Genomic DNA, 55,526 nt, shown 5'->3' with positions numbered 1-55,526 from the left:
GAGTTGGTCGCGGCCGATCTGCCCCGGGGTCGGGCCGAGGTAAGGGCCGTTAAGGGCGGGCTGGACGTTGAAGATGCCGAGGCCGAGACCCGGCATGTTGTGGCAACCGCCGCGATCGAGGCGTTCCTGCCGAATCTTTCAGGCCAATACAAACTGTCCTGACAAAGAAAAAGCCGCTCTGGCGAGCGGCTCATCTTTTGCGGTCGTACTGACGGCGGATCAGACTTTGTCGATGTCCGCGCGGCACAGGCCGATATCGTCCAGCTGTGCATCGCTCAGCTCTGACAGCAGCGCGCGAGTTTTGCGGGTTTCGTTCCATTCGGCGGCTTTTTCAAAAGCTGCGGTGAACGCGTCCACTACATGCAGGATGGTAGCTGCTCCGAGCGGCGCATGGATATTTGCGGTGGTTGCCATTTGCGCATTCCTTAAAACTGAAACAGCCGACCCTTCGTCGGTTGTAAGTTTCATTTAGGCCCAAGCTCCGAGTCTCACAATTGCTAGTCTGGTAACCCCGATTTGCGTTCTGTGCATATCATTTAGGCAGTTTGTGAACTGTTGCGCTGCGGGCGGGTCCGGCCCATATAGGATGCCAGCGAAGAACGGAGGCCCTAATGGCAGACAGCGATTTTCCCGGTTGGCATGGCACAACAATCATTGGCGTCAAAAAGGGCGGCCAAGTGGTGATTGCCGGCGACGGACAGGTCAGCCTGGGCCAGACCGTGATCAAGGGTACCGCCCGCAAGGTCCGCCGCCTGTCGCCCGGCGGGTTCGAGGTTGTTGCCGGTTTCGCCGGATCGACGGCCGACGCGTTCACCCTGCTGGAACGGCTGGAAGCCAAGCTTGAGGCCACACCGGGGCAGCTGGCCCGCGCCTCTGTCGAATTGGCCAAGGACTGGCGCACCGACAAATACCTGCAAAAGCTCGAGGCGATGCTGATCGTCACTGACGGCAAGGACCTTCTTGTGATCACCGGGGCAGGGGATGTGCTGGAGCCGGAACACAATGTGGCGGCCATAGGATCGGGTGGCAACTTCGCCCTGGCCGCGGCCCGTGCGATGATGGACAGCGATAAAGAGGCCGAGCAGGTCGCGCGCGAAGCAATGGCAATTGCCGCTGATATCTGCGTTTATACCAACGGCAATCTGACGGTCGAGACAATCTCAGGCTAAGAGCGCTTTAATCTCTTTCCCTTTCCAGCGGCGGTGCATCCCGATCAGGCCAAAGATCGCGGCGATGATTACGATGTAGTATGGCACCCGGATGTCGATGCTCATCAGCCCGCCGCCGATCAGGGACATGACCCCTCCTGCAAGGCAGAAGACCGCCGTGGTCACACCCATGACCCAACCCTGATCCGTCTCGCTGACGCTGGATGAAAACAGACCCAGCAGGGTTGGGTACGAGACACCGAAGAAGAAATAGAAGAAGAAGACCGGCACATAGCTCAGCACACCGCTGGGGCTGAAGGCAAAGGCAATGCCGCAGATCACCATGACGATCAGCGAGGTGTAGACAATCTGGTGCTTGCTGAACCTCTCCTGCGCGGGCTTCACAAGGAAGGTACTGGAAAAGGCCAGCGCAAAGCCGATCACCACCATCGCCATGCTGCCGCCAATGACGCCATAGCCAAAGCGGCTGGTCAGAAAATTGTCGACGAAGACATAGAAGGTGACGTTGGCGATCATGAAGAACGCATAGACCGGCAGGATTTTCAGAACCATCGGATGCCCGCGCACCGCAATTAGGCTGTCGGTGATATCGCGGGGGCGGAACACAAAGGCAGCGCGCTCGGTCCGAGTATCCTTGAAGAAGAACAGCACCAGGAAGATGGCGATCAGCACCAGAACGAAGGCGCCATAGAACGGAGTCTTCAGCGTGGCGAAACTGCCCAAAATCGCCGAATCCGACAGAACAGCGCCGATGATCGGACCACCCACAAGGCCAAAACTAACGCCAGTCACGATATATCCCATATTGCGATCCCGGTCGGCGGCATCGGTGCTGCCGTCGATCATCGCCGCCTGCGCGATGGGTTGATTGCCAGCGGTGAAACCGGTGATCGACCGTCCAAGGATCAACAGCAGCAGGCTGTCCATATAAAGCGAGGCGATAGTGATAGCATAGCCCGCCAACGCGCCACCCAAACAGACCAGCAAAGCGTTTTTGCGTCCGATGGAATCTGAGACTTTCGAGACGTAGACCACCCCCAGAAACCACGACAGAAAGAAACACCCGATCACCAGCCCATAGTAGAAATGGCGGCGGCCATCCGGCGTGCTGTCGGGCAGGAAACCGGATTTCGTCTCCATGATCAGTGAGTTGATGATAGGGAAGACAAGCCCCTGTCCGATCAGGTCGACAAACACCACAAACAGCAAGGTGATCTTGGCAATTTTCGTCATGTCCGCGCTCCTGACCCTCAACGCCTTGAAAACATTGTATCAGAGCGGGCGCGTTTCACCTATGGAAAGCATTTGCAAACCGGGTGGACCATTGCTAACCAACGCTGCCAATGAAAAAGGGTTGGTTGTTTTCGCCTCAGCGGTGATTACCTAAGCCCAAGTTTTGCTATGCCGACCGAAAGGATTGCGCTTTGACCGACCTGACCCCGCGCGAGATTGTCTCGGAACTGGACCGTTTCATTATCGGCCAGAAAGATGCCAAACGTGCCGTGGCCGTCGCGCTGCGCAACCGCTGGCGGCGCAAGCAACTGGCCGATGACATCCGCGACGAGGTATACCCGAAGAACATCCTGATGATCGGTCCCACCGGCGTTGGTAAAACCGAGATCAGCCGCCGTCTGGCCAAGCTGGCCCGCGCGCCCTTCATCAAGGTCGAGGCCACCAAGTTCACCGAAGTTGGCTATGTCGGACGTGATGTGGAACAGATCGTGCGCGATCTGGCCGATGCCGCCATCATCCAGACCCGTGAATACATGCGCGAGGACGTGAAGGCCAAAGCCCATCAGGCGGCCGAAGATCGCGTGATCGAAGCCATCGCCGGCACCGACGCCCGCGAAGGCACGCGTGAGATGTTCCGCAAAAAGCTGAAAGCCGGTGAACTGGACGATACGGTGATTGAGCTGGAGCTGTCCGACACCTCAAACCCGATGCCGATGTTTGACGTACCCGGCCAGCCCGGCAGCCAGATGGGCATGATGAATCTGGGCGATATCTTCGGCAAAGCCTTTGGCGGGCGCACCGTCAAAAAACGCATGACCGTCGCCGAAAGCTATGATGCACTGATCGGCGAAGAGGCCGACAAGCTGCTGGATGACGAAACCGTCAATCGAGTGGCTTTGGAATCTGTTGAACAGAACGGCATCGTGTTTCTGGACGAGATCGACAAGGTGTGCGCCCGCGCCGAAGCACGTGGCGGCGATGTCAGCCGCGAAGGGGTGCAGCGCGACCTGCTGCCCTTGATCGAGGGCACTACCGTCAGCACCAAACACGGGCCGGTGAAAACGGACCACATCCTGTTCATAGCCTCGGGCGCGTTCCACATTGCCAAACCCTCGGACTTACTGCCAGAATTGCAGGGCCGTCTGCCGATCCGCGTCGAACTGCGCGCGCTGACCGAAGAGGATTTCGTACGCATCCTGACCGAAACCGACAACGCGCTGACCCTTCAGTACACCGCTCTGATGGGCACCGAAGAGGTCACCGTCAGTTTTACCGAAGACGGTATCGCCGCACTGGCGCGCATCGCTGCGGATGTGAACCAGACCGTTGAAAACATCGGCGCACGGCGGCTTTACACCGTGATGGAGCGGGTCTTTGAAGAGCTGTCCTTTACCGCCCCCGATCAGGCCGGGGCCGAGATTACCGTGAATGCACAATTCGTGGACGACAATCTGGGCGAACTGACCAAGTCCACCGATCTCAGCCGTTACGTTTTGTAACACGGCCAGCCGGTTTTCGCCGTTCCCTGTGCCCCATGTCGCTGGACGTGGGGCCAGAAATCGATAGCTTAGCGCAAAATGTACTGAGGTCTTCCCGTGCTGCGCTTTTTTATTGTTCTGATTGCCTCCGTGTCTTTGACCGCCTGCGTCGACCGGACGATTACAGAGACTGTGCCTTCGGCTCTGACCATTGGCACGCCTCAGACCGTGTTTGCCAGCACAACGCGCGCCCGCGAGCCGGACGGTTCTTACGGCTTCCGTCGCGGGGAATCCTTACAGTTTCTGGAAACCAGAGTTTCGATCCCGCCAAACCACACGCCGGGAACGCTGAAGTTTTCCTATGCCAACCCGAACCCGCAGAAAGAATTCGTCCTAACAGACATTGCCGAACTGGATGGGCCTCGGGGGTTGCGCGAACACCTGCGTGGTCAGGATGACGTCACGATCTTTGTACACGGCTACAACTCGACCCAGACGGAAACCATCTTCCGCGCAGCACAGTTGTCTTATGACATAGGTCTTCCCGGACAGATCCTCGTTTACTCCTGGCCCAGCCGCGCGACAGGATATGGTTATGCTTACGATCTGGACAGTATGTTGTTCGCCCGCGACGGGTTAGAACAAACCATTCGTGAGCTGAAATCCATGGGTGTCAAGCGGGTCATTCTGGTGGCGCATTCAATGGGCAGCGCCCTGTCGATGGAGATGATGCGGCAGGCAGAATTGCAGGAACCCGGCTGGGCCAACAAAAACCTCGAAGGCGTCATTCTTATCTCGCCCGATCTGGACGTAGACCTGTTCCGCTCGCAGATGGAGCGGATCAACACGCCGCCCGATCCGTTTGTGGTCATGGTCTCGCAGAAAGACAAAATCCTGAATATCTCAGCCCGTCTGCGCGGAACATCCAAGGGAGAACGGCTGGGCAATATCAGCTCAATCGACTCGTTGGCTGAGTTTCCAATCAATGTCATCGACACCACGGCGTTCAATAGCGATGCTGAGTCCTCGCATTTCGTGGCCGCGACCTCTCCGGCATTACTGGCGATCCTCAGTTCGGTCCGCCGCGTCAGCAACACGTTCGGACCCGAACAGCCTGGGATCGACGTTCTGGTGCCGCCCAGCCAACGTAACCCGGATGGCGCAACCGAGATCGTACTGACCGAAACCGGCGAGGCCGAGGTGACCACTCCGTGACGACGTTCAGCCTGCGTCGGTATCTGATCGAAAATGCAAACTGGTTGAGCGCGGGCATCCTTCTGACTTTTCTGTCCAGCTTTGGACAGACGTTCTTCATCTCGATCTTTTCGGGCCATATCCGCACCGAATTCAGCCTGAGTCACGGGTCATGGGGTGTGATCTATTCGCTTGGTACCACAGCCGCGGCCATCGTGATGATCTGGGCCGGGGGGCTGACCGACATCTTCCGCGTGCGGATCTTAGGACCAGTGGTTCTGTCTGGTCTGGTGCTTGCCGCTTTGGCGATGGCAACAAACAGCGCGCTGTTTCTGCTGCCCTTGGTGATTTTTCTGCTGCGCCTGTTCGGGCAGGGGATGAGCATTCATCTGGCGCAGGTCGCCATGGCACGGTGGTTCACCGCGACCAGGGGCAAAGCGCTGTCCATAGCATCGCTAGGCTATGCGATCGGGGAATCCTTGTTGCCGCTGATTTTTGTGGCTGCGATGGCATTTCTGGATTGGCACTTGCTGTGGGTAGTGGCAGCGGGCGTTACGGTCCTGAGCATCCCGGTTCTGACGCGCTTGCTGCGGCAGGAACGCACGCCGCAGAGCCTATCCGGCGACCACTCAGCAACCGGAATGCAGGACCGTCAATGGACCCGACGCGCGGCGCTGCTCCATCCGCTGTTTTGGTTCATGACCCCTGCAATCCTGGGGCCCTCGGCCTTCATCACCGCCTTCTTCTTTCATCAGGTCCATCTGGCAGAGGTCAAGGACTGGCCGCATATACAACTGGTCGCATTGTTCCCTGTATTCACCGGCATTTCGATCCTGTCGATGTTTGCGGCAGGATGGGCGCTGGACAAATGGGGCACAGCGCGGATCATGCCGTATTACCAACTGCCCATGGCTGTCGGCTTTGCCATCCTCTCGGTTGCTGACACGATTGGCGGAGCATTGGCCGGCCTGATCTTTCTAGCCCTGACCGTCGGCGCCAACAACACTTTGCCCAGCGCCTTCTGGGCCGAGTTCTACGGCACCCGGCATATTGGCGCAATCAAGGCGCTGGCCACAGCGGTTATGGTGTTGGGCTCTGCCATCGGTCCGGCGCTGACCGGCGTGTTGATCGACCGAGGCGTTTCGCTGGGCACTCAGTTCCTGTGGATCGCGGTATTCTTTGTGTTGGTCTGCGTATTGGTCTGGAGCGGTATCCGCCGCGCCCGAACCGAGTTCTAGCGGGTGCGTCGCAGATAGACGTAATAGGCCCCATCGCCACCATGGCTGATATGAGCGGGCGTCACTTGCAGCACGGCTTGCGCCAGCGGCGGGATCGACAGCCAGTGCGGCACGTTGTTCCGCAGCACGCCGCGCGGGGTCGGGATCGGGCCCGGCTCATCCCGGTCCTTGCCTTTGCCAGTTACCACCAGAACCAGCCGCTTACCCTGCGCTTGAGATGTTAGAACAAACCGGATCAGCGCCGGATGTGCGGTGTCGACCCGCATCCCGTGTAAGTCCAACTTCCCTTCGGGCTTGAGCTTACCACGTTTCATCCGCCCAAACGCCTTAGTGTCCATCTGCACCGGACTGGCCCGCAGGCTGTCGGTGACCGAGGGTTTCAGCGCATGACGCACCGGCTTGACCTGCGCAGTTTGGCCAACCTCGAACCCCTCCAACCGCATCTTTGGCGCTTTGGTTGGTTTGGGCTTCGGCAGAGATGTCGGGTGCACCGATTGCGGCAACTCGGGGTGCAGGCGTTCGGCCTGTTTGGTGACTTTCCGCCACAGCTCAATCTCGTCAGCGGTTAGTTTGCGGCGAGACATCAGAACTCATCCGGGATCAAGGCATAGGCGCGCTGGATCGGCAGCAACAGGATCATCCGACCCGGATCTTTCAGACGTCCGGCAGCTTGTCCGGCGTCATCCCCGGTACCAAAGAAGATATCCGCCCGCTGCGCCCCCTTGATAGCCGCACCCGTATCCTGCGCGATCATCAGCCGGCGCAGCGGTTTTTTCCCGTCCTTTTCCACCCAAACCGGAGCGCCCAGTGGCGTATAGGCCGGGTCAGCTGCGATACTGCGCATGGTGGTGACAGACCGGTTCATTGCACCCAGCGGTCCGAATTCTGGCGCAACGCGGGTGACCTCGCGAAAAAACACGTAAGACGGGTTGTGAAACAGCAACTCTGCCCCGGCCTCGGGGTTCTTGCGCACCCAAGCTTTGATCATCTGGGCACTGACCTGATGCGCGCCCAAGGCACCCTGCCGGATCAGTTCAGCCCCAATGGACCGATAGGGATGGCCGTTCGCACCGCCATAGCCCACCCGCAAAGCCCCGCCATCGGCAAGGCGAATGCGGCCCGAGCCCTGGATTTGCAGAAAGAACAATTCAACGGGGTCATCGACCCAGGCAATCTCAAGCCCCCGGTCGGTCATGGCCTCACCAGTCAGGATTTCGCGACGGCTAAGCCACGGTCCCTCGGCCCGCGCTTCGGGCGGCATTTTGTAGATGGGGTACCTATAACGGTCGGTCGGGGTGCGCGACCCGTCCAATTCAGGTTCAAAGTACCCGGTGAACAGCGCATCCTTGCCGTCTTCGACCAAAACCGGGCGAAAGAACAGCTCAAAGAAGGATCGCGCGGCGTCCGCCTCATAGGTTTGAGCTACACCACACAACGCGCGCCAATCCGGATCGTCCAGATCACCGCAAGTGTTCAGAAACACCGAAAGGGCCGCGCCATGGTCATCGGCGGCCCAGCCTTCGAGGTCTTCAAACGACAGGATCGAGCGCGTCGCCTCGGCTCCGGCGGCGCTTGCGGTGGTCATCGCGCCCACCAATAAAAGCGACCGGAGTGCGGCAATCATGCGTCCGTGGCAACAAGCAGCCAGTTCGGATCGTCCGAGCCCATGACACGGGCAAAGGTCCAGCTGTCCTTTTGGCGTTTGACGGTGTTCGGGTTGCCTTCGATGATATCACCGCCGCGATCCCGCACGACCGAGGTCAGCTCACCCACGAATTTCATAGTGATCTCGGCCTCATTGGTATCCTTGTCGAACCTCGCATCCGCCAGCGTCGTTTCACGAACGCCGATGAATTCGGCCTCGATGGTCAGCCCCTGATCTTCGCGGGCTGCGACGACGGACACGAAGGTGTCAAACACCTCTTCGGAAAGGAAAGGCTGGATCTCGTCCAGGTTTCCTTTTTCGAACCCCATAACGATCATCTCATAGGCGCCACGCGCGCCCTGCACGAATTCACTGACCGAGAAGCTGGGCTCAACCCGCTTCATCGCGGCCAGGGTTTGTGCCTGCTCACTGTCTTCGGCAACATGATCTGTGATGTCGTGATCCGGGCCGCCTTCGATCACTTCGAACCCGCGACGGGCGTTCTGTGTATCAGGCTGCTGCTGAACGGGAGGTTTTTCAAAACCTTCACGCGTGCCCAGCACGCTTTTCAGACGCAGGATCAGGAAAACGGCAATTCCGGCCAGGACCAGCAACTGGATCATCGGTTCGTTCATTTCATCCTCTTTTCAGACCGCGACTTTGTATACACGGCCTCATGCCACTATGTAGGTGACAGTTCGTGGCAAGTCCACTGCCCGACCTCTGGTAAAGGATAACGCAAATGTATCTGTTCTTGGCATTTTTATTGGTCCCGATCATCGAAATCGCCTTGTTCATTCAGGTTGGCGGTCTGATCGGCCTATGGCCAACGCTTGCCATTGTGGTTCTGACGGCTGTCCTGGGCACTGTTTTGGTCAGGACACAAGGTCGCATGGCACTGGCCAACCTGCAGCGATCCTTTGCCGAACTGGATGACCCAACGGAACCGCTGGCCCATGGTGCTATGATCCTGTTGTCGGGTGTACTGCTTTTGACGCCCGGGTTCTTCACCGATGCGGTCGGCTTTGCGCTGCTTGTTCCGGGCATTCGGGTGGCAGTGTTCCGCTATCTGAAATCAAAAGTGCAGATCACACAGTTTCAGATGGGCACTGGCACGCAGTTCCGGTCCGGCCCTACACAATTTGACGATGACGTGATCGACGGCGAATTTACCGAGGTCCGACCTCGTCAGGATCCGTCAAAGCCATCCAAATGGGTCGAAGGCCCGCACCAGCATTGAGGTGCTGCGCCCAACTTGTTAAGCAGAAGCGAAATTCATTTTCGGAGTATATCCATGGCTGACGAAAGCCCTGCAGAAAACACCGCGGCACAGGCCGCACCGCAAATTCAGACGCGCGTTCTGGGACAATTCATTCGCGATATGTCCTTTGAGAACGTGATGGCGCAAAAAGGCGTGTCTGGTGACGTACAGCCCGAGATCGCGGTTCAGGTGAACCTGGACGCGAAGAAGCGTTCGGTCGAACATCAGTACGAAGTTGCGATCAAGCTGAACCTCAAGTCGAAAGCCAAAGGCATGGAGGACGTGCTGTTCCTGTGCGAGATCGATTATTGCGGCCTGTTCCACATCGAAGGCGTGGCCGAAGATCAGCTACACCCGTTCCTAATGATCGAATGCCCGCGGATGCTGTTCCCGTTCCTGCGCCGCATCGTCAGCGACATCACCCGCGACGGTGGCTATCCGCCGGTGAACCTGGACAACATCGACTTCGTTTCGCTGTATCGCAACGAATTGATGCGTCGCCAGGCCGAAGCGCAGAAAACCGAAGCCTGATAGGCCTGACCCGCGCCGGGATCGATCTCAGGCGCGGGTCCACAGGGCGCTTTCGCCCAGTTTCTCCACAAATGCCTCATGCGCCGCACGTTCTTCGTCGGTGATCTTTGACCCCAGCGGTGTCGGGCGCACTGTTGGCCGCCAATCATCCTGACTGCCAGCGCCCGAAGACGCGGATGTCGACAGACCAAAATCCGGCTGCCGCCCACCGATCAGTTCCAGATAGACTTCGGCCAGAATTTCCGAGTCGAGCAACGCCCCGTGCAGCACACGGTTGGTATTGTCGATATTGAACCGCCGGCACAGCGCATCCAGCGAGGCGGGTGAACCCGGAAAGCGTTTACGCGCAATCGCCAGCGTATCCAGCGCCTGATCCATCGGGATCTGCGGCAGACCCAACCATCTGAGTTCCGCATTCAGGAATTTCATGTCGAAAGACGCGTTGTGGATCACCAGCTTGGAATCCTGGATGAAATCAAGAAAACCCTGACCCACCTTGGCAAAGACCGGCTTGTCCTTCAGCGTCACCTCGCCCTTTTCCGGCGGGCGTGGGTTATCCAGCAAGTCGGGGCCAATGCCATGCACGCCAAACGCCTCTTCGGGCATCGAGCGTTCGGGATTAATATAGACGTGATAAGTCTCACCAGTGGCCACATGGTTCCACAGCTCGACCGCACCGATTTCTACGATCCGGTCGCCGCTTTCGGGGTCAAACCCAGTGGTTTCGGTATCGAGTACAATCTCACGCATCTGCCAGTCCCGCCCGTATCTGCCTGACCACATCCTGCACCTGCGCGCGGGCATGGTCCAGCGTATCCGTCACGATCACGTAATCCGACCGCGCGCATTTCTCATCATTCGGCATCTGCTTGGCACGTATCTGCTCAAACTGTGCTTCAGTCATTGTGCCACGCTCCATCACACGGCGCTTTTGTTCTTCGGCAGGGATCGAAACACAGGCAACTGCATCCATCGCCGCATCACCGCCGGTTTCAAACAACAGAGGGATGTCGAACACCAGAATATCCGCCTTGGTCTGCTCCCGAAACGCAGCACGATCCTCTGCCACCAGCGGGTGCACAATGGCCTCAATCTGTTTTAGTGCAGATGGGTCATTTGAGATGATCTGTTTCAGCGCATCGCGGCTGATGGCACCACTAACAATCGCATCCGGGAACACTGCCTGCATCGGCTCAACAGCCGCTCCACCCCTTGTATAGAGTCTATGTACAGCCGCATCTGCATCCCACAAGGCACAGCCTTCATCCACAAACATCTGCGCCGTGGTGCTTTTGCCCATCCCGATCGAGCCCGTGAGGCCAAGCGCGAAACTCATCCCAAGACCGCCGCGCGCAGATCGTCGGTTACTTCGGGACGGGTGCCAAACCAGCTTTCGAACCCAGGGACCGCCTGATGCAGCAACATGCCCAGACCATCTACGGTGGTGCAGCCGGCCTCTTCCGCCGATTGCAACAAGCGGGTTTTCAGCGGCGCGTAGACCAAATCGGTGACAACAGCGCCCGGCTGCAGCCCATCCAGCGGTACCCGCAATTCCGGCTGCCCCAACATCCCCAACGAGGTCGTGTTGACCACCAGTTCCGCGTTTTCAATGACATTGCCCGCTTGTAACCAATCGACCACACTAATGCGCTCACCAAACTCCTCTTGCAACTGATCCGCGCGGGTGCGGGTGCGGTTTGTCAGTAATATCTGAGGTACACCTGCGTCCAGCAGGCTTTGCAACACCGCCCGCGCGGCACCGCCCGCGCCAAACACAACGGCCGGGCCGTCCGACGGCGTCCAGTCCGGTGCACCGCTGCGCAGGTTTTCAAGAAATCCATAGCCGTCTGTATTATCGGCGTGGATCGAACCATCCTCCTGAAATACAAGGGTATTTACTGCACCTATCAGCGATGCACGTTCCGTCACATGATCGGCCAATCGCAACACGGCTTCTTTATGAGGAACGGTGACATTGGTCCCGACAAACCCGGCCTTGGGCAGAGTCCGCAGCACCGTCTCCAGATCTTCGGGGGCCACATCCATTGGGACGTAGTGCCCAACCAGCCCGTATTTCTTCAGCCAGTGGCCATGCAGTTGCGGCGACTTGGAATGCGCAATCGGGTGCCCGATCACCCCGGCCAATGGAATACGGTTATGCGTCATTGATCGATCACCCCTTTGACGGCGAGAAAATTGAGCAGTTCCAACAGGGGCATACCCAAGACATTAAAATAGTCCCCGTCAATGGCGGCGAAGAGGCGGACGCCTTCCTCTTCCAACTTATAAGCACCCACTGCGTACCGAATGCTGTCCCAGTTGCGGTCAATGTAATCGCGCAGGTAGGCGTCGGAGCTCATCCGCATCCGCAGGCGCACCTGACCAACATGACGCCAGATCGGCTCACCGTCCTGATAAATCACGGCCGCCGACAATAACATGTGCCGCTTGCCCCGCATCGCCTTCAGCTGCGCCAGCGCTTCCTCGGGCGTTTCGGGCTTGGACAGCAATTGCCCGTCGAAATCCAGCACCTGATCACAGCCCAGAACCATCGACCCGGGGGTTTTGTCGCTGACCTTGCGCGCCTTCATCTCGGCCAGCGCGTCGGCGATGTCGCGGGGCGGGGCGCCTTCGGCCAAAAGCGCGCGTTTCATGGCATCTTCGTCCACGCGCGCGATCTGAACGGAAAATGGCACGCCTGCGTTTTCCAGCAGCTGCGCGCGAATGGATGAGCCTGAGGCCAGGATGATGGGGACAGACATGTGGACAACCCCGTGTGCAAATCGTTGAGCGTTCTGGGACGGTTTGTATGGTTTTCCGATTGACACGCAACCCCGGGAATTTCGGGCAAAACTTCCCTGAGTCGCTCAAACTCTGTCCATCCGGGACAAGGATAAGTCGATCACGCGGGATAAGCGGAAACTCCACAGATACCCTTCGAGTTATCCCCAATCAAAACTCAAAAACATACTTTTAACATTTTGAAATATAATATTTATTTTTGAAATTCACAGAATCACTTCCCTGAGCCGAGAAACTGTCCACCTGGGGAAAACACATGTGTAAAAAAGTAATCCACGGATTTTATTCACCCTACAAAACCATCTTCCTTTTTCTTTTCTTATTTTTTTATTAGGGAGAGTTCCGAGCAACGCCCGGAGCCAGCATGACTGATCTTCTTTTCACGATTTACCCGTGGGTGAAGTCTTTACACATCATGGCCGTGATCTCGTGGATGGCGGGGCTGTTCTATCTGCCCAGACTGTTCGTCTATCACGTAGAAAAGGCACAAGCCGTCGACGGGGCCGAAACCATTTTCTTTGAAATGGAAGACAAGCTGCTGCGCGTGATTATGCGACCAGCGATGATCGTGGCGTGGGTGTGTGGGCTGATTATGGTGTTCACGCCAGGGATCGTGGGGTGGGACTGGTCCTGGCCCTGGGTGAAGGGTGCTGCAGTGATTGGGATGACCTGGTTCCATCATTGGCTGATGGCACGACGCAAGGACTTCGCTGAGGGGCGAAATAAGCTCACTGGGCGGCAGTATCGCATGATGAACGAGGTTCCGACCATTCTGATGGTTGCCATCGTTCTGGCGGTCATTCTGAAGTTCTGAGGGCTATCACAGTGAGCGGCTATTTGACTCCGCAAACTGTCGCGCATATGTAGGGGTCAACACGCCCGTCCGGGCGGCGTATTTTCCGTACTGAAATTCCACTTCGTGCCGCGCAGTCAGCGGTGAAGGTATGTATCATGTCCACTGAATCCCTGAATCTGGCCGACCTGAAGGCCAAAAGCCCCAAAGACCTTCTGGCCATGGCCGAAGAGCTGGAGATTGAAAACGCCTCGACCATGCGCAAAGGCGAGATGATGTTCCAGATCCTGCGCGAACGCGCGGATGAAGGCTGGACCGTCGGCGGTGATGGTGTGCTTGAAGTACTGCAGGACGGCTTTGGTTTTCTGCGCTCGCCCGAGGCGAACTATCTGCCGGGTCCCGATGACATCTATGTCTCGCCCGACATGATCCGCCAGCACTCATTGCGGACGGGTGACACGGTCGAAGGTGAGATCAAAGCCCCTGATGACAATGAACGCTATTTTGCGCTGACCAATGTCACCAAGATCAACTTTGAAAATCCTGAAAAGGCCAAGCACAAAATCCTGTTCGACAACCTGACGCCTCTTTACCCGGATGAGCGTTTGAAGATGGAAATCGAAGACCCGACCATCAAGGATAAGTCGGCCCGTGTGATCGATCTGGTGGCACCCATCGGTAAAGGCCAACGTTCGCTGATCGTGGCGCCGCCGCGGACCGGTAAAACCGTTATCCTGCAGAACATCGCGCATTCGATCGAACAGAACCACCCCGAGTGCTATCTGATCGTTCTGCTGATTGACGAACGCCCTGAAGAGGTGACCGATATGCAGCGCTCGGTGAAGGGTGAAGTTGTGTCCTCGACCTTCGACGAACCGGCAACGCGCCACGTGGCTGTGTCGGAAATGGTGATCGAAAAAGCCAAGCGTTTGGTAGAGCATAAACGAGATGTTGTTATTCTTCTTGACTCGATCACAAGACTTGGTAGGGCTTTTAACACCGTAGTACCATCCTCGGGTAAAGTTCTCACCGGTGGTGTGGACGCAAATGCCCTGCAAAGACCCAAACGGTTCTTTGGTGCCGCGCGGAACATCGAAGAGGGCGGCTCTCTGACCATCATCGCCACCGCGCTGATCGACACTGGCAGCCGGATGGACGAGGTTATCTTTGAAGAATTCAAAGGTACAGGCAACTCGGAGATCGTTCTGGATCGCAAGATCGCAGACAAACGTGTGTTCCCGGCTATCGACATCCTCAAGTCCGGTACCCGGAAAGAGGATCTGCTGGTCGACAAGGGTGATCTGGCCAAGACCTTCGTCCTGCGCCGCATCCTCAACCCGATGGGTACGACCGATGCGATCGAATTCCTGTTGTCGAAGTTGAAGCAGACTAAGACAAACGGCGAGTTCTTCGATTCGATGAATACCTGACACAGGTCTTAACTGACGCGAGGCCTTCGAATGGATACGATATTCGCCTTGGCCAGCGCACAGGGCAAAGCAGGGGTGGCGGTGATCCGCCTCTCTGGCCCTTTGGCGCATTCCGCTGCGGCCAGCCTGACCGGTAGCCCGCTGCCGCCCCGCGGTTTGCGGGTTAGATCTTTGCATGCCGATGACGGATCGCGTTTGGATGATGGGCTGGTTCTGACCTTCCAAGCGCCCGCCAGCTTCACCGGCGAAGACGTGGCCGAGTTGCAGATTCACGGTAGCACCGCTTCAGTTAATGCAGTGATGCGCTGTCTGTCCGATACAGACGGGCTAAGGCTTGCAGAACCCGGAGAATTCACCCGCCGCGCGTTGGAAAACGGTAAGATGGACCTGACCCAGGTTGAAGGTCTGGCTGATCTAATCGATGCGGAAACCGAAGCGCAGCGGAAACAGGCACAGACCATCCTAGCCGGGGAACTTGGCGGATTGGCTGAACGCTGGCGCCGCGATTTGATCCGGGCGGCATCCCTGTTGGAAGCGGTTATTGATTTCGCCGATGAAGAGGTACCCACAGACGTCACGCCCGAAGTTCGAACCTTGGTGACTGGCGTCATGCAGGATCTACAACGCGAAGCGGACGGTGTGAAGATCGCCGAACGCATAAGAACCGGCTTTGAAGTTGCGATTGTCGGTTTGCCGAACGCGGGCAAGTCGACTTTGCTGAATGCTTTGGCAGGACGCGAGGCAGCGATCACCTCGGAATACGCAGGTACAACTCGCGATGTGATCGAAGTACGGATGGACTTGGCTGGGCTGCCGGTGACACTGCTGGATACGGCTGGTCTGCGCGAAACCGAAGACCACGTGGAAAACCTAGGAATCGAGCTTGCCCGTAAACGCGCGGATGAGGCTGATCTGAGAGTATTTTTGACCGAAGACCCGTCAGAGCTTGGTGTTCAGATGCTGGATGGAGACATTCAGATGTTACCAAAATCTGACCTGCGGGAGGATGCAGAAGGCGGGATTTCAGGAAAAACAGGGCAGGGGATTGATCGGTTGATATCCCATATTTCGTATGTCCTGAGTGAGCGTTCTACCAGTCATGGTATTGCAACCCGCGAACGGCATCGTGTAGCGCTGAATGACTCCCAGGCGGCACTGGGTGCAGCGATGGCGGTTCTGGAATCGGGGCCAGACTTGTATGATATTGCTGCCGAAGAGCTGCGCACGGCAATCCGTGCCCTGGAAACATTGGTCGGCAGGATTGGGGTCGAAGACCTTCTGGATGAGATATTCTCCAGTTTCTGCCTGGGTAAGTAAGGAGTGTTTCACGTGAAACATTCAAAGTTTGATGTCGTCGTTATTGGAGCAGGTCACGCCGGAACCGAGGCCGCTCATGCTGCGGCACGTTTGGGCGTTGAAACAGCTTTGGTCACCCTGTCCGCTTCTGATATCGGTGTCATGTCCTGTAACCCTGCTATTGGGGGGTTAGGGAAAGGACACCTTGTCCGCGAGATAGATGCGCTGGATGGCGTTATGGGTCGGGTCGCGGACCAGGCAGGTATCCAGTTTCGTCTTCTCAATCGCCGTAAGGGACCCGCGGTGCAAGGTCCCAGAACTCAGGCTGATCGCGCATTGTACCGCGCCGCTATGCAGAAAGAGACGCAGGCCCAGGATCGTTTGACTGTCGTGGTCGGAGAGGTCGTCGACTTTCTGATAGATGGTCCCAAGGTGGTTGGGATTAGGCTGGCGGATGATTCTGAGATCAGTGCCGGAGCGGTTATCCTGACCTCGGGCACCTTTCTGCGCGGAATTATTCATATTGGCGATGTTTCCCGACCAGGCGGTCGGATGGGAGATCGGCCGTCAGTTAAGCTGGCAGAACGGTTGGACAGTCTTGATCTTCCGATGGGGCGATTAAAAACCGGAACACCGCCAAGGCTGGATGGGCGGACAATCAACTGGTCCGATCTTGAACGTCAGGACGGAGACGATGATCCAACGTTGTTTTCGTTTCTTTCAACGTCCGTTGTTGCGCCTCAGATTTCCTGCGGGATCACGCATACAAACGCGCGTACCCATGAGATTATCGAAAAGAACCTGTCCCGATCCGCCATGTATGGTGGGCATATTGATGGGGTGGGGCCCAGATACTGCCCTTCGATTGAGGATAAAATCGTTCGATTTGCGGAAAAGGACTCGCATCAGATTTTCCTTGAACCCGAAGGAGTTGATGATCACACGATCTATCCAAACGGGATTTCAACATCTCTTCCGCAGGACGTGCAGCAGGAATATGTGCGTTCGATTAAGGGGTTGGAAAATGCTGAAATTCTGCAACCGGGTTATGCGATCGAGTACGACTATGTCGATCCCCGTGTACTGACATCATCTTTGTCTTTGCCGGATGCGCCCGGTCTATATCTTGCGGGGCAGATTAACGGCACTACAGGATATGAGGAAGCTGCCGCGCAGGGCTTGGTTGCCGGGTTGAATGCAGCTTTGGCCGTTATGGGTCGCGATCCCGTACATTTCACCCGTGCGGACAGCTATATCGGAGTGATGATCGACGATCTGACCACACGCGGTGTAGCGGAACCCTATCGTATGTTCACGTCTCGGGCTGAGTTTCGATTGTCTTTGCGGGCCGACAATGCAGATCAACGGTTGACGCCAATGGGTATTGATCTTGGTTGCGTTGGGCAGGAACGCCGGGTTCGGTTCGACGACAAGATGGAAAAGCTTGGTGCAGCCAAATCCAAGCTGACGGATCGCACATACACGCCAAAAGAGGTACGTGCCGTTGGAATCAACGTCAATCAGGACGGAAATCGCCGGGATGGTATGGCACTATTGGCATTCCCTGATGTTTCCTTTGATGATTTGCTTCCTCTTATCCCCGAATTGGATGGAGTCGAAGCCGCTATCCGGCTTCAAGTAGAGCGTGACGCGCTCTATGCCAACTACATTGCCCGCCAACAGAAAGATGTTGAGGCGATGAAACGCGATGAATCCTATGAAATACCGCGGGATTTTGACTATTCCGCTCTGGAAGGTTTGTCGTCCGAGATGAAACAGAAGCTTTCTCAGGCCCGACCGGTGAACATCGCGCAGGCGGGGCGGGTCGAAGGGGTGACACCAGCCGCGCTTACACTGCTGTTGGCTAAATTGAGGCGTGAGCAAAAGGTACGCAAGGCATGAGCCACAAGATCTTTGATGATTTGAGTGTTTCACGTGAAACATTTGAACGGCTCGAAACCTATGTTGATCTGGTGCAGCGCTGGAATCCCAAGATCAATTTGGTATCCCGGAACAGTTTAAAAGACATCTGGGCGCGGCATATCCAGGATTCAGTCCAAGTCTACCGCTGTGCGAGGGCGTTTAAAACCTGGGCGGATTTGGGCAGCGGAGGCGGTTTCCCTGGAATGGTCTGCGCAATAATGGCCATAGAAAAAGCGCCAGATTCCAAATTTACTTTCGTTGAAAGCGATCAGCGCAAGTCAGCTTTTCTGCGTAGCGTAGCGCGGGAATGCGGCGCCAATTGCACCGTCATTTCAAAGCGAATCGAAAGTGTTGAGCCGTTGCAGGCGGACGTCCTTTCTGCACGCGCACTTGCTGATCTGAACGCGTTATTGTCATTTTGTGACAGACATTTAGCAAAAAGCGGTGTTGCTTTGTTGCCGAAAGGTGCAAGCTGGAAAAAAGAGCTGGAAGCCGCACACGAGGAATGGAGTTTCGAGTGCGAGCCCATTACAAGTTTAACTGAACCCCAAGCTGTTATCCTAAGGATCAAAGGAGTATCGCGTGGTTGATTTGTCTCGTCCCTCAGGGCCCCGGATTATTGCGGTTGCCAATCAAAAGGGTGGGGTGGGAAAGACGACAACGGCGATCAATCTGGCTGCAGGACTGGCCGAAGCGGGGTGCAGGGTTCTGGTTGTCGACCTTGATCCGCAGGGGAATGCGTCGACTGGGTTGGGGGTCGAGGACCGGGATTGGACGACCTATGATCTGATCCTTGACGATGCCCCGCTGGAAGCTGTGGTGCAGGAAACGGAAATCGAAGGTCTTTTTGTAATCCCGGCGACCGTTGACCTGAGCTCGGCCGATATTGAACTGATTTCTAACGAAAAACGCAGTTATCTGCTGCATGATGCGCTACGCCAGACGCCAATTGATAAGTTCGAGCTTGATTTCGTGCTCATAGATTGTCCGCCATCGCTGAATCTTCTGACCGTAAACGCTATGGTCGCGGCTCATTCCATCCTGGTACCGTTGCAGAGTGAGTTCTTTGCGCTGGAGGGGTTGTCGCAACTTATGCTGACGATCCGAGAAGTTCGCCAGACCGCGAATCCGGACCTCAGAATCGAAGGTGTTGTGTTGACCATGTATGACAACCGCAACAACTTGTCCCGTCAGGTCGAAAAAGACGCGCGTGACAATTTGGGTGAGATGGTATTTAAAACCAAGATACCCAGGAATGTGCGGGTCAGCGAAGCGCCGTCTTATGCTTTGCCGGTTCTGCAATATGACTCGGGGTCGTTAGGGGCCATGGCGTATCGGCATCTGGCGCGCGAAGTCATTCATAAGAATAAGAATGTCGCCGCCTGAGCGGCAGTGAGGAGGGCTCAGTGGCCGTCAAGAAATCAAAACCCCGAGGTTTGGGCCGTGGTTTGTCGGCCCTGATGGCAGATGTCACGCAGGAAGCCGAAGGTCTGGTCCCGTCAGAACCCCGTCGGCCGGACATGAAAGTTCCGATCGAGAAGCTGCGCGCCAATCCCAACCAGCCGCGGCGGACGTTTTCGCCGGATCAATTGGATGAGCTTGCGGCCTCGGTCAAAGAAAAAGGCATCATTCAGCCGCTGATCGTACGGGAAATCAACGGCAACGAGTATGAAATCGTCGCCGGTGAACGCCGCTGGCGCGCCGCGCAAATGGCGCAGTTGCACGATATTCCGGTGATCGTGCGAAACTTCGACGATACCGAAGTGTTGGAAGTTGCGATTATCGAGAATATCCAGCGGGCAGACCTAAACGCCGTTGAAGAGGCGGCTGGTTATAAACAATTGATGGATCGGTTCGGGCATACGCAGGAAAAACTTGCCGAAGCTCTGGGTAAAAGCCGCAGCCATATCGCCAACCTGCTGCGGTTGCTGTCGCTGCCACTGGATGTACAGACGTTGGTAATCGAAGGAAAGTTGTCTGCTGGCCACGCGCGAGCGCTGATTACAGCGGAAAACCCGTCAGAACTGGCAAAAATCGTTGTCCGGGATGGTCTATCTGTTCGCGCGACCGAGGCGTTGGTGAAAAAACAGCAGGGCGGGGATCCGGCCAAGGCTGCTCCGCGCTCCAGAAATCTGGATGCGGGCAAGGATGCCGATACGCGGGCGCTTGAAAAAGATCTTTCCGCGATTCTGGCAATGAAGGTTTTGATCAATCACAAGGCCGGAACCGAGACCGGGCAGGTGGTTCTGACCTACGAAAACCTGGACCAGTTGGACGATCTGTGCGCCAAGCTCAGCCGTTAGGCCTGGTCCAGATAAAGACCATCACACAGCTCAGCACCACGGCCTGAATGATCAGAACGTGAGAGGGCAGGGCTAGCAGCACTGACACTCCAAACACGGCGGCGACCGAAAGGGTAGCCGCCTTTTTTGCGCCCGGACGTATGGCGCCCGAGCTTTGCCAATCGACGATCAGCGGTCCGAACGAGCGATGCGTGATCAGCCAATTGTGCAGGCGAGAGGACGATCGGGCGAAGAAGAAAGCAGCCAATAGCAAAAAGGGAACCGTCGGCAGCAAAGGCAGGACGACGCCCACCATCGCAAGCCCGACGCAAATCAACCCCAGAATGGCCCAGATATACTGCATCATCTATCCCAACAATTCCCGGATCACGGCGTTCAGAACCGCTCGACCATCTTTGGTGGCGATCAGTCTTCCGTTTGTCTGCTCGATCATGCCAAATTCGACCAGATCAGCCAGCTTGTCCTGCGACAGAGTTTGCACGGACAAGGCGTTAAATCGATCAATATCTAGACCTTCTGCTATCCTTAAACCCATCATAAGGTATTCATTCGCCTGATCTTGCGTTGAAAGCGCGTCACGTTCTTTCTCTCCGGACCCGTTATCTGCTGCGGTCAGCCAGGCGTTTGGTGACAGATAGGTTTCTGTCGCCAGTTTTCGACCGTTCAGAGTTATCCGCCCATGCGCGCCGGGTCCGATACCGACATAATCGCCATAACGCCAATAAATCAGGTTGTGCTGTGATTCTGCGCCAGGGCGGGCGTGGTTTGAAACCTCGTAGGCCGGCAGGCCGTGTGCCTCGCAGATCTCTTGCGTCGCCAGATACATATCGGCGGCGCTGTCATCCTCGGGTAGGCCGCGCAGCTTGCCGACGGCATAGCGGTCGCCGAAGGCAGTGCCGTCCTCGATGGTCAATTGGTACAACGATAGATGGTCGACGGCCATCGACAACGCCTCGGTCAGTTCCTTGCGCCAGTCATCCAATGTTTGATGTTGGCGGGCATAGATCATGTCAAAGCTGACGCGATCAAAACAATTTCGGGCGATGTCAAAGGCGGCGCGGGCCTCGGCCACGGTGTGAATACGGCCCAGACGGCGCAAGTCTTCATCGTTGAGGGCCTGCACCCCCATCGAAATGCGATTCACGCCGGCATCGCGGTAGGCTGCAAAGCGGCCGGCCTCGACTGATCCGGGATTGGCCTCGAGCGTGATTTCCATGTCGTTGGCAGGCCGCCACAATGCGCGAGCCTCATCAATCACCGCAGCGACGGTATCGGGCTCCATCAAGGACGGGGTGCCGCCGCCAAAAAAGATCGTATTTAACACCCGGTCGGGTGTTTCGGCGGCCGAACGGTGAAGTTCACTTATGTAAGCGTTAAGCCATTGTTTTTGATCAATATTTCGTGAAACATGGCTATTGAAGTCGCAATAGGGGCATTTGGCCTCGCAAAAAGGCCAATGCACATACAGGCCAAAGCCTCCGTTGCGCCAATCATCCGCCAAAGCAGCCTTTCACGAACATCTCCACCGCGCGTCCGCGATGACTGATCTTGTTCTTTTCCCAGCGATCCATTTCGGCAAAGGTAATGTCGTAGCCATCGGGGACAAACATCGGGTCATAGCCAAAGCCACCCTCGCCGCGAATGGGCCAGACCAGATGGCCGGGAGCGATGCCTTCGAACACCTCGTCATGCCCGTCAGGCCAGGCCAGAACCAGCGTACTGCGGAACTGTGCGGTCCGGGGATGCGGAGCGTTTTTCGCCTCCAGCTCATCATGCGCGCGTGTCATGGCCATCAAGAAATCACGGCCATTACCGGTTTCGGCCCAATCGGCGGTGTAAACTCCGGGCGCCCCGTCCAGCGCATCGATGGTGATTCCGGAATCGTCCGACAGGGCAGGCAGGCCGGTCGCCTTGGCCGCGGAGTGAGCTTTGATCCGGGCATTGCCGACGAAGGTGTCCTCGGTTTCTTCTGGCTCGGGCAGGTTCATCTGTGCCGCGCCAACAACCGTCACGCCAAAGGGTTCGAGCAGATGCGCCATCTCCTCAAGCTTACCTTTGTTATGCGTGGCCACCAGCAGCCTGTCGCTGTCGAACTTGCGGGTCATGCAGTGGCAGCCTTTTGGGCAGCGGCCAGTTCGCCGACACCTTTTTCAGCCAGATCCATCAGTTGATCCATCTGGGCACGGCTGAAGACGGACCCTTCGGCGCTCATCTGCACTTCGATCAGTTTACCAGACCCAGTCATGATAAAGTTGCCATCCACGCCCGCTTCGCTGTCTTCTGGGTAATCGAGGTCCAGCACCGGCTGACCGGCGTAAATACCGCAGGAAACCGCTGCAACAGGGTCTACCAAGGGGTCAGAGATCACATCACCAGCCTTCATCAGCTTGTTCACCGCCAGACGCAGCGCAACCCAACCGCCGGTGATCGACGCACAGCGGGTGCCGCCATCGGCCTGGATCACATCGCAGTCGACGGTGATCTGACGCTCACCCAATGCAACCCGATCAACTCCGGCACGAAGGGCGCGGCCGATCAGGCGTTGAATTTCCACGGTACGGCCGCCTTGTTTACCGCTGGCGGCCTCACGGCGCATCCGGGTGTTGGTGGCGCGGGGCAGCATACCGTATTCAGCGGTGACCCAACCCAGGCCCGAGCCCTTGATGAACGGTGGCACGCGATCCTCGATCGTGGCGGTGCACAGCACTTGGGTGTCGCCCATTTTGATCAGGCAGGAACCTTCGGCATGTTTGGTAAAGCCTGTTTCGATTGAAACGGCGCGCATTTCGTTTAGATCACGTCCTGAGGGTCGCATGAAAAATCCTTTGTTTGCTGGGTTGGGGATAACGCCCCGCAGCGTTACGATGCAACCCCGATTGACCTTTCATCTGCCTGCGATTTAATGACACCCAGCAGGGGACCGCCGATGAGCGAAGCAAGTAAAATTCTGAACGAGATGAATGACCGGTCGCGTGAGGTGTTCCGGTTGATCGTTGAGAGTTACCTGGACAGCGGCGAACCCGTTGGCAGCCGCACCCTGACCCGCACCCTTTCGGAAAAGGTCAGCGCCGCGACCGTGCGCAATGTGATGCAGGATCTGGAGTTTCTGGGTTTGCTCGATAGCCCACATGTCAGTGCGGGGCGGATTCCGACGCAGCAGGGGTTGCGGATGTTCGTCGATGGGCTGCTTGAGGTCGGCGATCTGGGTGCGGATGATCGGCAGAAACTGGATGAGACATTAGGCTCTAATGCAGGCGATGTGGGTGGAATGCTGGACCGTGTGGGCTCGGCCCTGTCACACGTGACACATGGCGCCTCGCTGGTTCTGACGCCCAAGCATGAATCCGAGATCAAGCATATCGAGTTTGTCTCACTGGCGCATGATCGCGCGCTGGTGGTTCTGGTGTTTGCCGATGGGCATGTCGAAAACCGTCTGTTCAAGCCACCACCCGGCCAAACGCCCAGTTCGATGCGCGAAGCGGCGAATTTCCTGAATGCCTTGATTGAAGGACGTACGCTGAGTGAAGTGCGTCGTCAGATGCAGACGCAAATCGACGCACACAAGCAAGAGATCGACGTGTTGGCGCGTGAAATGGTCGAAAGCGGCATGGCTGCCTGGGACGGGGATGGCGGCGACTCGGCCCGTCTGATCGTGCGCGGGCGGGCGAATCTGCTGAATGAACCCGGTCAGGAAGAGGAACTGGACCGAATCCGAAGCTTGTTTGATGATCTCGAACGCAAACGTGACATCGCCGAATTCCTTGAATTGACCGAAGAAGGCGAGGGTGTGCGCATTTTTATCGGCTCTGAGAACAAACTTTTCTCACTTTCGGGTTCCTCTTTGGTGGTGTCTCCATATATGAACGCTGATCGAAAGATAATCGGTGCGGTCGGGGTCATCGGGCCCACGCGTCTAAATTATGGACGGATCGTACCGATCGTGGATTATACGGCGCAACTGGTCGGCAAGCTGATATCCGACCGGAGCTAGAGGGTAAGAGATGGCAGAGCCCAAGAACGAAGATTTTCTGGACGATATCGCAACAGCCGAGGCGGAAGAGCTGGCGGAAGAAATTGCGGAATTCAGCGACGAAGCGCTGGAACTGGATGAGCTGCGCGCTGAGCGGGACGATTACAAAGACAAGTTCATGCGTGCGCTGGCCGATGCTGAGAATGCGCGCAAACGCGGCGACAAGGCACGTCGGGATGCGGAACAGTATGGTGGGTCGAAACTGGCTCGCGACATGCTGCCGGTCTATGACAACATGAAACGCGCGCTTGAGGCGGCGACCGATGAGCAGAAAGAAGTTGCCGCCGGTCTGCTGGAAGGTGTTGAACTGACCATGCGCGCGCTGAAGGACGTGTTCCAGAAGCACGGGATTGAGGTGATCACCCCTGAGGTCGGTGATCGGTTTGACCCGAACGTGCACGAAGCGATGTTCGAAGCACCTGTACCGGGCACTCGTGCCGGTGACATCATTCAGGTTTCAGCCGAAGGCTTCATGCTGCACGACCGCCTGCTGCGCCCGGCGCAGGTTGGTGTGTCTTCGACACCTGCAAGCTAATCAGGTTTACAACTGAATAGTGCAGAGGCGGTCAGGTTCTGGCCGCCTCTTTCAGTTTGTAGATCAAATCCAGTGCCTCGCGCGGGGTTAGTTCATCCGGCAGGATATCATCCAACATATCCGTGACTGGTGACGCTTTGGGTGCCGGGGGCGGAGGCGGCGGCGCTGCAGAGAACAGAGGCAGATCGTCGATCAGGGCCTTCTGTTTACCGCCCTCACGTTCAGTTTTCTCCAGCTGATCCAGCACCACGCGGGCGCGGTCGACGACCGAAGCGGGCAGGCCGGCCAGTTGGGCCACCTGTACCCCATAAGACCGGTCGGCGGCGCCTTTGTGGACCTCGTGCAGGAAAATGACCTCACCTTCCCATTCCTTGACGGCGACGGTGGCGTTATCGACGCCTTCCAGATTACCGGCCAACGCGGTCAATTCGTGGTAGTGGGTGGCGAAAAGGGCACGGCATTGATTGGCCGCGTGCAGGTGTTCCAGCGTCGCCCAGGCAATCGACAGACCATCATAAGTGGCCGTGCCGCGTCCGATTTCGTCCAGAATGACCAGCGCACGATCATCGGCTTGATTGAGGATGGCGGCGGTTTCCACCATTTCGACCATGAAGGTCGAACGGCCCCGCGCTAGATCGTCCGAGGCTCCGACGCGGCTGAACAACTGGCTGACGACACCGATATGAGCCTGTTCTGCCGGGACATAACTGCCCATCTGCGCCAGTAGAGCGATCAGTGCGTTCTGACGCAAGAAAGTCGATTTACCAGCCATGTTGGGACCGGTCAGCAACCAGATCGCCGCGCCCGTCTCAGCGCTCAGGTCACAGTCATTGGCAATGAAAGCATCCCCACCTTGCTGGCGCAATGCGTGTTCCACGACAGGATGGCGGCCGCCCTGAACATCAAACGCGCGCGAAGTATCGACCTGCGGCCTGCACCAGTTTTCTCCGCGTGCTAGATCGGCCAATGCGGTGGTCAGATCCAGTTCAGCCAACCCACGGGCTGCTTGGTTCAGGCGGGCGGCAAGGGCCAGAATATCGCTCGATAGCCTTTGATAGAGCCGCTTTTCGATCTCAAGGGCCAGATTTCCGGCGTTCAGGATGCGGGTTTCGATCTCGGACAATTCTACGGTCGTGAACCGCACCTGATTGGCAGTTGTTTGACGGTGGATATAAGTTTCCGAGAACGGCGGGTTCAGCATTTTCTCGGCATGGGTGGCTGTGGTTTCAATGAAATAGCCGAGCACATTGTTGTGCTTGATCTTCAACGAGGTGATGCCGGTGTGTTCTGCGTATTTCCGCTGAAACCCTGCGATGACCGAGCGGCCTTCGTCGCGCAAGGTGCGGGCCTCGTCCAATTCGGCCTCGAAACCAGGAGCGATGAAGCCGCCGTCGCGCGCCAAAAGGGGCGGTTCGGCGACAAGGGCCTCGTCCAGCAGGTTCAGCAGATCGTCAAAACCTACGAGGTTCTGCAGGGCGGTCGCCAGCAAAACCGGCAGGTCCTGACCTTCGCAAATTTCGGCAATCGCTGCGGCCTGTGCTAACCCGTTGCGGATGGCGGCCAGATCGCGAGGACCGCCGCGATCCAGCGATAAACGCGACAGGGCGCGGTCCAGATCGGGCGTTTTCCGCAGCGCCTCGCGCAGGTCCGAGGCGGTCAGGCTGTCCTCGGCAGCGAAACTAACGGCGTCCAACCGGGCATGGATTACGTCCAGATTGCGCGAAGGGCTGGACAGCCGTTGTTCCAACAACCGCGCACCGCCCGGTGTCACGGTCCGGTCGACCACGGACAGCAGCGATCCGGCGCGACCCCCGGACAAGGACCGGGTCAGTTCCAGATTGCGGCGCGTGGCGGCGTCGATCTGCACTACGCGATCCTCGGACTCTTTCAAAGGTGTTTGAAGAAGGGGCAGTTTGCCTTTCTGAGTGATCTCCAGATAGTCGATCAGCGCGCCCATCGCCGAAACCTCGGCGCGCCCAAATGACCCAAACGCGTCCAGCGCACCCACGTGAAATAACCCGCAGATGCGTTTTTCGGCGGCGGTACTGTCAAAACTGGCACGCCCAATTGGCGTCAACGAAATCCCCAGATCTCGTACCGGCTCGCCCAGTTTGTCTTGCACCCCGTCGGCGACGATCAACTCGGATGGGGCCAGTCGCGCCAGTTCGGGGCTGAGGCGGACCGAGGTCAAGGGCATCACGTGAAACGCGCCGGTTGAGATATCAGCCCAGGCTAGCGCGGCCTCATCCCGGACTTCCGCGTAAGAGGCCAAAAAATTGTGGCGGCGCGCCTCCAACAGGGCGTCTTCGGTCAGCGTACCGGGCGTTACCAGACGCACAACATCTCGCCGAACGACTGATTTAGAGCCTCTTTTCTTTGCTTCAGCCGGGCTTTCCATCTGTTCGCAGACAGCAACGCGAAACCCTTTTCGGATCAGTGTCAGCAAATAGCCCTCGGCCGAATGCACCGGCACGCCGCACATCGGGATATCCTCGCCGTTGTGTTTGCCGCGCTTGGTCAGAGCGATGTCCAGCGCTTCGGCAGCGTTCACCGCGTCCTGAAAAAACATCTCGTAGAAATCGCCCATGCGGTAAAACAGCAGGGCGTCTGCGTGGGCCTCTTTGATCTCAAGATATTGCGCCATCATCGGCGTGACTGTGGACAAAAGCGGCCCCCTTATGGCGTATTCCGGGCGCGACCTTACAAACCCGGCCCCCGCGACGAAAGGTGAAAACGTATTGTCGTTGAGGCGCGCCCCCGCCTGCGCTATGACGCATCAGCCCCGAAGTCATGGAAACGACCGTTAAGATGCCCAAAACGAAGATCACCAAAGAAGAGGCGCTGGCCTTTCACCTGGACCCGACCCCCGGCAAGTGGGAGGTGCAGGCCACCGTTCCCATGACCACGCAGCGCGATCTGTCGCTGGCCTATAGCCCCGGCGTCGCTGTTCCATGTGAAGCCATCGCTGAAGCACCCGAAACTGCCTATGATTATACCAATAAGGGCAATCTGGTGGCCGTGATCTCAAACGGGACCGCGGTTCTGGGCCTTGGCAATCTTGGCGCGTTGGGATCAAAACCGGTGATGGAAGGGAAGTCCGTCCTGTTCAAACGGTTCGCGGATGTGAACTCGATCGATATCGAACTGGACACCGAGGACCCGGATGAGTTTTGCCGTGCGGTGCGGTTGATGGGGCCGACCTTTGGCGGCATCAACCTTGAAGACATCAAGGCGCCGGAGTGTTTCATCATCGAACAGCGGCTGAAGGAAGAGATGGACATCCCCGTCTTCCACGACGACCAGCATGGCACGGCGGTGATCTGCGCGGCGGGTCTGCTGAACGCGCTGCATATTTCGGGCAAGAAAATCGAGGATGTGAAGATCGTTCTGAACGGTGCGGGTGCTGCCGGGATCGCTTGTATCGAACTGCTCAAATCGATGGGCGCGCGGCACGAAAACTGTATCGTCTGTGACACCAAGGGTGTGATCTATCAGGGCCGGACCGAGGGTATGAACCAGTGGAAATCGGCCCATGCGATCACCACTGACCTGCGTACACTGGAAGACGCCATGAAAGGCGCGGATGTGTTCCTTGGCGTGTCTGTCAAAGGCGCGGTGACGCAGGAGATGGTTGCCAGCATGGCCGACAATCCGGTGATTTTCGCGATGGCGAACCCGGACCCAGAGATCACTCCGGAGGAGGCGCATGAGGTCCGCGTGGATGCCATCGTTGCCACAGGCCGCAGCGACTATCCAAACCAGGTGAACAATGTACTGGGCTTTCCGTATCTGTTCCGCGGTGCTCTGGATATTCACGCGCGGGCGATCAATGACGAGATGAAGATCGCCTGTGCCCATGCGCTGGCGCGACTGGCGCGCGAGGATGTGCCGGATGAGGTCGCCATGGCCTATGGTAAGTCGCTGACCTTTGGTCGCGATTACATCATCCCGACACCGTTTGACCCGCGCTTGATCCACCGTATCCCTCCGGCAGTTGCCAAGGCTGGGATGGATACTGGCGCAGCGCGACGTCCGATCATCGATATGGACGCTTATGAGCTGAGCCTGAAATCCCGCATGGACCCGACCGCCAGCATCCTGCGCGGCCTGAACGCCCGTGCGCGTCAGGCACAAAGTCGGATGATCTTTGCCGAGGGCGACGATCCTCGTGTTCTACGCGCAGCGGTCACCTACCAACGATCCGGTTTTGGTAAGGCACTGGTTGTGGGTCGCCAAGACGATGTGAAACAAAAGCTGGAAGAGGCCGGTCTGGGCGATGCTGTGCGCGAGCTTGAGGTGGTGAATGCCGCCAATACCACGCATCTCGATACCTATAACGATTTTCTCTATAAGCGCCTACAGCGTAAGGGGTTTGACCGCAAAGACATTCACCGGCTTGCTGCCCGGGATCGGCATGTGTTCTCGTCTCTGATGTTGGCGCATGGGCATGGCGACGGGCTGGTCACCGGGGCCACTCGTAAATCGGCGCACGTGCTGGATAGGATCAACCACGTGTTTGACGCCGATGCGGCCCATGGCGCAGCTGGTGTGACCGCTCTGCTGCACAAGGGCCGGATCGTTCTGATCGGTGATACGCTGGTGCACGAATGGCCGGATGAGAATGACCTGGCCAATATCGCCGAACGTTCCGCCGCTGTGGCCCGTCACATGGGGCTTGATCCGCGCGTGGCCTTCGTCAGTTTCTCAACTTTCGGCTATCCGGTCTCGGAACGGGCCGAAAAGATGCACCGTGCGCCTGCGGTTCTGGACCAGCGTGGCGTAGATTTCGAGTACGAAGGCGAAATGACCGTGGACGTGGCGTTGAATGTGGATCAGCAAGCGGGATATCCATTCCAACGCCTGACCGGCCCGGCGAACATTCTGATTGTTCCGGCTCGGCATTCAGCATCGATCTCGACCAAGCTGATGCAGGAAATGGGTGGTGCCACCGTGATCGGCCCGATCCTGTCGGGTGTCGACAAGCCGATCCAAATCTGTTCGACCGTTTCTACGGCGAATGACATCCTGAACATGGCCATTCTGGCCTCTTGCGATATCTCGGGCAAACCATGACGATCTGGAATCTCGGCTCAATCAATGCGGACATGATCTATGATGTGCCGCATTTACCCGGGCCGGGCGAGACGCTTTCGGCCAATCGGCTGGATCGGTTTCTGGGCGGCAAAGGCGCGAATATGTCCGTGGCCTCGGCGCGGGCCGGGGCGCAGGTGGCGCATATCGGGGCGGTGGGGCCAGATGGAGGCTGGGCGCGAGATCGGCTGACGGAATATGGCGTGGACACGCGTCATATTGCTCAGGTTGATGTGCCCACCGGCCACGCCATCATCGCTGTGGATGCGCAGGGCGAGAATAACATTATCCTGTTTCCGGGTTCGAACCATGCAATCACATCGGACCAGCTGGGGCAGGCGCTGTCCTCTGCGTCGCAGGGCGATCTGTTGGTGATGCAGAACGAAACCACCCTACAGGTCGAGGCCGCAAAGATGGCTCGCGCGCTGGGCTTGACGGTCTGCTACGCTGCAGCACCTTTTCAGGCTGAGGCGGTGCAGGCTGTGTTGTCCTATCTGGATTTCCTGATCCTGAATGAGGTCGAGGCCGAGCAATTGCGCGACGCCACGGGCCAGTCGGTGACCGACCTGAAAATCGAACACGTTATCGTCACGCTGGGGTCAAAAGGCGCGCGGTTTTACCACCGTGGTGGGGCTTCGGACTTTCCGGCGCATAAGGTGCAGGCGGTGGACACCACAGGTGCCGGCGACACCTTTACCGGCTATGTTCTGGCAGGGATGGATCGTGGAATGCCGATGGCGCAGGCGATTGCTCAGGCAAATCGTGCCGCGGCGTTGATGGTCACGCGGCACGGAACGGCGGATGTGATCCCCGACCTCAAAGAGGTGCATGAGGCGCGGTTCGATTAAGACCCGACAAATGGTGCCGCGCTGCCCCAAAGCTGTTTGACACGGGCGTCGCGGCCGCAAGCATTGCGATAGGCTTTATACGCATTTTTCTGACGCTTGGGGCCAAAGCGGGTAAGCACCAGCTTTTCACCTTTGTAGTAATCCTGATGATAGGCCTCGGCCGGGTAGAACGCGCCCTGCTGTAGGATCGGGGTCACAACCGTTTGCCCCAACGCGCGCTGTGCATCTGCCTTGGCCTGCTGCGCTAGCGCCTTTTCCCCTGTGTTAGAGACGAAAACTGCCGTCCGATAGCTGTCGCCCCGATCACAGAATTGTCCGCCTGCGTCGGTGGGATCTACGGACCGGAAGAACATGTTCAACAAGGTTTCACGGGAAACGCGGGCAGGGTCAAAGGTGATTTGGACCGCCTCGTAATGGCCGGTGCCGCCTTTGGTAACCTGGTCATAGGTCGGATTGGCGGTATTGCCGCCGGTAAAGCCGGACACGGCGCCAATCACTCCGGGAACGGATTCGAAATCGGATTCAACACACCAGAAACAGCCCCCCGCAACGGTCAGGGTTTCGGTCTCGGCGGCGGGTGCCGGCGCGGCGCGCAGCAGGGCGGCCAGCGCGATCAACGTGAACAGCAGCGTTGGTTTAACGAAGTCGAGATAAGCGATGCGGGTCATGGCAGGGCTCCTTTCGGGGACAGGCTGCCCTGACTTATGTATCGGCGCAATCCGCTGACATGGTTTGTCACGCGGTGGTGAGACGAGTTTATCGCCTCAACCCAGCAATTGCCCCAGCTTCATCGCTACACCCATATTGCCCGAGATCTTGAGCTTGCCCAAGGCCACGCCGGTCATCGGGTTCAGCTTGCCGGTCAGCAGTTTGGTCAGGTTGTCCTGCGAGATGCGGATGGTGCAATCGGTATCGCGATCCTGTGTGGAGGCCTGATTGTCGGCCAAAACGATGACGCCGTCATCGCCGCAGTCGAATTTCAACGAACCTTCAAAGCTGCGCCCGACAAGGTTCTTCTGAATGCCATCAGCAATAGCGGCAAGTGTCATAAAATCTCTCCTGTTTCAGCCCAAAGGGTTAGGGTCCGCACCGGGCGCAGGCAATAGCCCGCGCCTAGTGACCTTGGGTCACGGATTTCAGGTTTTCCTGACGGTCCTCAAACCGCGGGTGAGTGCTGAGCCAATCCATCTCTTGTTCGCCAAACTCCTGTTCCAGCAGTTCGAAGAAATCCGAAAGGCCGTTGGGGTCGAACCCGGCTTTTTTGGCCAAATCGACACCGAACCGGTCAGCGGCCAACTCGTGCTGGCGGGAATAGGATAGGGACAGGATCAGGTTGCCTTCCAGCAGAACCTGTTCCAGCACAGGGCCGGTATCGCCCGCCATCATCCCGATCAGCACAAAAGCACCCAGCGAGCGGTAAATCTGCGTCAGCCCGTGCTGCTCGGCGACATGTCCGATCTCATGCCCGATCACCCCAGCCAGCGCATCGGTTGAGACGCGTCGCACCAGTTCATCGGTGACCACAATCGTGCCACCCGGCAGGGCAAAGGCGTTCGGGCCCATACCTGGAAGGTCTCGGAATTCGAGGGTGTATTCGTGATCCTCGGCTGCGGAACCCAGCGCCGCCAGGACCCGGTCGAAACTGTCTTGAACTTCGGCCTTATCGCTGTCGCTCAGGGCGCTGGGTTCTGTCAGAAACTGATCCAGTGCCTGCATCACCCCGGCATCAATGGCGCCCACCAGCGGCGGAGGCGTCATCCACACCGCCAGTGCCACCAGCATGGTTAATCCGTATTTCCACACACCCCAGACCGCGACCAGACAGGCCAGCGTGACGACGATCAGACGGGGGTGAAACCTTTCGGCGTGGTGCAGGCGCGATCCGCTGGTGTCGGCTAACAGGTGTTCCAGCGCCGCGTGCTGATCGGTCAGAAACAGGGTGCCATCGGGGAATTTCACCCGCCGCTCGGTCGCCCCGACTCGGGATTCCACCGAAAGTTCCTCGGGCGTGCAGCGGGTCTGGATCTGGCCCTGATCGTTGATCAGCCAGATCGTGTTGGTGCCCACCGACAGCCGTACCGGAACCTCGCGTGAACTGAGGGGCGGATAGGCGCGCCCTTGGACCGGCGCGCCGATATCTTCGGGAAGCGCGGTCAAAGGTCAGACCGCAATGCCGATGTCAAAGCCCTCGATATCCCCGTAGGCATCGCCAATGGCGCTGACCTGTGCACTGACGTCGCCTACGAAATCATCCAGCGGTCCGGCTGGGATGAAGATGGTGTGATTGGCCAGATAGCGCACCCGGCGTACATGCGCCCAGGGCAGCATCAGGCCTAAAGTCATGCCCACTACTGCAGCATTCGAAAAGGAAATCCACAACAAGCGCAAGGCGCTCACATCCGAATAGAACCGGTGTCCGTCGCCCAGAATGGTATAGTTGTAGACGGTGTTGCGCACCATGGCGTGATAAATGATTGTAGCAGGGATGGCGGCGACGAAGAACAGCAGCAAAATCATCATGACGTCGATCATTGCTGCGATGTCTTCGGGGTCCTCACTAAGAGTACTCAGAATGTCAGACATGTTGGCATTTACCCCGACAATGACGGTTGCAACAACAATCGTTCCGATTACCCAAACCATTGCTGCCAGCGCGGCCTTGTAAAATGGCCCAATCGGGCTGTCGAAGGACATCTTGGTTGTCCCGAACGTATGACCGTTCACGTGAAACCGCTGGACCGAGCGGGTGACAAACGGCCATGTGGTATAGAGGGTCAGTGCAGCGACGATGGGATACAGAAAATAGTTGGCTGCTGCTGATCCCCATGTGCCCTGAAAATCGAACCGGACGTTCGACCAGCTGGACATGCGCGCCTGAAAGCGCAACGCCCGTACCAGCAAGTAAGGGATCAGAAAAATCAGCCCCAACAGCATTGCCAGGTTCACCAGTGGTATCGTACCCAGAACGGTATAGGCGACAATCCCGGCGATCACGATGATCCGCCCAATCAGGATCTGCAGTCCGGTGGCGTGGTAGTCAAAGCTGCGTCCGGCGACAAAGGTATTCTGGTAGAAGTATTTCTTGGTGCGCACCTTGGCCCAAGCGCTGTAGATGCCAAAGGTCATAAGTGACAGCAGCAGATTGACGATCCAGATCCCGAAATACTCGGCTGCCGATCCCCGGAACTCAAACTCTGCCGGGGGCTCCTGTCTGTGGTCTGCCAGCATGAATGCCTCAATCGGATTAAACGAAAAACGGGCCGGACCTTTGAAGGGCCGACCCGTTCTGTATGTTCAACCAACTGGGCAATTCTGCGGCAGAGTTGCGACCCGTTTGGTCAATTCAACTTTATTGTGCAGCAGAGCTGTTACTTTAGGCGTTTGTCCCGTGCGGCAAGCAGCTTCAGCCGCAGGGCGTTCAACTGGATAAAGCCTGCCGCGTCTGTCTGATCGTAAGCGCCGGCATCTTCCTCGAACGTCACGTGCGCCTCAGAGTACAGCGAGTGATCCGACCAGCGGCCCACGGTCGAGGCCAGACCTTTGTACAGCTTCACGCGGACGGTGCCGGTGACGTGCTCTTGGCTTTTGTCGATCGCGGCCTGTAGCATCTCACGCTCGGGCGAGTACCAGAAACCGTTATAGATCAGCTCGGCATATTGCGGCATCAGCTGGTCCTTCAGGTGCATCGCGCCGCGGTCCATCGTGATGGATTCGATGCCACGGTGTGCTTCCAGAAGGATGGTGCCGCCCGGTGTTTCGTAGATGCCGCGCGATTTCATACCGACGAAACGACCTTCGACCAGGTCCAGACGACCAATGCCGTGCTTGCCGCCATACTCGTTCAGCTTGGTCAGGATGGTGGCCGGGCTCATCGCCTCGCCATTGATGCTGACCGCATCGCCTTTTTCAAAGCCGATTTCGATGAACTCGGGCTCGTTCGGCGCGTCCTCGGGGTGTACGGTGCGCTGGTAAACGTAGTCGGGCGCCATATCGGCGGGGTCTTCCAGAACCTTACCTTCGGACGAGGTATGCAGCAGGTTGGCATCGACCGAGAAGGGCGCCTCACCACGCTTGTCCTTGGCAATCGGAATCTGATGCGCTTCGGCCCACTCGATCAGACGCGTCCGGCTGGTCAAATCCCACTCGCGCCACGGGGCGATGACCTTGATGTCGGGGTTCAACGCGTAGGCCGCGAGTTCAAAGCGAACCTGATCATTGCCCTTGCCGGTTGCGCCATGTGCCACGGCGTCGGCACCGGTCTCCTGCGCGATCTCAACCAGACGTTTCGAGATCAGCGGACGCGCGATCGAAGTGCCCAGCAGGTACAGGCCTTCGTATTGTGCGTTTGCGCGGAACATGGGGAAGACGAAATCGCGGACGAACTCTTCGCGGATGTCCTCGATATAGATGTTCTCGGGCTTAATACCCAGCATTTCGGCCTTTTGGCGGGCGGGTTCCAGTTCCTCACCCTGACCCAGATCTGCGGTGAAGGTAACGACCTCACACCCATACTCGGTCTGCAACCATTTCAGGATGATCGAGGTATCAAGGCCACCGGAATAGGCCAGGACAACTTTCTTGGGCGCGGACATCTGACTTCCCCTTATGCGTAGAACGATTGGCCCCTAGCGGGTTTTGAAAGCGGGGGCAAGTTATCTGCGTTGACGAGGCGCCGGAATTGCGGTGAAACGGACGGAATGAGAACAAGGATTGGTTGAAAGGGCAGTTTTCGGATGTTGGGTTGGAAGATTTTCAAACATGCATTTCGCATGGTGTTTCATGATTTGGCTACGGCCATACGCGTGTCGTCTCCGATTATTGCGGTTTCGCTGCTTGGGGTTGTTTTGTTTTTTGCGGTGGGTGCGGACTTTGTGACCGGCCAGACAGGTAACGTGGGCGGTGTCCTTCTTCTGGCGCTTCTGAACTATGTTGCAGCACTATGGGTGGCTGTGTCCTGGCATCGCTATTGCCTTCTGGAGGAATACCCTGAGGGTATGGCACCCGCATTCAATGGCTCTCGTGTTTTGGCGTATTTTGGATGGGCCTTTGTGCTTGGATTGATTGTTCTGGTCATGTTTGGCGGGGTGGGTGGTCTGGCCTATGCGCTGGGGTGGCCGGTAGGCGCAGCCGTTATGGTCGTTGGGTTCATTTTCGCTCTTTGGGTCACTCAGCGGCTCAGTTTGGTTCTTCCCGCAAGTGCGGTGAACAATCCGTTGTCGATTGGCGACTCGTGGCAGGCGACAGCACCAGTTTCGGGCGCGATCCTTGTGACCTTCACGGCATTCTTCGCTTTTGCCTTTGTTATTGGCTTCGTTGGGGGTTTGTTCAGCGCGTTGTCCGTTGCTTTGGGTTTTCTGGTGAATGCGGTTGTTCAGTGGATCATCACCATGATGGGCCTGAGCATTCTGACCACGTTCTATGGGATTTGTGTCGAAAAGCGCGAGCTCACCTGAAACGCGTACACATATGTATTCCTTGCTCTTTTAGTCAGGATAAGCCAGTGAACGGGTTATGACTGATTTCATGACCCGCGCCCGCGCCGCCGAACAGGCCATGCGCACCGTATTTCCGCCCACACCTCTGCAGCGGAATGCCCATCTGTCCGACCGTTATGGCGCGGATATCTGGCTCAAGCGCGAGGACCTGAGCCCGGTGCGGTCCTACAAGATCCGCGGCGCGTTCAACGCTATGCGTAAGCAGCAAGGGCAAGACTTGTTTGTCTGCGCCAGCGCTGGCAACCACGCGCAAGGCGTGGCGTATATGTGCAAGCACCTGGGCGTGAAGGGTGTCATCTTCATGCCGGTAACGACGCCGCAGCAGAAAATCCAGAAGACCCGCATCTTTGGCGGCGACAATATCGAGATCCACCTGACCGGCGACTATTTCGATGACACGCTGGCCGCCGCGCAGGCATGGTGCGCGCAGCAGGGCGGGCATTTTCTGTCACCTTTCGACGATGAGGATGTGATCGAAGGTCAGGCCTCATTGGCGGTTGAGATTGAGGCACAACTGGGTGGTCTGCCCGATCATGTGATCCTGCCGGTGGGTGGGGGCGGCATGTCCTCGGGCGTGGCGACGTGGTTCGGGGACCGTACCCATTGCCTGTTTGTCGAACCCAAAGGTGGGGCGTGCCTGCATGCGGCTATGGCGGCGGGCCATCCGGTGGCGTTGGAGCATGTAGACAATTTCGTTGATGGCGCGGCCGTTGGAAAGATCGGTGCGAAACCGTTTGAATTGCTAAAGGATCGCCACCTGTCTGACGTGCATGTCCTGTCCGAGGATCGCATCTGCACCACCATGATCGAGATGCTCAACGTCGAAGGCATCGTTTTGGAACCGGCAGGTGCGCTTGCGATTGAGGCGCTGGGCGATATTCAGAGCTTTATCCGTGGTAAGACCGTGGTTTGCGTTACCTCGGGCGGCAACTTTGATTTCGAACGTTTGCCCGAGGTTAAAGAGCGGGCGCAGCGTTACTCTGGCGTCAAGAAATACTTCATCCTGCGCCTGCCGCAGCGCCCCGGTGCATTGAAAGAGTTTCTGGGCATTCTCGGCCCCGAGGATGACATTGCCCGGTTCGAATACATGAAGAAATCGGCGCGCAATTTCGGCTCGGTCCTGATCGGTATCGAAACCCGCAAGCCTGAGAACTTCGCTCGCTTGTTCGCGCATCTGGATGAGGCCGGCTTCACCTACACCGACATTACCGAAGACGAGACACTGGCGCAGTTCGTGATCTAGGTCAGGTTCGCGGCCTTGTCAGTCAGAAACACGGTGCGGGATTCTTCATAGGTTTTAAGGATCGCGGGCAGATCAACCTCGGCCGCTTTTCCAGCGGCGGCGTTTCGTTCGGCATCCTGACAGAGGCTTGAGAACCGGTTGAACCCAAGGCTCAGCGCGCTGCCCTTGAGGAAATGCATGTTCTGCTCGAACTCGACCCGGTTTGCGTCCCGATGCACCCGTTCGATGGTTTCCTGTACCTCGTCCAAAAAGATCTGCACCACTTCGTCAAACTCATCAGCGCCCACCTCATCCCGCAGCTGTCTGACCCTGGACCAGTCGATCATGTTCGGTGCCTCCACACATATCGCGACGTGACCTGCGTATCCCAAGGCCGGTAAAGAGGCCGTTAAGCAACGCAATCAGAACGCCTTCACGGGATGTTAAACCGCCGCGCGCTAGGGTCGGCGCGTTCAGGTATGGTCGCAGTTCAGAGGGTACAGGTGACAGAAGGCAGTCAGGCAGAGGCCAGGACAGAGCTGGATTTTGGCGCGATCCAAAAGGTGCTTGTCGTTGATGACAGCCGCCTTCAACGACGGATTCTGGTTGCTTCGCTGAAAAAATGGGGATTTGAGGTGCTTGAGGCTGATAGCGGTGACGCCGCGATCGAGATGTGCCAGACCAACCCGCCGGATCTGGTGGTCAGCGACTGGGTCATGCCGGGGATGAGTGGGCTGGAATTCTGCCGTGCCTTTCGGGCGCTGGATTGCGAGCAATACAGCTATTTCATCCTGCTGACCTCAAAAAGCGAAAAGCAAGAGGTGGCGAAGGGGCTGGATGCCGGGGCCGACGACTTTCTGATCAAACCGCTTGAGGCAGACGAACTGCGCGCGCGCATTTCGGCTGGGGCGCGTATTCTGGATATGCAGCGCGAGCTGTCCGAGAAGAACCGGATGATTGAAACCGCGCTGGAAGAGCTGCGCGTAGCCCATGACGCCATTGACAAGGATCTGATACAGGCCCGCAAAATTCAGGACTCTTTGGTACCAGAACTAACGCGTGAATTCGGCAACTCGCGGGTCAGCATGTTGCTGAAACCCTGTGGCCATATTGGCGGGGATTTGGTGGGGATGTTTTCGCCTGGGGTCAATCGGCTGGGATTCTATAGTATCGACGTGTCGGGTCATGGCATCACCTCGGCGATGATGACGGCGCGGTTGGGCGGCTATCTTTCCAGCAAGCACTTCGAGCAGAACGTGGCGATGGAAAAGCGGTTCGATAAGTTCTATGCGCTGCTGCCGCCCGAACAGGTGGCGGAGATGCTCAATTCCCGTCTGATGGCGGATGCGGGTGTCGAGGAGTATTTCACCATGGTCTACGCGATCATCGACCTGCGCAACGGGCATCTCAAAATGGTTCAGGCCGGGCACCCGCATCCGTTGGTGCTGCGCTATGATGGCAGTACCGAGTTTCTGGGTGAAGGCGGGTTGCCTATCGGATTGCTGTCGGATGTTTCGTTCCAGCAGACCGAAACCTATCTGCACCCCGGCGACAAGCTGTTGCTGTACTCGGACGGGTTTACAGAGTGTAGCCTTGAAAGCGGTGGATTGCTGGAGGAAGAAGGCTTGCGCCAGATGGCCCTGGATTGCGCTCCGGGCCGTAGCGGGACCGAGTTTCTGGACGATATGTTCTGGCGCCTGACGCAGGCCATGGCCGCCGGTAGCGGCATGGATGACGACGTTTCAGCCGTTTTCTTTGAATATAACGGAACCTAAAGCCCGTTCAGATGCTGTGTAGCAAAGTGGCGATCACCGCCATTGCCCAGCATTTGCGCGGCATCCGCGGTATCCATCCACAACGCCTCGTGAAACGGCTCAGTCGGCGGACCGATGCGACGTACGGGGCGGGCTCGGTAGATCAGGCAAACCTTTTCGGCCCACAGATCGTATTCCGGCATGAAGGTGAACCGCCGGAAGGCTCCGACGCGGCGCGGCGCAGCCACAAGCCAGCCGGTTTCCTCGAATACCTCGCGGTGCAGCGCAGTGATGGGTGATTCGCCCGGATCGATCCCACCTCCGGGCAGTTGCAGATCGGGTCCGGGCTCCATCTGACAGGTCAGTAAAAGGTGCCGGCCACGTGGCAATAATGCATAAACACCCACACGTCTGATGTATTTCTGCCCCGCTTGCGGGGTTTCACCGAACCGCCTGATCATGTATGGCCCCTTACAACCCGAATTGTTCGACCTATATGCTGGCGGTATGCCAACCTGTGGCGTGTAAGGAAACCCCATGTCTCTTGGAACGAAAATCGCGTGGGACGATACCGTCCTGCCCTTTCAACTTGATGTATCAGATATGCGCGGCCGCGTGGCCCGTTTGGATGGCGTGCTCGACGGCATCCTGAAGCAGCATGACTATCCGGAAAAGGTCGAGGCCCTGGTGGCCGAGATGGCCCTGCTGACCGCGCTGATCGGCCAGACGATTTCGCTGCGCTGGAAGCTGTCGCTGCAGGTTCAGTCCAAAGGCCCGGTGCGTATGATCGCCACCGACTACTATGCGCCCAAGCAAGAGGGCGAACCGGCTCGCATCCGCGCTTATGCCAGTTTCGACCGCGACCGCCTGACCGATGGCGCACCGTTTGATCAGGTGGGCGAAGGCTATTTCGCCATCATGATCGATCAGGGTAAGGGCTCGCAGCCGTATCAGGGGATCACGCCGCTGGCCGGTGGTTCGATCAGCGCGTGTGCTGAGGCGTATTTCGCGCAGTCCGAGCAGTTGCCGACCCGGTTCTCGCTGAGCTTTGGCAAATCGACCGAGCCGGGCGTTGGCGAACACTGGCGCGCCGGTGGGGTCATGTTGCAGCATATGCCCAAAGCCTCACCCTTTGTTGCGAGCAGCGAGGGTGAAGGCCAGATCCTGACAGCCGAAGATCTGGTGGATGGCGAAGAGGGTGAAAACTGGGGCCGCGTCAACATTCTGCTGGATACGGTAGAAGATCTGGAGCTGATCGGACCTTCGATTGCACCTACCGACCTGCTGGTCCGGCTGTTTCACGAGGAACAGCCGCGCGTCTATGATGCACAGCCGGTGCAATTCGGTTGTACGTGTTCTGAAGAGCGTGTGCGCCAAAGCCTGTCGATCTACTCGGCCAAGGACATCGAAAAGATGACCACGCCCGAGGGCAAAGTAACCGCCGATTGCCAGTTCTGCGGTGCCCATTACGTGCTGGAACCGGGCTCGGTCGGCTTTGATGCGGATGACGCCTGATCCGGCCGAACAACTGCGGGCGGCGCTCAGCCGCCCCGGTCCCTGTTCGAGCGATTTCGACCTGAACCCCGAAACCGTTCTACCCGAGGGTCGCAAACTGCGCCCGGCGGGCGTTCTGGTGCCGGTCTCGATTGCGACCGGCACACCGCGGCTGATCCTAACCAAACGCTCTTCGGCGCTGAAACACCATCCCGGCCAGATCGCCTTTCCCGGTGGCAAGCAGGATGAGGGCGACGCGGATGTCACAGCCACCGCCCTGCGTGAAGCACAGGAGGAGATAGGCCTGCCGCCCGCTCTGCCCGAGATTTTGGGGCATCTGCCAACCCACGAAACCGTTACCTCGTTCACCGTGACACCGGTTGTGGCGATCTTGCGCGCGCCATTTCAACTGACTCCGGAACCGGGTGAAGTCGACGAGGTGTTCTCGGTTCCGCTTGAACATGTGCTCAACCCTGAGAATTATATCGTTGAATCGCGCCGCTGGCGGGGTCACAAAAGGTATTATTATACTGTGCCGTTCGGTCCTTATTATATCTGGGGCGCGACGGCCCGGATGTTGCGGGGATTGGCAGCGCGGGTGAGTGAATGACGCAAATTTCGGAAGGCTGGGTTTCTGATCCGGCTACACAAAAGGTCTGCGCGGCCCTGACCGGGGCTGGGGCGCAGGCGCTGTTTGTGGGCGGCTGTGTACGAAACGCGCTGCTGGGCGCGCCGGTCTCGGATATCGATATCGCCACCGACGCCCACCCCGAACAGGTGATAGAGCTGGCAGGGGCAGCGGGCCTCAAGGCCATTCCCACCGGGATTGAGCATGGCACCATCACCGTTGTCAGCGGCGGTGCTCCGCATGAGATCACCACCTTTCGCCGCGATGTGAAAACAGATGGTCGCCGGGCTGTGGTGGCCTTTTCCGACAAGGTGGAAGAGGACGCAGCCCGCCGCGATTTCACGATGAATGCGATCTATGCGCGGCCCGATGGCATTGTTCTGGACCCCTTGAACGGTCTGCCCGACCTGCAGGCGCGGCGGGTGCGGTTCATCGGCACCGCCGAAAACCGCATTCGCGAGGATTACCTACGCTCGCTGCGCTATTTCCGCTTCCACGCCTGGTATGGCGATGCGGATGCCGGGTTTGATCCCGACGCGCTGGCGGCGATTGCGGCCAATCTGGACGGGCTGACCGGTTTGTCCCGGGAACGGGTCGGGGCCGAGTTGTTGAAACTCCTGGGCGCACCCGATCCTGCACCCTCGGTCGCGGCAATGCGTCAGGCCGGTGTTCTGACGCAGTTGGTTCCGGGGGCTGATGACCGCGCGCTGGCCCCTTTGGTCGCTTTGGAAGAACAGGCCGGGGCCGCGCCCGAGCCGATCCGCCGTCTGGCCGCCATTGCCATGCCCGAGATTGCCAAAACCCTGCGTCTGAGCAAGGCGCAGCTGCAACGGCTGACCCGGATGCGGGACGAGGCATCCGGCACCGCCAGCATTGCCGAATTGGGTTTCCGCTATGGCGAAGAGGGCGGGATGCACGAAACCCTGCTGCGCTGCGCGTTTTTGGAACAGCCCTGGTCCGAAGACATGCGGCAGGACTTGCGCAAAGGTGCCGCTGCGGATTTTCCGGTGCAGGCCACCGACCTGATCCCTGATTTCACGGGCCCTGCGCTGGGCAAGAAGCTGGCCGAGCTTGAGGCACGTTGGATCGCCTCGGGCTTTTCGCTGGATCGCAAAGATCTGCTGGGCGGCTAAGACGAAGTCTCAAAAAGGGATGACAAACAAAAAATATTGTGGTTACTTTCGCGTGTTACCTGATTTGGAGGGAGGCATGCGAATGTACTACGGGATCTGGTTCGGCTAAAGCCGGAGCACTTTGACCCGTAAGGGTGGTGTTCTGGCGCCATCTTTTTTCGCACGTCCTGAAAATTTCCTGCTCAATCGGAGCACCCTCCATGTTTCGCTATTTCGAAAACCTCGTTGACCCTTTTGTTGCCTATGAAGAAACCGACACGCCGCCCACACGGCTGTGGCCCTTCATGCTGGACTATTCCCAGCCGTTCATGCGGGTGTTCTTCTGGGCCGCGCTGATCTCGGTCATCGTAGCTGCGGTTGAAGTCGGCCTGATCTACTACATGGGTCGCGTTGTTGATCTGTTGTCCGGCTCGCCCGCCGAGGTCTGGAAAGCCCATGGCACCGAATTGATCCTGATGGCGGTGTTCGTGCTGCTGCTGCGCCCGATGCTGCATGTGGTCGATGTGCTGCTGCTGAACAACACGATCTTGCCGAACTTTGGCACTCTGATCCGCTGGCGGGCGCATAAGCATGTGCTGCGACAGTCGGTGGGGTGGTTTGAGAATGACTTTGCCGGTCGCATTGCCAACCGGATCATGCAAACGCCGCCCGCCGCGGGTGAAGCGGTTTTTCAGGTGTTTGACGCTATTTCCTTTTCGATCGCATACCTGATCGGAGCGGCGATCCTGTTGATGGCCGCTGACCCGCGTCTGTTGTTGCCGCTGCTAATCTGGTTGGTGCTTTACGGTTTGTTGGTACGCTGGACGGTGGCCCGGGTCGGCCCGGCATCGCAGGCGGCTTCGGACGCGCGCTCCGCCGTCACGGGTCGGGTTGTAGACAGCTACACCAACATCCATTCAGTCAAAATGTTCGCGCATAATGAGCAAGAGCTGGACTATGCCCGCGAAGCCATCGAGGAAACCCGCCGAACTTTCCAGGTTGAGATGCGCATCTTTACCATCATGGATGCGGTTCTGGTCACGCTGAACGGTTTGCTGATTGTCGGCGTTGTCGGCTGGGCCATTGCCCTGTGGATGCAAGGCAGTGCCACAGTCGGTGTGGTCGCGGCGGCGACCGCGCTCACGCTGCGGCTGAACGCGATGACCGGGTGGATCATGTGGGCGCTGACCAGCTTTTTCCGCCAGCTTGGAGTTGTGGCCGAGGGGATGGAGACGATTGCCCAGCCTATCGACCTGTTGGATCAGCCCGCAGCCAAGCCGTTGAACCTGACCAAAGGCCAGATCGACATCTGCGATCTGTCGCACCATTACGGGCGCAAGACCGGTGGCTTGGATCACATCAACCTTACCATTCATCCGGGCGAGAAAATCGGTCTGATCGGGCGGTCTGGTGCGGGAAAATCGACCCTAGTTAAGCTACTTTTGCGGTTTTACGACGTGGAACAGGGTGCGATCCTGATCGACGACCAGAACATTGCAAACGTCACGCAGGACAGTCTGCGCAGCAAAATTGGTATGGTGCAGCAGGACAGTGCCTTGCTGCACCGTTCGGTACGCGACAACATCCTCTATGGTCGCCCCGAGGCAACCGAGGAGCAGATGATCGCCGCCGCTAAACAGGCCGAGGCGCATGAGTTCATTTTGGATCTACAGGACCCGCAGGGGCGCACCGGCTATGACGCTCATGTGGGCGAACGGGGCGTGAAACTGTCCGGCGGCCAACGGCAGCGAGTGACGCTGGCGCGGGTGATCCTGAAGGATGCGCCGATCCTGCTGTTGGATGAGGCGACATCTGCCCTAGATTCCGAAGTCGAAGCTTCGATCCAGGAGACCCTCTACGGTATGATGCAAGGTAAAACCGTAATCGCCATTGCCCACCGGCTGAGCACCATCGCTCAGATGGACCGCATTCTGGTCATGGATGGCGGTCGTATCGTGGAGCAGGGCGGGCATTCCGAGTTGTTGGCCCATGGCGGGCTTTACGCCCAGTTCTGGACGCGGCAATCTGGGGGCTTCCTGAACCCGGAGGCCGCGGAATGAAGGTTGCCGACCTGATCGATCCTTTCAAAAACACTGAAACGCCCCCGCCGCAAACCTTGGGGGCGTTTATTCGCTGGTGCCTGTCGGGCGCGTGGCCGATGATCTTTGTCGCGGCTTTTTTCTCAGCCACTGCGGGCGCGATGGAGGCTGGTACTGCCTGGATGCTGGGTCTGGTGATCGATCTGGCAACCGAGAGCGGGCCGGAAGGCATCCTGACCGGCAATAGCTTGTGGACGATCCTCGGCGTCGCGGCCTTCTTCATGCTGTTGCGCCCGATTTTTTTCGGGTTTTCAGCATTTTCTAACAACTACGTGGTCATGCCCAACATTCCGCCGTTGGTTCTGGCCAAGCTGAACCGCTGGACGCTGGGCCAGTCGGTCACCTATTTCGATGATGATTTTGCGGGTCGGATCGCGCAAAAACAGATGCAGACTTCGAACGCGATGGCCTCGGTTGTGTCCGAAACGATCAGCGCGATTGTCTTTGCCCTCGCGTCGCTTGCGGGTTCTTTGCTTTTGTTAGGGTCTATTCATCCACTGGTGATCCTGCCTTTTGCCAGTTGGCTGGTGGTCTATTTCCTGCTGATCCGCTGGTATCTGCCACGCATCCGTGTTCGGTCTTCGGCGCGGGCAGGTGCGCGAGCGATGGTGTCGGGGCAAGTGGTCGATACGATCACCAACATCAAAACCGTCAAACTCTTCGCCCATTCCGCGTTCGAGGATCAAGCCGCGCGGAACTCGATGGTTGATCTGCGGGAAAAGATGCTGGCTTTCGGTAAGCTCTCTGCAAGCTTCCGCTTTATCCTGATGGTACTGGCCGGGATTCTGCCGGTTCTGTTGATCGGCGCGACGTTGATGCTGTGGCGCAACGGGGTCGCAACGGCGGGGGATATCGTGGCGGCGGGTGCGATCTCGATCCGGGTATCGCAGATGACCGGCTGGGTCAGTTTCACGCTGATGGGGCTTTACGCCAATGTGGGTGAAATCGAAAACGGTATGAAGACGCTGGCCAAGCGCGACCGGGTTGAGGATGCAGGGGACGCCACCGCGCTGAAAGTGACGACAGGCCAGATTGATTTCGACCATGTCAGCTTTGCTTATGGCCGCGATGTGGGCGGTGTGTCCGACGTGACCATGACCGTGCATCCGGGTGAAAAACTGGGCATTGTCGGGGCCTCGGGGGCGGGAAAATCGACCTTGGTGTCGTTGCTTCTCAGGCTCTATGACGGGGAAAAAGGCGAAATTCGCATCGATGGGCAGGATGTCGGCCGGGTGACGCAGGACAGTTTGCGCGGGCAGATTGGCATGGTTACGCAGGAGACCGCGATGTTCAACCGCTCAGCGCGTGAGAATATCCTGTACGGCCGCCCTGATGCGTCCGAGGACGAGATGATTGCCGCCGCCAAAAAGGCCGAGGCGCATGATTTTATCCTCAGCTTGCAGGACGCCCATGGTCGCACGGGCTATGACGCGCATCTAGGCGAACGTGGCGTGAAACTGAGCGGCGGACAGCGGCAGCGAATTGCTCTTGCACGTGCTATCCTGAAAGATGCGCCGATTTTGGTTCTGGATGAGGCAACTTCAGCGCTGGACTCCGAAGTAGAAGCTTCGATTCAGACAGCTTTGCATCGGGTGATGCAGGGCAAAACCGTGCTGGCGATCGCACACCGCCTGTCCACGCTTAGCGAGATGGACCGGATCATCGTGTTGGATGAGGGGCGCATCGTTGAAACCGGCACCCATGCTGCGCTGTTAGAGCAGGGTGGGCTCTACGCTCGGTTTTGGCATCGTCAATCCGGCGGGTTCATTCAGGCCGAAGCGGCGGAATAACGCTCTGAGGGGTTTTGTTGCGCGCAAAGCCCCGGTATCAGGCGCCCTATGACGCAGCAGTTCACCATAACCCGCCTGGGCCATCAAGGCGATGGCATCGCCGAAGGCCCCGTTTACGCACCACGCACCCTGCCGGGTGAGGTGGTCAGCGGTACTCTGCTGGGCCAGTTTCTGCAGGATATACGGGTTGAAACACCTTCGGATCAGCGGGTCAAGGCGCCGTGCCGCCACTACAAGGCCTGCGGCGGGTGTCAGTTGCAGCATGCTGCAGATGACTTCGTGGCCGATTGGAAGGTCACGGTGGTGCGCAACGCGCTGGCCGCGCAGGGGCTCGATGCCCCGATGCGGCCAATTCACACCTCGCCTGAACGCTCGCGCCGCCGGGCGACAATCGCTGTGCGGCGGACGAAAAAGGGCACGTTGGCCGGGTTTCACGGCCGTGCCTCGGACACGATCACCGAAATACCGGATTGTCATCTGCTGGACCCGGGCTTGGTCGCGGCCATTCCCGTGGCCGAAGCGCTGGCGGTTCTGGGTGGCAGCCGCAAGGGCGTGCTGGCGGTGACGCTGACGCTGTCAGAAGGTGGACTGGACGTGGCGGTCAAAGGTGGAAAACCACTAGACGGGCCACTGGAACTGGCGCTGGCGCAGGCGACCGAGAAACACGGGCTGGCTCGGCTCAGCTGGGATGGTGAGGTGATCGCCATGCGCCAGCCTCCGGTGCAGCGCTTCGGCTTGGCGGGGGTTGTGCCACCGCCCGGCGCGTTTCTGCAAGCGACGAAAGACGGAGAACAGGCTCTGTTACGGGCAGTTTTGCAGACCACGCAAGGCGCAAAGCGCATTGTAGACCTGTTTGCGGGCTGCGGCACTTTCTCATTGCCTCTTGCCGAAAACGCCGAAGTTCATGCGGTTGAAGGTGAGGCCGCGATGACCGACGCGCTGGATCAGGGCTGGCGCCGGGCCCAAGGGTTGAAACGCGTCACGACCGAGGCGCGCGATCTGTTCCGCCGTCCGCTGATGCCGGATGAGTTGAAGAGCTTCGATGCCGTGGTGATAGACCCGCCTCGCGCCGGGGCCGAGGCGCAGGTGGCCGAACTGGCGCAGGCGCGGCGCCCGGTGATCGCTTATGTCTCGTGCAACCCGGTCACCTTCGCGCGGGACGCAAAAACGCTGGTTAACGCAGGCTACACTCTTGAATGGGTACAGGTGGTGGACCAATTTCGATGGTCATCGCACACAGAACTGGCCGCGCGTTTTGTCTTGGGGCCCGCATCATGAGCACACAGGAGAAAGTCACAATGGGGTTCAATCAGCGCCTTTTGGGCATCATTGAAAATCCCAGTTTTGGCCGGTTCATCACCGGGGTCATCATTTTCAACGCCATCCTGCTGGGCATGGAAACATCACCCACTCTGATGGAGGCTGCCGGCCCCCTGATCGTGACGCTAGACAGTATCTGCCTGACCATCTTCGTGGCTGAGATCGCGATGAAACTGCTGGCGACTGGACGGCGGTTCTTTACGAACGGCTGGAATATCTTCGACTTCATCGTCGTTGGTATCGCCCTGATTCCCAGCGCCGGTGGCCTGTCGGTACTGCGGGCGCTGCGAATCCTGCGGGTTCTGCGCGTCATATCGGTGGCACCACGCCTGCGCCGCGTGGTCGAAGGCTTCATCTCGGCCCTGCCGGGTATGGCCAGCGTATTCCTGCTGATGGCAATCCTGTTCTACATTGGCGCGGTGATTTCGACCAAGCTGTTCTCGGGCTCGTTCCCGGAATGGTTCGGTGATCTAGGTCTGTCAGCTTATACATTGTTCCAGATCATGACACTGGAAAGCTGGTCGATGGGTATCGTGCGCCCGGTGATGGAGGTCTACCCTTACGCCTGGGTTTTCTTTGTGCCCTTTATCATGGTTACCACATTCGCGGTGGTGAACTTGTTGGTGGGTCTGATCGTGAACTCGATGCAGGATGCCCACCACGCCGAGGATGAGGTGAAAACTGACGCCTATCGTGACGAAGTGCTAGAGCGGCTGGAAAGCATCGAACGTCGTCTGACCGAGCAGTTAAACAGCAAAAAGTGATTTCAGTTTTTTCAGATTCTGGCATAATGCTGAAAAAAAAGAGCAGGCAGTGAAACATGGATCGTCGAGCATTTGGATTGGGCGCTATGGCAACGCTGGGCCTTTCGGCCTGTGCCTCAGCCAGCCCACGATTTCTAACCTATGATGGCCCCGAGGTGACCTCTTTGGTCATCAACAAGGGCGCGCGGAAGATGTATCTTCTGCACAATCAAACCATTCTCAAGGAATACAAGGTTGATCTGGGCTTTGCGCCGCAGGGCACCAAGACCAAACGCGGCGATGGCCGCACGCCCGAGGGCAGCTATCTGATCGACCGGCGCAACCCCAACAGCCGCTATCACCTGTCGCTGGGGATTTCCTATCCTAACACGAATGACATCGCGCAGGCCAAAGCCGCCGGTGTTGATCCGGGTGGCGATATTTTCATTCATGGTCAGCCGAAGAAGCGCTCGGAATTGAAACGCGCCAAAAAGACGCCGGATTGGACTGCGGGCTGCATCGCCGTCAAGAATGAAGAGATCGAAGAGATCTATGCGATGGTGAACAAGGGCACGTTGATCACGCTGCGCCCGTAGGCGGTTTCCAGTCCCCGAATCCAAATTGCATATAATCGCGCTGGTAGGCATCCGCCGCCAGCGCTTCAAGTGTATCGTCGTAAATTTCGGCCAGTGTGAACGGAACATCCGGTGTTGTAAGGCTGGGTGTCGGCGGGCTGTCATGTCCTATCCGACGTGCCAGATCTGGCAGGGCAGTGGCGATCTCATCCTCACGCAGGATCAAGTCGGGAAACGCAAAAGAGCTCATCCCCTCAAGCACCTGAGACTGGCTGCACCACACGCCGTCCACCCGCACCGGGGTCTGCCCGGCCAGGTTTTGCCGCAGAAAGGTAAGGAAAGCCGAAAACGCCTCATGGTGCTGGTCGCGCGGATAGTTGTCTTTGCGCAGCTGACCGGGGATCGGAACCTTGAACCGGTTGCGCAGCATGTTGCGGATTTTCACATATGCACCGGGTTCAGTGCTGAGGATATAGGAACAAAAGGCCGAATGCGCCCGTGCCAGAGGGTGCCGCAGTACGGTAAATTTACGATGCCCGGTATGGGCCTGAAGCCAGCGCCGCATCTGCTTTCGGTTCTGGTTTGTAACCAGCTTGCCGGTATCGGTCGCATCCAAATCGGCCAACCACTGTGTCACGGGCCCCTCGATCCCGCCGCGGATCGGCAGGTACATTAGCGGCGTTTCAGGCGCGGCTATGTAGGTGACAACAGCAGGTCCACGTCGGGGTTCGAAATTCGGGGTGCGGTGCAGGTTGAAACTGTCGATCCCGGACAGTGCCTGTTCCGTCTCATCCGGGTTTGTCACCTTGGAAAGGGCAGGTTCGGGGTTTTGCGGCTTGATCGTATCGTCAATGGCGGACAATCGGGACGAAACTCCCATCCACGCAGCCAACCCGTTCAGGACGTTTAGGTTGGTCAGGTCGTCATAGGCGATATAGAACGCGGTCTGCCCACTGGTTTGAAGCGCGTTAAGCACCAGAAGTTGAAACTCCTGCTGCTGGCTCAGGTATTTTTCGAATTCCTGCGCCTCAAACTCAACCTGCGCCTCGCGGCGACGTTTGATGTTTTTCAGCTGCCACTGCTGGGTCTCGCGTGCAATTTTCAGCGAAACATAGCTGTCCAGTGGGTTGCGCGTCAGGATGATTTTGGCACAGCGGGGGTCGGACAAGGCGGGCTCTAACACTCGGGGATCGTGCCCCTCAAAGAACCGAAATCCATTGAGCTCACCCGGCGCGGATTTGATTGCTCGCACCAGTTTCATTGGATCGTCGTCCCGTTCCTCGAGCGTTACGCCCAGCAGGTTTTCGGATTTGAGACGGCCTATGAAATGCGGGTTGAACGCTTCACCATGGCAGGTGACGCCGTCCAGCGCGTTCAGGTTGAACTCTAGCAGGTTGGACCCGGTGCGCATCGCGGCAAGAACGATGAAATAGTCAAATTGGGTTGTCATCGCAGGTTATTGCACCAGATAAGGTTTCTTGAACGGTCGGGCGCGCGCGCCAAACACGTCATCGGTGGGGAAATCGCCCATCAAATAGGGGTGCATGCCCTGGTTCTTGAGATTTTGCAGGAATTTTCCGAACCCTGAAATATCCACCATCAGTGGGGCTTCAGTCAGGTGGCTGGCGCGTGGGGTGCCGATTTCATCGATCACCGTTTGCAAAGGTTCCATCGGAGATTCTACAAACTCGGCCAATGACCACGTGCGCACTCGCGCCTTGGTCCAGACTGAGTTCAGAACCTCAAGTTGTTTGGTTTCAATCTGTTGCAGGCGGGCGGCCTCGTTGCGGATATCGGCAAAGTTCCTGTTCGACCTGAACAGAGGGATCGCCCAGGCCCCGGTGATGACCGATATCTGCGCGTTTCTGTCCCGGGCAAGGAACCAGTTGATCTGCTGGGTGTCCCCAGGCCCGAACTGAAAGCACTGCCGCTCACCCCGTGTGTTCCAGATCAGGTTCGAGACAAAGGCGGTCGGATTGTAATCCCGAAGCACTGCACAATCGCTGAGCGCGCCATTGGTGATCGTTTCGCCGCCAGCAAACTCGGCACGCTCGGGGCCGAACAAATGTCCATGGACGCGCGCGCCGGTGGTCTCCGCCAGCCAGGGCTCGAACCCCTCGAACAGCTCGGCAAAGCCCTGGAACACTGAATAGGGGAATGAGGTCAGCCCATTCTCGCTGCCGTGGCGGGGAAAGCGGCTTTGCATATACAGACCGTCTCGCCCGCGGGTCCGACGCTCGACCGCCTTGGAGAACACGCGGTCGATTTTACCCGGGTTGGGTTCAGCCGGGCGCATGGCGCTGCTCTGATCGGTCAGGAAGGACTGGTACAACCGATCCGCATGCGGCCAGATTTTCCGCGCCACGAAACAGTCGGACCGGCGCAGCAACTGCAGATGGTCATCATAGAAAATATGCGGTCGTCCCTGGTAGTCGAATTTGGAAAGGGTCAGGGATCGGCTTTCGATATGGGTTGAATACAGCCGCGACAGCGTCTGGAAATAGCTTTCATCCGGTATCCAGACCCTCCGGAAATAGCGATCATAAGTCTGCCGCCTGGGGTCCTGCAGAATGGCCGACAGGGTTTGCCGGGTCAGGCACCACCACTGGCTACCCATATGCGGCACCAACCCATCGGGGATCTTGCGGCGAATGCCAATGGCGCGCTGCAGTTTCACATAGGCATCGAACAGCTTTCGGTTCTTGCGCCAGGAAAACGGGAACCGCAGGGTGAAGCGTTCCTGATCCAGCCCGCCGATCGTCCAACTGACATCGGCGGTGGTGGCGCTTTCGATGAAATCGACGCGAGGCCGGTCCGCGAGATAGTCGGTCAGCTCTTCCACCGGTCGCAATGGCAGGCACGCCCCCGAGGACAGATAGACATGATGCACATCTGGAAACGCTTCCAGCATCAGCTCGGCCGCGGATTGCGAGGCCGCAACGATACCCCAGCCGCCCCATTCACAGACATGGCGTTCTGAAAACCGGATCAGTGGGTCATCGGCACATGCAGCGGTGAATTCGGCAAAGACCCGGGCAGGCACTTTGCGGTCCACATGGATCACCACAGGGCACCCCGCGGCTGTCCAGTGGCGCGCCACCTGCTCGGCCCGGTGCAGCGCCGTGTGTACCAGCATGATGACGCCAAGGCGGCTCATGCCCAGTTTCCCTTGGACATCAGGCCCAGAATTTCTAGTTGTCGCCAATTGATGAGCTTCTCGGACTGCTCGCACCAGAATACCGGCTTTTCCTCCAGCCTCTCGGCATAGGCGCGGTATTCACCCGAGCGGCGGAAGTGCTGGCGGCGCAGCATCTCTTCGGCGGCTTTATCACCCAGAGTGCTAATCAGCTTGGCGTGCAGCAACGCGCCGCTGGTCTTTTCGCCGCCCCATTCGTCATAGACCTGGTTCAATCCGCGCGGCAGCAGAGAATGGGTTGAACTGGCATAGACATAGCGGCGGTCCCATTTGACCAGTGGGATTTTGTTCAGCGCCGGCGCCTTAGAGGGGGTGTCGCGGAAAAACACCCGCGCGCGCGGGCCGCCTTGTATCCACAGGTTTCCATAATCCGGGTTCTTAGTGATCATGTAATTGCCGGAATCGAACCAGCGGGCGATCTGAAACGGGTCCTGCCCCTCGTGATAGGGTTCAGCGTCTACCGGCCCCTGCGGGTACATGTCGATCAGCATGGTGCCGAAGCTGCGCACCGCGCAGCCGTCCAGCCAATCGGTAAGGGCACGGATCGGGCGGGTGTCGCAAAACGGATAGATGAAGAATTCATCTGGATCGACGGTCAGAACCCAATGCCCATGCGCGTATTTGCGCAGCAAGTAATTCGACCAATCCAGCCCGAACGAGGCCCGTTTATAGCTGGCCCGCGCGTGCCAGACCGAGGCGTCGGGCTGGCCGGCCAGATACTCGCGCGAGCCGTCATCGCTGTCATTGTCGACAAACAGAAAGTGGGTGATGCCCAGCTTGCGGTAATATTCCATAAAATAGGGCAGGCGGATTTTCTCGTTCCGCAGCACGCTCATCAATAACACGTCGTTGCGTCGGATATTGGCGGTTCTGTCGGACACCGGTTTGAGTTGTCGCCGTTTCAGCACGCAACGCGCAAGACGACGCTTGCGCCGCAATCTCATCCGGTATGAATCCAACAGGCTCACGCGTACGCTCTGCCCTTTTTTGTTACGCAAGCTTGCCCGGGGGCTGGATGGTCCAGAGTGGTGCCGGGCAATTGACGTTTTATGCCACTGTTACAACTTTCAAGGCAACGGATTTAAAAGTCGTTAGTCACATGTGCAGCTTTTCAGCAAACTTTCCCCATAAGGCCTATGCGCTGCAACTGTTCCCAGCCCTCGTAACGGACCGACTGAGGCGTCCATAAATCGGGACCGTTTGCGACTGAGTCATAGTAAGAAGCAAACTGGTCGGGATCGTGGAAATGCTGGCGTCGCGTTTTCTCGGTTTTCGACTTGTCGACCACCTCGGGCAGGAATTTCGTGTGCAGCAACACGCCCGCGGGGATATCGCCAGCGGGTCCGTCATAAACTGCGTTCAAGTGCCGGGGCAGGGCGGAATGGCATGAGTTCACAAAGGCATAACGCCGCGACCACCGGACCAGAGGGATCTTGTTCAACGTCGGAGAATGGCGCGGCCGGTCTGCAAAGAACATGCGTTCGCGCGCACCACCCTGAACCCACAGATTACCCAGAGGGCTTTGTCGCTGTGCCCGATAGGGGCTGGGATCGAACCAGCGCAGAACCTCGGACGGGTTGGTATCGGGGTCATAGCTTTGCGTGCCCAGCGGGCCTTTGGGATAAAGATCCAGCATCAGCGCGCCAAAACCTGTGCGACCTTGCTGGTCCAGAACTGCGGTCAGGTCCTGCAGAGGTTTGCTGTCGTGCTCGGGGTAGATCAGCAGCTCATCCGCGTCGACCATCAACGTCCAGTGGCCGTGCCCATAGCGCATTTGCAGCCATGTCAGCCAATCCAGTCCGTATCGCGCGGCGCGATAGCTGGCATCGGTCTGCCACAGCGACACATCCGGCTGATCGCGTAGAAATTCGACCGAGCCGTCATCGCTGTCGTTATCCACGATCAGGAAGTGGTCTACTCCCAGCGCCCGGTAGTGGCGGAAGAACCAGGGCAGGCGGGTGATCTCATTGCGCAGCGTGGTGAAGGCCAGAACCGCGCCGGGCCTGATTTGCCCGGTTTGATCGTTCAGGTAGGTCAGTTGATGGCGGCTGCTAAAGGACCGCCACAGCAACCGCCGACGTTTCAGCCGCAACCGGTATTTCTGCACCCATCCGATGGGGGGAAGCATATCGGTTGCGTGAGGGGTCACTTGCGGCTCACTTCTCGTAATTGCCGTTCTGGTGCCAGCGCCAGGCATCGCCGATCATCGTCTCTAACGTTGATCTTTTTGGGGTCCAGCCCAGCTCATCCCCGGCGCGGACAGAGCCCGAGACCAGTTTGGTGCAATCCCCGGCGCGGCGGGGGCCGATGGAATAGGGCACCTCGCGGTTGGTGACGGCTTTGGAATGGCTGATCACATCCATCACTGAAAAACCCGAGCCGGTGCCAAGGTTAAACACCCGGCTGCCCTTGCCCTGCTCCAACCAGTTCAGGCCCAGCACATGGGCATCAACCAGATCGCAGACATGCACATAGTCGCGGATGCAGGTCCCGTCGGGCGTGTCGTAATCGGTGCCGAACACGGTCAGGCCATCGCGCTTGCCGTCGATGGCGTCCAGCATCAGCGGCACCAAATGGGTCTCGGGCCGGTGGAATTCACCCACCTCACCTTCCGGATCGGCCCCGGCGACATTGAAATAACGGAAGATCACGTGGTTCAGCCCATGCGCGGCCTGGAAATCGCGCAGGATATCCTCGATTGCGCGTTTCGAGGCACCGTAGGCGTTCAGCGGTTCCTGCGGCGTATCTTCGTCCAGCACCACGTTGTCATGCTCGCCATAGGTGGCGCAGGTCGATGAGAACACGAAGTTCGGACAGCCTGCGGCGACGGCGGCTTCAATCAAGGACAGTGAGCCGGTGACGTTGTTGGTCCAGTATTTACCGGGTTCGGACATCGCCTCACCCACCTGGCTGAGGGCAGCGAAATGCATCACGGCGGCGGGTTTGTATTTGGCAAAGACCTCGTCCAACCGGGCGCGATCCAGCAGATCGCCCTGTTCAAACGGGCCGAACTTCACCGCGTCCTGCCAACCGGTGATCAGGTTGTCATAGGTCACCGGCGTGTAGCCAGCTTGCGCCAACGCCTTGCAGGCGTGCGATCCGATATACCCGGCGCCGCCGGTTACAAGAATGTTGGTCATTTATTCTTCCAGATAAAAAAAGGTGTGCACGGAACTGCCGTCAGGTGTGTGTGTCGGTTACGGAAAGACCTCACTCCAACCCCATGGCGGCCATCATTTCCTCAAGCTTGGGAACGTCCTGTGGGTTGTTCAGCTCCCAGAACTGGCGGCCTTTGGCT

Annotated in this window: 57 protein-coding genes (2 of these 57 cut by a window edge); 30 read left to right on the top strand and 27 right to left on the bottom strand. The window is 58.1% G+C overall.

Annotation, left to right across the window (positions count from 1 at the left end; translation table 11 throughout):
• On the top strand, positions 1-162 hold the final stretch of the coding sequence (locus tag ACXAGD_RS17310) for a Lin0512 family protein (RefSeq protein WP_475212133.1). It extends 201 nt beyond the left edge of the window; only the last 162 of its 363 coding nucleotides appear in the window; its start codon lies beyond the left edge, outside the window; its stop codon occupies positions 160-162.
• Positions 163-219: 57 nt separating this feature from the next.
• On the opposite strand, the gene ACXAGD_RS17305 is transcribed toward ACXAGD_RS17310, so the two are convergent.
• Positions 220-414: a DUF1127 domain-containing protein gene (locus ACXAGD_RS17305; protein ID WP_475212132.1), complete on the bottom strand. Its 195-nt coding sequence runs from the start codon at positions 412-414 to the stop codon at positions 220-222.
• 197 nt (positions 415-611) lie between these two features.
• On the opposite strand from ACXAGD_RS17305, the gene hslV reads away from it, so the two are divergent.
• Positions 612-1,169 carry an ATP-dependent protease subunit HslV gene (gene hslV / locus ACXAGD_RS17300; protein WP_170334334.1) on the top strand — a complete coding sequence of 186 codons (558 nt, stop codon included), beginning with the start codon at positions 612-614 and terminating at the stop codon, positions 1,167-1,169.
• Here hslV and ACXAGD_RS17295 read toward each other — a convergent pair.
• The gene (locus tag ACXAGD_RS17295; protein ID WP_475212131.1) at positions 1,161-2,402 is read right to left on the bottom strand and encodes an MFS transporter; all 1,242 of its coding nucleotides are present in this window, start codon (positions 2,400-2,402) and stop codon (positions 1,161-1,163) included. The two genes, hslV and ACXAGD_RS17295, sit on opposite strands and share 9 nt — an antisense overlap.
• Here ACXAGD_RS17295 and ACXAGD_RS17290 point away from each other — a divergent pair.
• The 4 genes from ACXAGD_RS17290 to ACXAGD_RS17275 all read left to right on the top strand — a co-directional run bounded on the left by ACXAGD_RS17290 (position 2,401) and on the right by ACXAGD_RS17275 (position 6,312).
• Complete coding sequence (locus tag ACXAGD_RS17290; RefSeq protein ID WP_475212130.1) at positions 2,401-2,556, top strand: hypothetical protein; 156 nt, start codon at positions 2,401-2,403, stop codon at positions 2,554-2,556. The two genes, ACXAGD_RS17295 and ACXAGD_RS17290, sit on opposite strands and share 2 nt — an antisense overlap.
• A gap of 37 nt (positions 2,557-2,593) precedes the next feature.
• Complete coding sequence (gene hslU / locus ACXAGD_RS17285; protein ID WP_475212129.1) at positions 2,594-3,901, top strand: ATP-dependent protease ATPase subunit HslU; 1,308 nt, start codon at positions 2,594-2,596, stop codon at positions 3,899-3,901.
• A gap of 99 nt (positions 3,902-4,000) precedes the next feature.
• A complete protein-coding gene (locus ACXAGD_RS17280) occupies positions 4,001-5,095 on the top strand; it encodes an alpha/beta hydrolase (RefSeq protein ID WP_475212634.1) in 1,095 nt (364 codons plus the stop codon).
• Positions 5,092-6,312 carry an MFS transporter gene (locus ACXAGD_RS17275; protein WP_475212128.1) on the top strand — a complete coding sequence of 407 codons (1,221 nt, stop codon included), beginning with the start codon at positions 5,092-5,094 and terminating at the stop codon, positions 6,310-6,312. The genes ACXAGD_RS17280 and ACXAGD_RS17275 overlap by 4 nt, the downstream gene beginning before the upstream one ends.
• On the opposite strand, the gene ACXAGD_RS17270 is transcribed toward ACXAGD_RS17275, so the two are convergent.
• The 3 genes from ACXAGD_RS17270 to ACXAGD_RS17260 are packed head-to-tail and all read right to left on the bottom strand — an operon-like array spanning position 6,309 to position 8,592.
• Complete coding sequence (locus ACXAGD_RS17270; RefSeq protein WP_475212127.1) at positions 6,309-6,896, bottom strand: Smr/MutS family protein; 588 nt, start codon at positions 6,894-6,896, stop codon at positions 6,309-6,311. The two genes, ACXAGD_RS17275 and ACXAGD_RS17270, sit on opposite strands and share 4 nt — an antisense overlap.
• Complete coding sequence (gene mltA / locus ACXAGD_RS17265) at positions 6,896-7,936, bottom strand: murein transglycosylase A (protein WP_475212126.1); 1,041 nt, start codon at positions 7,934-7,936, stop codon at positions 6,896-6,898. Before mltA ends, ACXAGD_RS17270 begins: the two co-directional genes overlap by 1 nt.
• On the bottom strand, positions 7,933-8,592 hold the full coding sequence (locus ACXAGD_RS17260; protein WP_475212125.1) for a Tim44/TimA family putative adaptor protein: 660 nt from the start codon (positions 8,590-8,592) through the stop codon (positions 7,933-7,935). The genes mltA and ACXAGD_RS17260 overlap by 4 nt, the downstream gene beginning before the upstream one ends.
• A 107-nt stretch (positions 8,593-8,699) precedes the next feature.
• Between ACXAGD_RS17260 and ACXAGD_RS17255 the strand changes: the two genes are divergently transcribed.
• Together ACXAGD_RS17255 and secB are read left to right on the top strand one after the other, a co-directional pair.
• The gene (locus tag ACXAGD_RS17255; RefSeq protein ID WP_475212124.1) at positions 8,700-9,197 is read left to right on the top strand and encodes an FxsA family protein; all 498 of its coding nucleotides are present in this window, start codon (positions 8,700-8,702) and stop codon (positions 9,195-9,197) included.
• Between the two features lie 54 nt (positions 9,198-9,251).
• Complete coding sequence (secB, locus tag ACXAGD_RS17250) at positions 9,252-9,749, top strand: protein-export chaperone SecB (protein WP_475212123.1); 498 nt, start codon at positions 9,252-9,254, stop codon at positions 9,747-9,749.
• Between the two features lie 27 nt (positions 9,750-9,776).
• Here the strand turns inward: secB and dnaQ are convergent, their stop codons facing one another.
• Genes dnaQ through ACXAGD_RS17230 form a run of 4 tightly spaced genes read right to left on the bottom strand, consistent with a single transcriptional unit; the run spans position 9,777 to position 12,511 of the window.
• Positions 9,777-10,499 carry a DNA polymerase III subunit epsilon gene (dnaQ, locus tag ACXAGD_RS17245; RefSeq protein ID WP_475212122.1) on the bottom strand — a complete coding sequence of 241 codons (723 nt, stop codon included), beginning with the start codon at positions 10,497-10,499 and terminating at the stop codon, positions 9,777-9,779.
• Positions 10,492-11,085 (bottom strand): dephospho-CoA kinase, encoded by a 594-nt coding sequence (coaE, locus tag ACXAGD_RS17240; protein WP_475212121.1) that lies wholly within the window; start codon positions 11,083-11,085, stop codon positions 10,492-10,494. Before coaE ends, dnaQ begins: the two co-directional genes overlap by 8 nt.
• Entirely contained in the window at positions 11,082-11,915 is an 834-nt protein-coding gene (locus ACXAGD_RS17235; protein WP_475212120.1) for a shikimate dehydrogenase, read from the bottom strand. The genes coaE and ACXAGD_RS17235 overlap by 4 nt, the downstream gene beginning before the upstream one ends.
• Positions 11,912-12,511 carry a Maf family protein gene (locus tag ACXAGD_RS17230; protein WP_475212119.1) on the bottom strand — a complete coding sequence of 200 codons (600 nt, stop codon included), beginning with the start codon at positions 12,509-12,511 and terminating at the stop codon, positions 11,912-11,914. The genes ACXAGD_RS17235 and ACXAGD_RS17230 overlap by 4 nt, the downstream gene beginning before the upstream one ends.
• A gap of 404 nt (positions 12,512-12,915) precedes the next feature.
• Between ACXAGD_RS17230 and ACXAGD_RS17225 the strand changes: the two genes are divergently transcribed.
• The 7 genes from ACXAGD_RS17225 to ACXAGD_RS17195 all read left to right on the top strand — a co-directional run bounded on the left by ACXAGD_RS17225 (position 12,916) and on the right by ACXAGD_RS17195 (position 20,296).
• Positions 12,916-13,365 (top strand): CopD family protein, encoded by a 450-nt coding sequence (locus tag ACXAGD_RS17225; RefSeq protein WP_475212118.1) that lies wholly within the window; start codon positions 12,916-12,918, stop codon positions 13,363-13,365.
• Positions 13,366-13,502: 137 nt separating this feature from the next.
• Positions 13,503-14,774 carry a transcription termination factor Rho gene (gene rho, locus ACXAGD_RS17220; RefSeq protein ID WP_170334306.1) on the top strand — a complete coding sequence of 424 codons (1,272 nt, stop codon included), beginning with the start codon at positions 13,503-13,505 and terminating at the stop codon, positions 14,772-14,774.
• A gap of 30 nt (positions 14,775-14,804) precedes the next feature.
• Positions 14,805-16,091: a tRNA uridine-5-carboxymethylaminomethyl(34) synthesis GTPase MnmE gene (mnmE, locus tag ACXAGD_RS17215; protein ID WP_475212117.1), complete on the top strand. Its 1,287-nt coding sequence runs from the start codon at positions 14,805-14,807 to the stop codon at positions 16,089-16,091.
• A 12-nt stretch (positions 16,092-16,103) separates the two neighbouring features.
• Positions 16,104-17,972 (top strand): tRNA uridine-5-carboxymethylaminomethyl(34) synthesis enzyme MnmG, encoded by a 1,869-nt coding sequence (mnmG, locus tag ACXAGD_RS17210; protein WP_475212116.1) that lies wholly within the window; start codon positions 16,104-16,106, stop codon positions 17,970-17,972.
• Positions 17,969-18,583, top strand: a complete 615-nt coding sequence (gene rsmG / locus ACXAGD_RS17205) for a 16S rRNA (guanine(527)-N(7))-methyltransferase RsmG (protein WP_475212115.1) — start codon at positions 17,969-17,971, stop codon at positions 18,581-18,583. Before mnmG ends, rsmG begins: the two co-directional genes overlap by 4 nt.
• Entirely contained in the window at positions 18,576-19,379 is an 804-nt protein-coding gene (locus ACXAGD_RS17200) for a ParA family protein (protein WP_475212114.1), read from the top strand. Before rsmG ends, ACXAGD_RS17200 begins: the two co-directional genes overlap by 8 nt.
• A gap of 20 nt (positions 19,380-19,399) precedes the next feature.
• Positions 19,400-20,296, top strand: a complete 897-nt coding sequence (locus ACXAGD_RS17195) for a ParB/RepB/Spo0J family partition protein (RefSeq protein ID WP_475212113.1) — start codon at positions 19,400-19,402, stop codon at positions 20,294-20,296.
• Here ACXAGD_RS17195 and ACXAGD_RS17190 read toward each other — a convergent pair.
• The 4 genes from ACXAGD_RS17190 to rph are packed head-to-tail and all read right to left on the bottom strand — an operon-like array spanning position 20,286 to position 23,111.
• Positions 20,286-20,639 (bottom strand): YbaN family protein, encoded by a 354-nt coding sequence (locus ACXAGD_RS17190; protein WP_475212112.1) that lies wholly within the window; start codon positions 20,637-20,639, stop codon positions 20,286-20,288. The genes ACXAGD_RS17195 and ACXAGD_RS17190 overlap by 11 nt on opposite strands.
• A gap of 3 nt (positions 20,640-20,642) precedes the next feature.
• Complete coding sequence (gene hemW, locus ACXAGD_RS17185) at positions 20,643-21,797, bottom strand: radical SAM family heme chaperone HemW (protein WP_475212111.1); 1,155 nt, start codon at positions 21,795-21,797, stop codon at positions 20,643-20,645.
• Positions 21,787-22,401 carry an RdgB/HAM1 family non-canonical purine NTP pyrophosphatase gene (rdgB, locus tag ACXAGD_RS17180; protein ID WP_475212110.1) on the bottom strand — a complete coding sequence of 205 codons (615 nt, stop codon included), beginning with the start codon at positions 22,399-22,401 and terminating at the stop codon, positions 21,787-21,789. Before rdgB ends, hemW begins: the two co-directional genes overlap by 11 nt.
• A complete protein-coding gene (gene rph, locus ACXAGD_RS17175) occupies positions 22,398-23,111 on the bottom strand; it encodes a ribonuclease PH (RefSeq protein ID WP_475212109.1) in 714 nt (237 codons plus the stop codon). The genes rdgB and rph overlap by 4 nt, the downstream gene beginning before the upstream one ends.
• Positions 23,112-23,222: 111 nt before the next feature.
• Here rph and hrcA point away from each other — a divergent pair, with 111 nt between their 5' ends.
• Both hrcA and ACXAGD_RS17165 read left to right on the top strand, forming a co-directional pair.
• Entirely contained in the window at positions 23,223-24,287 is a 1,065-nt protein-coding gene (gene hrcA, locus ACXAGD_RS17170) for a heat-inducible transcriptional repressor HrcA (RefSeq protein ID WP_475212108.1), read from the top strand.
• 10 nt (positions 24,288-24,297) lie between these two features.
• The gene (locus tag ACXAGD_RS17165; protein WP_475212107.1) at positions 24,298-24,861 is read left to right on the top strand and encodes a nucleotide exchange factor GrpE; all 564 of its coding nucleotides are present in this window, start codon (positions 24,298-24,300) and stop codon (positions 24,859-24,861) included.
• A gap of 31 nt (positions 24,862-24,892) precedes the next feature.
• Here ACXAGD_RS17165 and mutS read toward each other — a convergent pair whose 3' ends face one another.
• On the bottom strand, positions 24,893-27,508 hold the full coding sequence (gene mutS, locus ACXAGD_RS17160) for a DNA mismatch repair protein MutS (RefSeq protein WP_475212632.1): 2,616 nt from the start codon (positions 27,506-27,508) through the stop codon (positions 24,893-24,895).
• A 161-nt stretch (positions 27,509-27,669) separates the two neighbouring features.
• Between mutS and ACXAGD_RS17155 the strand changes: the two genes are divergently transcribed.
• Positions 27,670-29,934, top strand: coding sequence for an NADP-dependent malic enzyme (locus tag ACXAGD_RS17155; RefSeq protein ID WP_475212106.1), 2,265 nt, complete (start codon positions 27,670-27,672; stop codon positions 29,932-29,934).
• Positions 29,931-30,800 carry a ribokinase gene (locus tag ACXAGD_RS17150; protein WP_475212105.1) on the top strand — a complete coding sequence of 290 codons (870 nt, stop codon included), beginning with the start codon at positions 29,931-29,933 and terminating at the stop codon, positions 30,798-30,800. The genes ACXAGD_RS17155 and ACXAGD_RS17150 overlap by 4 nt, the downstream gene beginning before the upstream one ends.
• On the opposite strand, the gene msrA is transcribed toward ACXAGD_RS17150, so the two are convergent.
• The 5 genes from msrA to ACXAGD_RS17125 form a co-directional block, all read right to left on the bottom strand.
• Positions 30,797-31,468 carry a peptide-methionine (S)-S-oxide reductase MsrA gene (gene msrA, locus ACXAGD_RS17145; RefSeq protein ID WP_475212104.1) on the bottom strand — a complete coding sequence of 224 codons (672 nt, stop codon included), beginning with the start codon at positions 31,466-31,468 and terminating at the stop codon, positions 30,797-30,799. The genes ACXAGD_RS17150 and msrA overlap by 4 nt on opposite strands.
• Positions 31,469-31,564: 96 nt before the next feature.
• Entirely contained in the window at positions 31,565-31,849 is a 285-nt protein-coding gene (locus ACXAGD_RS17140; protein WP_170326135.1) for an SCP2 sterol-binding domain-containing protein, read from the bottom strand.
• Positions 31,850-31,913: 64 nt separating this feature from the next.
• Complete coding sequence (locus ACXAGD_RS17135) at positions 31,914-32,957, bottom strand: M48 family metallopeptidase (RefSeq protein ID WP_475212103.1); 1,044 nt, start codon at positions 32,955-32,957, stop codon at positions 31,914-31,916.
• Positions 32,958-32,960: 3 nt separating this feature from the next.
• Positions 32,961-34,028: a YjgN family protein gene (locus ACXAGD_RS17130; protein WP_475212102.1), complete on the bottom strand. Its 1,068-nt coding sequence runs from the start codon at positions 34,026-34,028 to the stop codon at positions 32,961-32,963.
• Positions 34,029-34,168: 140 nt separating this feature from the next.
• Entirely contained in the window at positions 34,169-35,392 is a 1,224-nt protein-coding gene (locus ACXAGD_RS17125; protein ID WP_475212101.1) for an argininosuccinate synthase, read from the bottom strand.
• Between the two features lie 177 nt (positions 35,393-35,569).
• On the opposite strand from ACXAGD_RS17125, the gene ACXAGD_RS17120 reads away from it, so the two are divergent.
• Positions 35,570-36,253 (top strand): hypothetical protein, encoded by a 684-nt coding sequence (locus ACXAGD_RS17120; protein WP_475212100.1) that lies wholly within the window; start codon positions 35,570-35,572, stop codon positions 36,251-36,253.
• A 58-nt stretch (positions 36,254-36,311) separates the two neighbouring features.
• Complete coding sequence (ilvA, locus tag ACXAGD_RS17115) at positions 36,312-37,538, top strand: threonine ammonia-lyase IlvA (protein ID WP_475212099.1); 1,227 nt, start codon at positions 36,312-36,314, stop codon at positions 37,536-37,538.
• Here ilvA and ACXAGD_RS17110 read toward each other — a convergent pair.
• Positions 37,535-37,864: an Hpt domain-containing protein gene (locus ACXAGD_RS17110; protein ID WP_475212098.1), complete on the bottom strand. Its 330-nt coding sequence runs from the start codon at positions 37,862-37,864 to the stop codon at positions 37,535-37,537. The genes ilvA and ACXAGD_RS17110 overlap by 4 nt on opposite strands.
• Positions 37,865-38,020: 156 nt before the next feature.
• On the opposite strand from ACXAGD_RS17110, the gene ACXAGD_RS17105 reads away from it, so the two are divergent.
• Positions 38,021-39,292: a PP2C family protein-serine/threonine phosphatase gene (locus ACXAGD_RS17105; protein ID WP_475212097.1), complete on the top strand. Its 1,272-nt coding sequence runs from the start codon at positions 38,021-38,023 to the stop codon at positions 39,290-39,292.
• Here ACXAGD_RS17105 and ACXAGD_RS17100 read toward each other — a convergent pair.
• Positions 39,289-39,732: an NUDIX hydrolase gene (locus tag ACXAGD_RS17100; RefSeq protein ID WP_475212096.1), complete on the bottom strand. Its 444-nt coding sequence runs from the start codon at positions 39,730-39,732 to the stop codon at positions 39,289-39,291. The two genes, ACXAGD_RS17105 and ACXAGD_RS17100, sit on opposite strands and share 4 nt — an antisense overlap.
• 76 nt (positions 39,733-39,808) lie before the next feature.
• Here ACXAGD_RS17100 and hslO point away from each other — a divergent pair, with 76 nt between their 5' ends.
• The 8 genes from hslO to ACXAGD_RS17060 all read left to right on the top strand — a co-directional run bounded on the left by hslO (position 39,809) and on the right by ACXAGD_RS17060 (position 49,053).
• The gene (gene hslO, locus ACXAGD_RS17095) at positions 39,809-40,786 is read left to right on the top strand and encodes an Hsp33 family molecular chaperone HslO (protein WP_475212095.1); all 978 of its coding nucleotides are present in this window, start codon (positions 39,809-39,811) and stop codon (positions 40,784-40,786) included.
• Positions 40,776-41,375 (top strand): CoA pyrophosphatase, encoded by a 600-nt coding sequence (locus ACXAGD_RS17090; protein WP_475212094.1) that lies wholly within the window; start codon positions 40,776-40,778, stop codon positions 41,373-41,375. Before hslO ends, ACXAGD_RS17090 begins: the two co-directional genes overlap by 11 nt.
• Positions 41,372-42,526, top strand: a complete 1,155-nt coding sequence (locus ACXAGD_RS17085; RefSeq protein ID WP_475212093.1) for a CCA tRNA nucleotidyltransferase — start codon at positions 41,372-41,374, stop codon at positions 42,524-42,526. Before ACXAGD_RS17090 ends, ACXAGD_RS17085 begins: the two co-directional genes overlap by 4 nt.
• Positions 42,527-42,726: 200 nt before the next feature.
• Positions 42,727-44,565 (top strand): ABC transporter ATP-binding protein, encoded by a 1,839-nt coding sequence (locus ACXAGD_RS17080; protein ID WP_475212092.1) that lies wholly within the window; start codon positions 42,727-42,729, stop codon positions 44,563-44,565.
• Complete coding sequence (locus tag ACXAGD_RS17075; RefSeq protein ID WP_475212091.1) at positions 44,562-46,394, top strand: ABC transporter ATP-binding protein; 1,833 nt, start codon at positions 44,562-44,564, stop codon at positions 46,392-46,394. The genes ACXAGD_RS17080 and ACXAGD_RS17075 overlap by 4 nt, the downstream gene beginning before the upstream one ends.
• A gap of 48 nt (positions 46,395-46,442) precedes the next feature.
• Positions 46,443-47,672 (top strand): class I SAM-dependent RNA methyltransferase, encoded by a 1,230-nt coding sequence (locus tag ACXAGD_RS17070; protein WP_475212090.1) that lies wholly within the window; start codon positions 46,443-46,445, stop codon positions 47,670-47,672.
• A 20-nt stretch (positions 47,673-47,692) separates the two neighbouring features.
• Complete coding sequence (locus ACXAGD_RS17065; RefSeq protein ID WP_475212630.1) at positions 47,693-48,478, top strand: ion transporter; 786 nt, start codon at positions 47,693-47,695, stop codon at positions 48,476-48,478.
• Between the two features lie 56 nt (positions 48,479-48,534).
• Positions 48,535-49,053, top strand: coding sequence for a L,D-transpeptidase family protein (locus ACXAGD_RS17060; RefSeq protein ID WP_475212089.1), 519 nt, complete (start codon positions 48,535-48,537; stop codon positions 49,051-49,053).
• Here the strand turns inward: ACXAGD_RS17060 and ACXAGD_RS17055 are convergent.
• The 6 genes from ACXAGD_RS17055 to ACXAGD_RS17030 form a co-directional block, all read right to left on the bottom strand.
• Positions 49,037-50,482, bottom strand: a complete 1,446-nt coding sequence (locus tag ACXAGD_RS17055) for a nodulation protein NodH (protein WP_475212088.1) — start codon at positions 50,480-50,482, stop codon at positions 49,037-49,039. The two genes, ACXAGD_RS17060 and ACXAGD_RS17055, sit on opposite strands and share 17 nt — an antisense overlap.
• 6 nt (positions 50,483-50,488) lie before the next feature.
• Positions 50,489-52,189, bottom strand: coding sequence for a DUF5927 domain-containing protein (locus ACXAGD_RS17050; RefSeq protein WP_475212087.1), 1,701 nt, complete (start codon positions 52,187-52,189; stop codon positions 50,489-50,491).
• A complete protein-coding gene (locus tag ACXAGD_RS17045) occupies positions 52,186-53,172 on the bottom strand; it encodes a glycosyltransferase family 2 protein (RefSeq protein WP_475212628.1) in 987 nt (328 codons plus the stop codon). Before ACXAGD_RS17045 ends, ACXAGD_RS17050 begins: the two co-directional genes overlap by 4 nt.
• Positions 53,173-53,339: 167 nt before the next feature.
• The gene (locus tag ACXAGD_RS17040) at positions 53,340-54,356 is read right to left on the bottom strand and encodes a glycosyltransferase family 2 protein (protein ID WP_475212086.1); all 1,017 of its coding nucleotides are present in this window, start codon (positions 54,354-54,356) and stop codon (positions 53,340-53,342) included.
• A 28-nt stretch (positions 54,357-54,384) separates the two neighbouring features.
• Positions 54,385-55,368, bottom strand: a complete 984-nt coding sequence (gene galE / locus ACXAGD_RS17035; protein WP_475212085.1) for a UDP-glucose 4-epimerase GalE — start codon at positions 55,366-55,368, stop codon at positions 54,385-54,387.
• Positions 55,369-55,438: 70 nt separating this feature from the next.
• Positions 55,439-55,526, bottom strand: partial view of a 3-deoxy-manno-octulosonate cytidylyltransferase gene (locus ACXAGD_RS17030; RefSeq protein ID WP_475212084.1) — the 3' portion only. It continues 713 nt past the right edge of the window; only the last 88 of its 801 coding nucleotides appear in the window; the start codon falls outside the window, past its right edge; the stop codon is at positions 55,439-55,441.

The sequence above is a fragment of the Ruegeria sp. ABF4_144 genome, from assembly GCF_056160045.1.
The sequence above is the reverse complement of the archived record's forward strand: the minus strand, read 5'-3'. Positions and strand labels throughout refer to the sequence as shown.

What these genes read in the sequence shown, in the direction of transcription:
- ACXAGD_RS17305 (WP_475212132.1), bottom strand. Translation starts at nt 414, where the DNA reads ATGGCAACCACCGCAAATATCCATGCGCCGCTCGGAGCAGCTACCATC.
- hslV (WP_170334334.1), top strand. Translation starts at nt 612, where the DNA reads ATGGCAGACAGCGATTTTCCCGGTTGGCATGGCACAACAATCATTGGC.
- ACXAGD_RS17290 (WP_475212130.1), top strand. Translation starts at nt 2,401, where the DNA reads ATGTCCGCGCTCCTGACCCTCAACGCCTTGAAAACATTGTATCAGAGC.
- ACXAGD_RS17295 (WP_475212131.1), bottom strand. Translation starts at nt 2,402, where the DNA reads ATGACGAAAATTGCCAAGATCACCTTGCTGTTTGTGGTGTTTGTCGAC.
- ACXAGD_RS17270 (WP_475212127.1), bottom strand. Translation starts at nt 6,896, where the DNA reads ATGTCTCGCCGCAAACTAACCGCTGACGAGATTGAGCTGTGGCGGAAA.
- mltA (WP_475212126.1), bottom strand. Translation starts at nt 7,936, where the DNA reads ATGATTGCCGCACTCCGGTCGCTTTTATTGGTGGGCGCGATGACCACC.
- ACXAGD_RS17260 (WP_475212125.1), bottom strand. Translation starts at nt 8,592, where the DNA reads ATGAACGAACCGATGATCCAGTTGCTGGTCCTGGCCGGAATTGCCGTT.
- ACXAGD_RS17255 (WP_475212124.1), top strand. Translation starts at nt 8,700, where the DNA reads ATGTATCTGTTCTTGGCATTTTTATTGGTCCCGATCATCGAAATCGCC.
- secB (WP_475212123.1), top strand. Translation starts at nt 9,252, where the DNA reads ATGGCTGACGAAAGCCCTGCAGAAAACACCGCGGCACAGGCCGCACCG.
- dnaQ (WP_475212122.1), bottom strand. Translation starts at nt 10,499, where the DNA reads ATGCGTGAGATTGTACTCGATACCGAAACCACTGGGTTTGACCCCGAA.
- coaE (WP_475212121.1), bottom strand. Translation starts at nt 11,085, where the DNA reads ATGAGTTTCGCGCTTGGCCTCACGGGCTCGATCGGGATGGGCAAAAGC.
- ACXAGD_RS17235 (WP_475212120.1), bottom strand. Translation starts at nt 11,915, where the DNA reads ATGACGCATAACCGTATTCCATTGGCCGGGGTGATCGGGCACCCGATT.
- ACXAGD_RS17230 (WP_475212119.1), bottom strand. Translation starts at nt 12,511, where the DNA reads ATGTCTGTCCCCATCATCCTGGCCTCAGGCTCATCCATTCGCGCGCAG.
- ACXAGD_RS17225 (WP_475212118.1), top strand. Translation starts at nt 12,916, where the DNA reads ATGACTGATCTTCTTTTCACGATTTACCCGTGGGTGAAGTCTTTACAC.
- rho (WP_170334306.1), top strand. Translation starts at nt 13,503, where the DNA reads ATGTCCACTGAATCCCTGAATCTGGCCGACCTGAAGGCCAAAAGCCCC.
- mnmE (WP_475212117.1), top strand. Translation starts at nt 14,805, where the DNA reads ATGGATACGATATTCGCCTTGGCCAGCGCACAGGGCAAAGCAGGGGTG.
- rsmG (WP_475212115.1), top strand. Translation starts at nt 17,969, where the DNA reads ATGAGCCACAAGATCTTTGATGATTTGAGTGTTTCACGTGAAACATTT.
- ACXAGD_RS17190 (WP_475212112.1), bottom strand. Translation starts at nt 20,639, where the DNA reads ATGCAGTATATCTGGGCCATTCTGGGGTTGATTTGCGTCGGGCTTGCG.
- rdgB (WP_475212110.1), bottom strand. Translation starts at nt 22,401, where the DNA reads ATGACCCGCAAGTTCGACAGCGACAGGCTGCTGGTGGCCACGCATAAC.
- rph (WP_475212109.1), bottom strand. Translation starts at nt 23,111, where the DNA reads ATGCGACCCTCAGGACGTGATCTAAACGAAATGCGCGCCGTTTCAATC.
- hrcA (WP_475212108.1), top strand. Translation starts at nt 23,223, where the DNA reads ATGAGCGAAGCAAGTAAAATTCTGAACGAGATGAATGACCGGTCGCGT.
- ACXAGD_RS17165 (WP_475212107.1), top strand. Translation starts at nt 24,298, where the DNA reads ATGGCAGAGCCCAAGAACGAAGATTTTCTGGACGATATCGCAACAGCC.
- mutS (WP_475212632.1), bottom strand. Translation starts at nt 27,508, where the DNA reads ATGATGGCGCAATATCTTGAGATCAAAGAGGCCCACGCAGACGCCCTG.
- ACXAGD_RS17155 (WP_475212106.1), top strand. Translation starts at nt 27,670, where the DNA reads ATGCCCAAAACGAAGATCACCAAAGAAGAGGCGCTGGCCTTTCACCTG.
- ACXAGD_RS17150 (WP_475212105.1), top strand. Translation starts at nt 29,931, where the DNA reads ATGACGATCTGGAATCTCGGCTCAATCAATGCGGACATGATCTATGAT.
- msrA (WP_475212104.1), bottom strand. Translation starts at nt 31,468, where the DNA reads ATGACCCGCATCGCTTATCTCGACTTCGTTAAACCAACGCTGCTGTTC.
- ACXAGD_RS17140 (WP_170326135.1), bottom strand. Translation starts at nt 31,849, where the DNA reads ATGACACTTGCCGCTATTGCTGATGGCATTCAGAAGAACCTTGTCGGG.
- ACXAGD_RS17130 (WP_475212102.1), bottom strand. Translation starts at nt 34,028, where the DNA reads ATGCTGGCAGACCACAGACAGGAGCCCCCGGCAGAGTTTGAGTTCCGG.
- ACXAGD_RS17125 (WP_475212101.1), bottom strand. Translation starts at nt 35,392, where the DNA reads ATGTCCGCGCCCAAGAAAGTTGTCCTGGCCTATTCCGGTGGCCTTGAT.
- ACXAGD_RS17120 (WP_475212100.1), top strand. Translation starts at nt 35,570, where the DNA reads ATGGTGTTTCATGATTTGGCTACGGCCATACGCGTGTCGTCTCCGATT.
- ilvA (WP_475212099.1), top strand. Translation starts at nt 36,312, where the DNA reads ATGACTGATTTCATGACCCGCGCCCGCGCCGCCGAACAGGCCATGCGC.
- ACXAGD_RS17110 (WP_475212098.1), bottom strand. Translation starts at nt 37,864, where the DNA reads ATGATCGACTGGTCCAGGGTCAGACAGCTGCGGGATGAGGTGGGCGCT.
- ACXAGD_RS17100 (WP_475212096.1), bottom strand. Translation starts at nt 39,732, where the DNA reads ATGATCAGGCGGTTCGGTGAAACCCCGCAAGCGGGGCAGAAATACATC.
- hslO (WP_475212095.1), top strand. Translation starts at nt 39,809, where the DNA reads ATGTCTCTTGGAACGAAAATCGCGTGGGACGATACCGTCCTGCCCTTT.
- ACXAGD_RS17090 (WP_475212094.1), top strand. Translation starts at nt 40,776, where the DNA reads ATGACGCCTGATCCGGCCGAACAACTGCGGGCGGCGCTCAGCCGCCCC.
- ACXAGD_RS17085 (WP_475212093.1), top strand. Translation starts at nt 41,372, where the DNA reads ATGACGCAAATTTCGGAAGGCTGGGTTTCTGATCCGGCTACACAAAAG.
- ACXAGD_RS17080 (WP_475212092.1), top strand. Translation starts at nt 42,727, where the DNA reads ATGTTTCGCTATTTCGAAAACCTCGTTGACCCTTTTGTTGCCTATGAA.
- ACXAGD_RS17075 (WP_475212091.1), top strand. Translation starts at nt 44,562, where the DNA reads ATGAAGGTTGCCGACCTGATCGATCCTTTCAAAAACACTGAAACGCCC.
- ACXAGD_RS17070 (WP_475212090.1), top strand. Translation starts at nt 46,443, where the DNA reads ATGACGCAGCAGTTCACCATAACCCGCCTGGGCCATCAAGGCGATGGC.
- ACXAGD_RS17065 (WP_475212630.1), top strand. Translation starts at nt 47,693, where the DNA reads ATGGGGTTCAATCAGCGCCTTTTGGGCATCATTGAAAATCCCAGTTTT.
- ACXAGD_RS17060 (WP_475212089.1), top strand. Translation starts at nt 48,535, where the DNA reads ATGGATCGTCGAGCATTTGGATTGGGCGCTATGGCAACGCTGGGCCTT.
- ACXAGD_RS17055 (WP_475212088.1), bottom strand. Translation starts at nt 50,482, where the DNA reads ATGACAACCCAATTTGACTATTTCATCGTTCTTGCCGCGATGCGCACC.
- ACXAGD_RS17050 (WP_475212087.1), bottom strand. Translation starts at nt 52,189, where the DNA reads ATGAGCCGCCTTGGCGTCATCATGCTGGTACACACGGCGCTGCACCGG.
- ACXAGD_RS17045 (WP_475212628.1), bottom strand. Translation starts at nt 53,172, where the DNA reads ATGAGATTGCGGCGCAAGCGTCGTCTTGCGCGTTGCGTGCTGAAACGG.
- ACXAGD_RS17040 (WP_475212086.1), bottom strand. Translation starts at nt 54,356, where the DNA reads ATGCTTCCCCCCATCGGATGGGTGCAGAAATACCGGTTGCGGCTGAAA.
- galE (WP_475212085.1), bottom strand. Translation starts at nt 55,368, where the DNA reads ATGACCAACATTCTTGTAACCGGCGGCGCCGGGTATATCGGATCGCAC.